The following is a 55,756-nucleotide window of genomic DNA, read 5'->3' on the forward strand; positions in this document are numbered from 1 at the left end:
CTTCTCGGCCATCGCAGCAACTCCCTGATCGCTGCAAAATTGAATCATGCCAAAGCAGACATGCCAACCAAAATGAAAGATTCACAGGCTCTGAGAGGCCCGTCGCAATCTTTTGCGCTGAGCCGCTGCCACGAAGCCGAGCCCTCTGCTCCCCTCCCCCTTGCGGGGAGGGGTCGGGGGTGGGGGTCAACGGGCATGACCTACCCGGCCAATTTGTCCCAGCTGAATGCGTGAAACGCGTGTCGACGTCATCTCGTCACGGCAACGAAGCGTCGTCGCGCGGCACCCCCACCCCCGCCCCCTCCCCGCAAGGGGGAGGGGAGCGCGCTGCCGTTGCGTCAGGCGATGTGCTTTGCGTGCAAAGCTTGGCCTTAACGCCTGACGAAAATCCCCAGCAAAGAAACTCCAATAAGATTCGTCTCGCGATTGCGCGGCCGTGATTGCCGATCACCCCGCCGGGCGGCGAATTACTTCGTCGGTGCCGCGCAGCCGGGCGACCATTGGGCGATCGGCTCTTCCAGCGGCTCGGTGCGATCCTCGAGCGGAAACTCGGCCTTGACCCGGTCGATCTCGCGCAGCGCGGCGGAGCCCGCCACCGCGGTCAGGCTGATCTCGTCGAACAGCAGCGCCATCTCGGCGAACACGCTGCGGTCGCTTTCGTTCTCGTTGACGTGGTCGAGCTCCGACAACATGGTGACAATCGCCGCGATCCGCTCGCGCTGACCACGTACCCGCTGCAGCAGCCGCTTCGACAGCCGCCGCGCTTCCATGCTGAGAAAGCGGTCGAACGCCGAGGACAACATTTCCCGGCAATGGCCGTCCATGTTGGTGCCCTGGATGACGATCCGCATCCGCTCGACCAGTTCGAGCGCGTCGCCGTCGGCGCTTGGGTCGGCCATCGCAAATCCCCCTCGAGGGTTCGACCCGACCGCGGCCGCCGCCTAAAACGCGGCGGCTGACGCGTCAGAGTGCCCTGGCGGTCCGTTGAGCCTCGGCGACGTTGTTGATGAACGTCGAGCCGGGCTTGGCGTAGAGAAAACCGTTGGCGACCGGGATCGGATAGATCGCAGTCAGCGCCGCGGCGCCCTCGGCGACGCTGCGCTTGCCGTCGATCACGTCGCGATACACCTTGGCGACTTCGACCATGTCGCATTGCTGCGGCGACAGCCGCAGCGAGCGCACCCCGGCTTCGGTCAGATCGTCGATCTCGCCGAGCACGCTGGTGCAGGCATAGGACAGCGTCTGCACGCCGTTCATCGCCAGGAACGGCTCGTTGTCGAGCGTGAACACCGCGAGCCCGTCGGGATCCTGCTCGCAGACGAACTTGCAGTTATCCTTCGACAGCTTGTTGAGCCGCGCATGATAGCAGCGCGCCGAGATCGCCAGCGGCGCGCGGCCGAAGCCGAACACCTCGAAGGTGACGTCGGGCAACGCCGCGGCGATGGTGCGGATCGCGGTCAGCGGCAATTCCGGCGGCAGACAAATACGCTTGGCGCCGTGCGAGGCGAAATATTTCGCGGTGGCCTCGTTGTAGATGTTGACGAACGGGCCGATGGCATGCGGCCGGTCGCCCAGCATCCCCAGGCAGGACAGGTCGTTGACCTCCATGGTCAATTCGGGTGCTGCGGCCAATTCAGCCATCGCGTTGCGCTCGCGGGTCAGCGACATCAGCGTCAGCGACCCCATCACCACGTCCTTGCCGCAGGACGACAGCCGCTCGACCACCGCCGGAATGTGCTCGGCGATGAACGGCGAGCGCTTCGAGCAGACGATCTCGCCGACCACCACGGTGTCGATCGGGGCTTCCTCGGCGATGCGGAAGTAGAAGTCGCGCCACGCCTCGGGCTTCCAGTTGTAAAGCACCGGTCCAAGTGTGAGCTTCATCTCCGGCCCCGCTTTGTGTTGGTTCGCTTCGCCCATCGCCGTGTCGCCAGTTCTATTGTCTCAAATCTTCGGTCGACGATCGCAGCGATCGCCGGCAGCTCATTGGCGCCAAGTTATCGCCAGGTCTTCTTGTAGGCGCCGACCGTGGTCGACTGGCCCTCGCTGAGCCCGCGCAACGCATCGCTCGGCACCGGCAGCCCCTGGTCGAGCGCGGACAGCGCCTGACGGAAGGTGCGCACCACCCGCTCGATATAGGCGCGGCCGCGCTGGCGTCCCTCGATCTTCAGCGCCGACACCCCGGCCTTCTTCAGCTCGGGAAGCATCGTGGTGGCGTCGAGGCTGGAAGGATCCTCGAACAGATAGCCGGCGCCCTCGGAGGTCTGGTAGCGGCCCTTGCACAGCGTCGGATAGGCCGCGGCCTCGCCATTGGCGAATTTGTTGATGGTGAACTCGCCGAGCCGCGACACCAGCATGCCGTTCTCTTCGCGATACTGGATGTGGCTGGCCGGCGAACACACGCCGTCCATGTTCGGCGACTTGCCGGTGGCATAGGACGACAGCGAGCAGCGGCCCTCTTCCATCACGCACAGCCCGCCGAAGATGAACACTTCGGTCTCGCACTTCACGGCTTTGGCGATCGCGGCGATCTCCGGCACGCTGAGCACCCGCGGCAGCACCACGCGCTTGGCGTTGAAGCGGTCGACATAAAACTGGATGGCGTCCGGATTGGCGGCGGCGGCCTGCACCGAGACGTGCAACCGCTGCTGCGGATGGGCGCGCGCCACATATTCCATCACGCCGACATCGGCGACGATCAGGGCGTCGGCCTTGGCGTCGACGGCGTCGTCGACCGCGCGCTGCCACAATTCGAAGCCGCCGGCGCGCGCGAAGGTGTTGATCGCGACCAGCACCAACGCGCCCTCGTCATGGGCATGCGCAATCGATTCGGCCATTTCGGCGCGGCTGAAATTCAGCCCCGGGAAATTTCGCGCATTGGTTTCGTCGCTGAAGCCGCAATAGATCGCGTCGGCGCCCGCCGCCACCGCATCACGCAAAGCCGACGGAGTGCCCGCCGGACAGATCAATTCCATGGATTATCCTCCGCCACCGGCGCCCATCTCGTGGCGGAGCGACGAAGAGCCGACGATGCTCCGCAAGAGCCGTTCGATCGGCGCTGCGAGCGGCCCGAGCCAGACCACCGATTCAGAGAGAAAATCGACGCGCGAATCGTCGATCGCATTACGCAGCGCGACCACCGCCTCCATGTCGCCGTCGACATGGATGTCACGCGAGAAAAACAAAGCGTCGCCGTCATAGGAGCCGTCGGTCATGCCGATCAGCGCCGACAGCGGCCCGGCGATCCGGGCATCGAGATTGGACGGCAGCGTCCGCACCGCGGTGATCCGCGGATTCATCCGCCGCGGCTCCAGCACGAAGGCAATCGGCAGGTCGGTGGGCTCGAGCCCATACCGCTTGCTGGTGTGCGAACCGAGACGATCGAAAATGCGGGGATGCCGTGAACGGATTTCGCCGAGGCAGATATTCAGCAACACCTGCAATGGCAGCAACGGCAGGACGCGCGCCGCCAGCGCAAGCGGCACTGGCATCCTAGTGACGGAGGAATTGGATACCGACATGGGCCACCTTTGAAAGACCTCGTTACCATCGCCGGGGAAGGAAGTTCTTTGCGCAGGATCAAAGACACCACTTGGTCTGCATGCTGACCAGAGCTGTCCCACGGAGACCACATGCTGAACCGCGTTAAACCGCCCTTCCCGGACTTGCGCGCGTTCATGGCGTATCTTGAGTCCCGCGGTCAATTGGTCAGAATCCGCAGACCAGTGTCTGTGGTGCACGACCTCACCGAAATCCACCGCCGCGTGCTGGCCGACAACGGCCCGGCGCTGTTGATCGAAAACCCCATCAAGGCCGACGGCACGCCGTCCGAAATGCCGATCCTGGTCAATCTGTTCGGCACCGTCGAGCGGGTCGCCTGCGGCTTCGGCATCACTCCCGATAAATTGGGCGATCTCGGCGAGACGCTGGCCGAAATGCGCGCCCCGGTGCCGCCGCAGAGCCTGTCCGACGCCTTGAGCAAATTGCCGATGGCCCGCGCCGCCTTGGCGATGCGGCCGAAGACCGCGAAATCCGCATCGGTGCAAAGCGTGGTCTGGAGCGGCGCCGATGTCGACCTCGGCCGCCTCCCGGTGCAGATCCCGTGGTCCGGCGAGCCGGCGCCCTTGATCACCTGGGGTCTGGTGTTCACCAAGCCGCCGGAGCACTCTGGCGGCGCCGACAATGTCGGAGTCTACCGGATGCAGGTGCTCGGCCGCGACCGCCTGATCATGCGCTGGCTGGCGCATCGCGGCGGCGCCAAGCATCACCACCAATGGCAGAAGCAGGGCCGCGACATGCCGGTGGCGATCGTGATCGGCGCCGATCCGGCGATGATTCTGTCAGCGGTGCTGCCGCTGCCGGAAGACCTGTCCGAAATCAAATTCTCCGGGCTGTTGCGCGGCGAGCGCCCGGTGCTGGCGCCGTGCGTCAGCGTCCCGCTGCAAGTGCCGGCGGATGCCGAGATCGTCATCGAGGGCTTCGTTTCGGCCACCGAGACCGCGCCCGAGGGGCCTTACGGCGACCACACCGGCTATTACAATTCGGTCGAGCAGTTTCCGGTGCTGACCGTCACGGCGATCACCACGCGCAAGGATCCGATTTATCTGTCGACCTACACCGGGCGGCCGCCGGACGAGCCGTCGCGGCTCGGCGAAGCGTTCAACGACATCTTCCTGCCGGTGGCGAAGCGGCAGTTTCCGGAAATCGTCGACCTCTGGCTGCCGCCGGAGGCCTGCTCGTACCGGATCGCGGTGGCGTCGATCAAGAAACGCTATCCCGGCCAGGCGCGGCGGCTGATGATGGGGCTGTGGTCGATGCTGCCGCAGTTCAGCTACACCAAGCTCCTGATCATCGTCGACGAGGACATCGACGTTCGCGACTGGGCCGACGTGATGTGGGCGGTGTCGACGCGCTGCGACACCTCGCGCGACATGGTGTCGATCACCGACACCCCGATCGATTATCTGGATTTCGCCTCGCCAAAGTCTGGCCTCGGCGGCAAGCTCGGCATCGACGCCACCAACAAGATCGGCGCCGAGACGCAGCGCGAATGGGGCGAGGTGCTGACGATGGATCCCGCGGTGGTGCAGCGGGTCGACGCGATGTGGTCGTCGCTCGGGCTCGGCCCGGCGCTGCCGCAGCGGAAGATGATACGATGAGCATCCCGCGCGTCATCGTCGGCATCAGCGGCGCCTCGGGCGCCGCGGTCGGCATCCGCATCGTCGAGCTGTTGGCTTCGACCGGCGCCTGCGAAATTCACCTCGTCGCCACCAGGGCGGCGGAGCGCACCATCGCCTATGAAGTCGGCGACCGCGCGCTGGCACGCGCCGCAGACCTGGTCGATCGCCACCACGACATCGACGACATCGGCGCCTCGATCGCCTCGGGCTCGTTCCGCACCAGTGGGATGATCGTGGCGCCGTGCTCGATCGGCTCGCTGTCGGCGATCGCCACCGGCAATCTCGACACGCTGCTGACGCGGGCCGCCGACGTGCAATTGAAAGAGCGCCGCAAGCTGATCCTGATGGTGCGCGAGAGCCCGCTGCATCTCGGGCATCTGCGTTCGATGGCGGCCGTCACCGAATATGGCGCGATCGTCGCCCCGTTGGCGCCGGCGTTCTACCAGCGGCCGCAATCCATCAGCGAGATGATCGACCACATGGCGCTGCGCGCCATCGGCCTCTTGGGCATCGACGACCTCAGCGCCGCGCCGCCGGAATGGAGCGACGACACCCCGCCGACCTGCCCTTAAAGGCCGTCATTCCGGGGCGCGAGGGCGAAGGCCCGAGCGAACCCGGAATCTTGCTCCGAATGTACAGCTGCGGGGTGTCAGCGCCGGCACGTGTTGCGAGATTCCGGGTTCGCTCGCAGCAAAGCTGCTCGCGCCCCGGAATGACGCGCCGTTGTATTGAGCGCATCAACGTCAGCTGAAAGGAGCTGGTCGGCCGCACGCGACGCGCGCCGTTTATCGCCGCCGCTGCTCAATGCACCCCGGTGAAAAACCGCGCGACGCGGAAGCCGGATAGCCAGGTGCTGACCGGCTGGCTGCGCACGCCGGGGTCCCAGGAGCCGACCACCGAATCGACGCGGCCGACCAGATTGTCGAGCGGCAACAGCCCGACGCCGCCTTGGCTGACCGGCACCCGGCTGTCGGCGGAATTGTCGCGGTTGTCGCCCATCACGAACAGCCGGTCCGCCGGCACGGTGATCTCCGCGGTGTTGTCGAGCCGGCCGTTGTCGAACAGCTTGAACACCGGATGCGACACGCCGCCCGGCAGCGTCTCGATATAGCGCCGCGCCGGCTCGCTGCCGCCATTGTCGTCTTCGGCCGCGCCGATGCCGTCCGGCTTGGTCTCGGCCGCGACGCCGTTGATCCAGACCTGACCCTGGCGCAACTGGATGCGGTCGCCGGGCAGCCCGATCACGCGCTTGACCCAGACCTGCGCGCGGTCGCCCGGCCAGCGGAACACCACGACGTCGCCGCGCGACGGCGTCGCGCCGAACACCCGGCCGGTCTGCGGCACCGCGATGTGGATCGGCAGCGAGGCCGAGGAATAGCCGTAGGGAAATTTCGACGCCAACAGCGCGTCGCCGATCAACAGCGTCGGCTCCATCGAGGCCGACGGCACGTAGAACGGCTCGGCGATCGCCCCCTTGGCGAGCAGCACTACTGCGACCACCGCGGCGAGCTGCACCAGTTGCGACGACCAGTGCCGCGCCGCCGCCATCATCGGGTGCGTCTGCAAGCTCATCTAGCCGGTGCCTCCGACGGTGATGCGGTCCATCCGCAGCGTCGGCTGGCCGACGCCGACCGGCACGCCCTGGCCGTTCTTGCCGCAGGTGCCGATGCCCGAATCGAGCTGCACGTCGTTGCCGATCATCGAGATGCGATGCAGGTCGGTCGGGCCGTTGCCGATCAACATCGCGCCTTTCAAGGGTGCGCCGAGCTTGCCGTTCTCGATTCGGTAGGCCTCGGTGCACTGGAAGACGTATTTGCCCGAGGTGATATCGACCTGGCCACCGCCGAAATTCGCAGCAAAGATGCCGTTCTTCACCGAGGCGAGAATTTCCGCCGGATCGCGCGCGCCTTCGGTCATGTAGGTGTTGGTCATCCGCGGCATCGGCAGATGCGCGTAGCTTTCGCGGCGGCCGTTGCCGGTGGGCGCCATGTTCATCAGCCGGGCGTTCTGGCGGTCCTGCATGTAGCCGACCAGGATGCCGTCCTCGATCAGCACGGTGCGACTCGTGGGAGTGCCTTCGTCGTCGATCGACAGCGAGCCGCGGCGTGAAGCGATGGTGCCGTCATCGACCACGGTGACGCCCTTGGCGGCGACCTGCTGGCCCATCAATCCTGCAAAGGCCGAGGTCTGCTTGCGGTTGAAGTCGCCCTCGAGGCCATGGCCGACCGCCTCGTGCAGCATCACGCCGGGCCAGCCGGGGCCGAGCACCACGTCCATCTCGCCAGCCGGCGCCGGCACCGAGTCCAGATTGACCAGAGCTTCGCGGATCGCGCCGTCGGCGGCCTCGCGCCAGGCCTTGGTGTCGATGAAGCGGGCGTAGCCTTCGCGGCCGCCATAGCCCTTGCTGCCGCTCTCCTGCCGATCGCCTTGGCCAGCGACGACCGAGATGTTGACCCGCACCAAGGGGCGGATGTCGCGATAGCTCTCGCCGTCCGGGCGCAAAATCTCCACCACCTGCCAGGTGGCGCCGAGCGACACCGAGACCTGCCGCACCCGCGGATCCTTTTCGCGGACGTAGGCGTCGATCTCGGCGAGCAGCTTGACCTTGGCTTCGAAGCCCGGGGCTTCCAGCGGATTGTCGTCGCCATAGAGCCGCACGTTGCTATGTGCCGGCGCCGCCGCCAGGTTGCCGCTATACCCGCCGCGCACCGCCGCCACCGCGTCGGCAGCGCGGATCAAGGCCTTCAGCGACATGTCGGAGGAATGCGCGTAGCCGACCGCGTCGTCCTTCACGGCGCGCAGGCCAAAGCCTTGCGCGGTGTCGTAGGTCGCCTGTTTGAGCCGGCCATTGTCGAACATCAGGGCTTCGGACTTTTTATATTCCAGGAACAGTTCGCCGTCGTCGGCGCCCTTCAGGCCGCGGGCGATTTCCCCGCGCACGGCGTCGCGGTCGAGCTTGGCGCGGTCGAGGAGCGAGGTGGTGGCGGATTGGGTCATGTTTGGTTCCCTGATGGCAGGCTTCCAAGATAGGTGCTTCGCCGGCGTTGTGCGAGGGGTTGCCAAGTGCGTGGGTCGCTCCGCCGAGACAGCGCACAGATCCCGCGCCATCTTCGAATCTGGCTGCACATGCAGCGACACCAATCACGCACTTCATCCAACACGTCATGGCCGGGCTTGTCCCGGCCATCCACGCCCACAAGCGACGCCTTGCGTGTTTCCGTGGATGGCCGGGACAGGCCCGGCCATGACGCTGAGAGGTCGGTGCGCTTTTCGAACGCCAACGGCGCGGGCGCCGTTGACGTCAGCGGAAATGCCCCGCCCTACGGCAGCTTGTCGTAACCCTCGCCGATCCCGTTCAGGCTGAGCGGGAAGCCGATGCCTTCTTCCGGGGTCTCGAAGATGATGAAGGTCGCGGTCTTGGCGGTGCGCAGCTGACCTAAGAGCTTGTCGTCCATCACCACCTCGGCGACGCAGCCGTTCGGCAGGCAGCGCACGAAGCCGGCGCGGCCGACATCGGCGTTGTCGAGCTTGAGGCCCAGCCCCGACGGCAGCAGCACGCCGAGCGGCGCCACCACCCGCATCAGCTTGCTCTTCTGATCGGCGGTCTTCAGGATGATCACGGTGAGGCCGGCGTTGGAGCGGTCTTCGGCTACCACGCTCTGGATCAGCGCGCATTGTTCGGACTGCGCGCCGGGCGGGGTGTCGCAGCGGATCTGCCAATCGCCATGCACCGAGCGCACCGCGCCTTGGGCCTGCGCCGCCGACCCTCCGGCGATACCGGCCGCGAGCGCAAGACCGAGCGCGGCCGCGATCGACCAGCGCGTCCACGGCGCGGTCCGCCGTCCAAGGTCTGTGCGTTCAATCTTCGAAAGGCCCATCAGGGTCGATCCCATGGCATGACGATCCGGTCAATGGACTGGTACGGTGGATACCGCAAACAGGGCGCCAGCAAGGCGCCTTTTGCACAGCCGCGCGCCCGCAGCGAATCAGGCTGCGCAGCGGAGCGCGTCCCGTGCCTACAACGGGCGGCGCGCCTGTCAAGCATGGTTCACACATCGGCGTACCGATCGCAGCGCCGGAGCAGGCGCGGCGCGCCTTGCCACAAACCTCCGCGATCCTACGCCTAAAGTCCAATCCTGCATTGCGAGGGGCCGTGAATTATGGTTTGAGAACAGGAATAAGAAGCGTTCGCATAAATCAAATTCGGCAGATTTGTGAGCGCACACGCAACTCTCGCGGCTCGGCGAGATTGAAGACGTGATTACAGGGAGTGCGCACGACATGAAGATGTCGAAGGGCCGGATCGGCCGCTTGTTGTTCAGTCTGGCGATCGTGGCGATCGCAATTTCAGCCGGCGGCGCGGCTTTCGCAGGGCTCGGCCAGCCGACCCCCTGGGAAATGAAGCTGCAGGAGTCGGCCAGCCCGGTGATGGACAACATCATCTGGTTCCACAATTTCCTGCTTTGGCTGATCACCGCCATCACGCTCTTGGTGCTGGCGCTGCTGGTGATCGTGGTGGTTCGGTTCAACGCCAAGGCCCACCCGGTGCCGTCGAAGACCACCCACAACACGATGATCGAAGTCGCCTGGACCATCATCCCGGTATTGATCCTGGTGGCGGTGGCGGTGCCGTCGTTCCGGCTGTTGTTTCAGCAGCTCGACATTCCGAAAGCCGACCTCACCATCAAGGCCACCGGCAATCAGTGGAACTGGAGCTTCTCCTATCCCGACGACAAGATCGATTTCACCTCGATCATGCTGACCGACGAGGAGCGCGCCAAAATCACGCCGACGCCGCCGCGGCTATTGGCGGTCGACAACGAGGTGGTGGTGCCGGTCGACAAGGTGGTGCGGGTGCAGACCACCGCCAACGACGTGATCCACTCTTTCGCGATCCCATCCTTCGGCGTCAAGATCGACGCCATCCCCGGCCGCCTCAACGAGGCGTGGTTCAAGGCGACCAAGCTCGGCAAGTACTACGGCCAGTGCTCGGAATTGTGCGGCAAGGACCACGCCTTCATGCCGATCGTGATCAGCGTCGTCAGCGACGAGGACTACGCGAGCTGGAAGAAGAAGCAGATCGCCGCCAACGCCGCCGACAAGCCTTCGCTCGCCTCGGCGGGCGCCGCGGCGCAATGAGCCGCGACCGCCTGACTCTACTGGGACCGACGGAACCGCAAGGTTCGAACGACCGCAAGGCAGGATAACAAAAATGGTAATGGAAGCTGCACGGGTTGCTCACTCCGACCACGCCGACGAACACGCCCACGCTCATCCGACCGGCTGGCGGCGATACGTCTACTCGACCAACCACAAAGACATCGGCACGATGTATCTGATCTTCGCGATCGTCGCGGGGCTGATCGGCGGCGCGATGTCGATCGCGATCCGCATCGAGCTGATGTATCCCGGCGTGCAGATCTTCCACGAAAGCCACACCTACAACGTGTTCGTCACCTCGCACGGCCTGATCATGATCTTCTTCATGGTGATGCCGGCGATGATCGGCGGCTTCGGCAATTGGTTCGTGCCGCTGATGATCGGCGCGCCCGACATGGCGTTTCCGCGGATGAACAACGTGTCGTTCTGGCTGCTGCCGGCGGCGTTCGCGCTGCTGTTGACCTCCACCTTCGTCGAAGGCGAGCCGTCGTCGAACGGCGTCGGCGCCGGATGGACGATGTACGCGCCGCTATCGACATCCGGGCATCCCGGGCCGGCGGTCGACTTCGCCATCCTGGCGCTGCATCTCGCCGGCGCCTCCTCGATCCTCGGCGCGATCAACTTCATCACCACGATCTTCAACATGCGCGCCCCCGGCATGACGCTGCACAAGATGCCGCTGTTCGTGTGGTCGATCCTGGTCACCGTGTTCCTGTTGTTGCTGGCGCTGCCGGTGCTGGCCGGCGCCATCACCATGCTGCTGACCGACCGCAATTTCGGCACCACGTTCTTCTCCGCGGAAGGCGGCGGCGATCCGGTGCTGTTCCAGCATCTGTTCTGGTTCTTCGGCCACCCCGAAGTCTACATCCTGATTTTGCCGGGCTTCGGCATGATCAGCCAGATCGTCTCGACCTTCTCCAAGAAGCCGGTGTTCGGCTATCTCGGCATGGCCTACGCCATGGTGGCGATCGGCGTGATCGGCTTCGTGGTCTGGGCGCACCACATGTACACGGTGGGCATGTCGAGCGCGACGCAGGCCTACTTCGTCGCCGCCACCATGGTGATCGCGGTGCCGACCGGGGTGAAGATCTTCTCCTGGATCGCCACGATGTGGGGCGGTTCGATCGAATTCCGCACGCCGATGCTGTGGGCGATCGGCTTCATCTTCCTGTTCACGGTCGGCGGCGTCACCGGCGTGGTGCTGGCCAATGCCGGCGTCGACCGCGTGTTGCAGGACACCTACTACGTGGTGGCGCATTTCCACTACGTGCTGTCGCTGGGCGCCGTGTTCGCGATCTTCGCCGGCTGGTACTACTGGTTCCCGAAGATGACCGGCTACATGTACAACGAAACCATCGGCAAGCTGCACTTCTGGGTCACCTTCATCGGCGTCAACCTGGTGTTCTTCCCGCAGCATTTCCTCGGCCTGTCCGGCATGCCGCGGCGTTATGTCGATTATCCCGACGCCTTCGCCGGCTGGAATCTGGTGTCCTCGATCGGCTCCTACATCTCCGGCTTCGCGGTGCTGATCTTCCTCTACGGCATGGTGCTGGCGTTCATCAAAAAGGAAAAGGCCGCGGACAATCCGTGGGGACCGGGAGCCACCACGCTGGAGTGGACCTTGTCGTCGCCGCCGCCGTTCCATCAGTTCGAAATTCTGCCGCGGGTTCGCTGAGCTGCAAAGACGACGCATCCGCCGCAGACGCGCGGCGGATGCGGATAACCTAAAGGGAGTTGCGCTTTGTCGGTTGTTGAAAGCCACGACATCGAGTTTGCCGCGCCGCGGATCTCGGAAGCCAGCGTCGCCGATTACATCGCGCTGTTGAAGCCGCGGGTGATGTCGCTGGTGATCTTCACCGCTCTGGTCGGGCTGTTGCTGGCGCCCGGGCATTTTCACCCGGTGCTGGCGTTCACCTCCATCCTGTGCATCGCGGTCGGCGCCGGCGCCTCCGGGGCGCTGAACATGTGGTACGAGGACGACATCGACGCCAAGATGACCCGCACCGCCAACCGGCCGATCCCGCGCGGCCGCGTCACCAAGCCCGAGGCGCTGACCTTCGGGCTGGTGCTTTCGTTCTTCTCGGTGGTGACGCTCGGCATTCTGGTGAACTGGTTCGCCGCAGGCCTGCTCGCCTTCACCATCTTCTTCTACGTCGTGATCTACACCATCTGGCTGAAGCGCTGGACCGCGCAGAACATCGTGATCGGCGGCGCCGCCGGCGCGCTGCCGCCGGTGGTGGCCTGGGCCGCCGCCGCGGGCTCGCTGTCGGTCGAGCCGATGCTGCTGTTCGCCATCATCTTCTTCTGGACCCCGCCGCATTTCTGGGCCTTGGCGCTATTCCGCGCCGGCGACTACGCCAATGCCGGCGTGCCGATGCTGCCGGTGACCGCCGGTCCCGACGCCACCCGGCTGCAGATCCTGCTCTACACCATCGTTCTGGTCGCGGTGGCGTTCGCGCCCTGGCCGCTCGGTTACTTCGACGCGATCTACGGCGTCACCTCGCTGGCGCTCGGCGGCTGGATGCTGCTCTTGGCGGTACGGGTATATCGGCAGCGCACCGGCAGCGCCGCGCTGCGCGCCAGCCGCAACCTGTTCAAGTTTTCGATCCTGTACCTGTTCGCGCTGTTCGCGGTGCTGCTGCTCGAAGTGATCGTCCGCGGCGTGATCGGGATGCCGGCGTGAAGGAGGCGACGATGATTGATCCGCAACGCGCGAACCCGCCCGTGATCGACGGCGTGGTGCTGACCCCGGCGCAGAAGAAATCGCAGCGCGAACGCTCGATCGCGATCGCTTTGGCGCTCGGCGTGCTGGTCATTCTGTTCTTCGCCGTCACCATGGTGAAGGGCGCCGGCGTGCTGGTCCGGCCGATGTGATGACGGAGCGCGCACAGCCATGACCCAGCCATCGACCAGCAACCGCAACGACACGCCGCGCCGCGGGCTTGGCCGCGACGCCACGGTGGCGTCGATCTGCGGGCTGGTGGTGGCGCTGATGGTCGGGGCGTCCTACGCCGCGGTGCCGTTCTACAACTGGTTCTGCCGTGCCACCGGCTTCAACGGCACCACGCAGGTGGCGACCGCGGCGCCGAGTGCCGCGCCGCTGACGCGCAGAATCGCGGTGCGGTTCGATTCCAACGTCAACGGCTTGCCGTGGAAGTTCGAGCCCGAGCAGAACGAGATCGAGGTCGCGATCGGCCAGGTGGTGACGGTGTTCTACACCGTGACCAACCTGTCGAAACACGACACCACCGGCCAGGCCGCCTACAACGTAGCACCCCTGACGGTCGGCGCCTATTTCCAGAAGATCAACTGCTTCTGCTTCACCGAACAGACCTTCGCGGCCGGCGAGACCCGCGAGATGCCGGTGGTGTTCTACGTCGATCCGGCGCTCGTCGCCGATCCGGAGAACGACGGCCTCAACACCATCACGCTGTCCTACACCTTCTATCCGGTCCTGAAGCCTACGCCGAAACCACTCGCGGCGAGCGAGCCGGACAAACGCAAGGGGGCGCTGTGAGGTCATGACCGATCACGAAACGCCCACGCCGTCCAATCTCAGCGCTACCGCCGCCGGCGCGTCGACTCACGCGAAGTCCGATCACCCTGCCCCGGTTCACACCACGCCCGCTTCCGATCATGTGCCGGCTCCGGCCGGCCCCGCCCACGGAGACACCGCAATGGCCACGGCGCACGCCAAGCACCACGACTATCATCTCGTCGATCCGAGCCCCTGGCCGGCGGTCGGCTCGCTGTCCGCCTTCGTGATGGCGCTCGGCGCGATCGCCTGGATGCACAACATGTTCACCGGCGCGCCGTTCCTGTTCGGCGCCGGCACCATCGGCGTGCTCTACACCATGGCGAGCTGGTGGGGCGACGTGATCCGCGAGGCGCAGTACAAGGGCGACCACACCCGCGTGGTGCAGATCAGCCACCGCTACGGCATGATCCTGTTCATCGCCTCCGAGGTGATGTTCTTCGTCGCCTGGTTCTGGGCGTTCTTCAATTCGGCGCTGTTTCCCGGCGATCCGGTGCACGCCACCCGCGAGGCGCTGTTCGGCGGGGTGTGGCCGCCGAAGGGCATCGAAACCTTCGATCCCTGGCACCTGCCGCTGCTCAACACGCTGATCCTGTTGACCTCCGGCACCACGGTGACCTGGGCGCATCACGCGCTGCTGCACAACGACCGCAAGGGGCTGAAATGGGGGCTGATCCTCAGCATCGTGCTCGGCGTCACCTTCAGCTGCGTGCAAGCCTATGAATACAGCCACGCCGCGTTCTCCTTCGCCGGCAACGTTTACGGCGCCACCTTCTTCATGGCGACCGGCTTCCACGGCTTCCACGTGCTGGTCGGCACCATCTTCCTCACGGTGTGCCTGTTCCGCGCCTATGCGGGGCATTTCACCCCGACCCAGCACCTCGGCTTCGAATTCGCCGCCTGGTACTGGCATTTCGTCGACGTGGTCTGGCTGTTCCTGTTCGTCTGCATCTATGTCTGGGGCCACGGCGCCTCGACCATGGCGCACGGCGCGCATTGAATTCTTGCTTGCGTGCCCCGGATTCCGTTTCGGCGCGTAGACGCGATCTGCTGCCCCGGACGCAATGCACTACGCCGCTCTTCGCGGCGTGGTGCATTGCAGAGCCGGGGCCGTAACGAAGGCAGTCTTCGTAACGGTCCCGGATCTGCGGCGCAGCACTTCGTGCTGCACCGCGTCCGGGACACGGGGTTGATAGTCTCCCCCAGGGAGAAGGACGCCCGCCATGATTGACCACCCATCCGATCTCCCCACCCCCACCGTCCTGCAGAGCGCGCTGCGTGGCCTCGCCTGCCGCTGCCCGCGCTGCGGCGAAGGCAAGCTCTACGCCGGCTTCCTGACGCTGGCGCCGTCCTGCACGGTATGCGGGCTCGACTACGCCTTCATCGATAGCGGCGACGGCCCGGCGATCTTCATCATCATGATTGCGGGCGCCATCGTGGTGTTCTGCGCGCTGATCGTCGAGGTGAAATACCAGCCGCCGTTCTGGCTGCACGCCGCACTCTGGCTGCCGCTGATCCTCGCCACCACGCTGCTGCCGCTGCGCTCGATGAAGGCGCTGCTGATCGCGCTGCAATTCTATCACAAGGCGCAAGAAGGCCAATTGGTGGATCGCGCACCGAAATGAGCAGCGTCATCCCGCGTCCCCGCGGCCGGCTTGGCCTGGGCTTGATCGCGCTGCTGATGGTGGCGGTGCTGGTCTCGCTCGGGGTCTGGCAGCTGCAGCGCCGGGTGCAGAAGCACGCGCTGATCGCGGCGCTGACCGAGCGGCTGGCGGCGCCGCCCGGCGCGCTGCCGGCGGTCGGCGAATGGCCGACGCTCAACCCGGCGCAGGATGAATTCCGCCGCGTTGCCTTCACCGCGACCTACCAGAACCAGCCGGACGCCATGGTGTATTCGTCCGGTTCGGCGATCCGCGACGACATCGCCGGCCCCGGCACCTGGGCCTTTCTGCCGGCGCGGCTGCCGAGCGGTCGGATCGTCGTGGTCAATGCCGGCTTCGTGCCCAACACCATGCAGCAACGCGCCCAGCAGGACCGCGCGGTGGCTCCGCTGCGCGGCGGCGAGGCGGTGACGCTGACCGGCTATCTGCGGTTTCCCGAGGCCGGCGGCGCGCTGACGCCCGCTCCAGATGCCGCCAAACGGCTGTGGTTTGCCCGCGACGTTGCTGCGATGGCGACGACGCTCGGCTGGGGTGAGGTGGCGCCGTTCTATATCGACCTGGAGGCGCCGGTCCCCGCGTCCGAGGTGCCGAAGCCCGGCCCGCTCGGCGTGCATCTGAAGGACGACCACCTGCAATACGCCATCACCTGGTTCGGCCTGGCCGCCGCGGTGGCGATCGCCTTCGCCGTCTGGCTCGCCGGGCAACGACGGCGGCGATGGGGCGGCGACGACATCGCCCGATGAGCCTCCCAGCCCGACCGAAAGGCAGAAGCGCGGCCCATACCCAGAGCCTGTTCACTATCTGAACCATTATTACCTGACCCCTTGACCACGGGTCAGAATAGGCCTAGATGGGATAAGAGTTGAAAGGGTTAACCATGGCCGATTCTGACATGCTCAAAGCGGCAAAGGCTGAGGTAGAGCGGCTTAAGGCCGAGCTATCCAAAACCCCTGCCTACCAGAAATTGATGCTGGCTGAGCAGGTTGTTGAACTTTACGAAAAGGCTGAACAAGTTGCGACCTACCGGGGCGAGCACGCCGCGATGTTCGGAAGGCCAGAATATGCCTCTGAGCCTTTAAAATTCAAGTTCTTGGAGTCAAAGACGAAGACGGCACAAATCGAACGTGCTGCCGTTTCATTTCTAACAAAGGTTCAGCGGCGGGCCACATCGGGCGAGCTCCTGACCGCTATAACTGAGGCCGGAATCGAGGTTGGAGGCAAAGAGCCGAACAAGGCTCTTTCAGCATACCTCTCAGGTTTTAAGTCCCTGAACAACTCTCGTGAACACGGTGGGTATGGTTTGGTCGAGTGGGGCGATAGCCCCGGTCCTGATCAAGCAGGAGTTTTTGGCTGACGAGGTCATAAACGAAACCCGGAGCCGCAAGGCTCCGGTGAATCTCTGCAAGGGGTGCCCGGCCTAGGAAACTGGCCCCCGAGCGGATCGTGCAACCCCGAATGAAACGGAGGTGCGTCGTGTGGCAAGCGACCCGTAGAAGATAGGTAGCCTCGCTTTGAGCGGTTGATCCAGTGGGAGACTGCTCTTAGCTCCGGGCCGGGGCTGGTGCCGCTAGCTGGATTCCCACCCCGCGACGCTTGGGTCCAATCCCCAACCGGTCCACCATTCTAGCGTAACAGAATCATCGATTCACGTCTAGCGCGAGATAGGGCAGTGGTTTTCAGCCCCCCCCCCCGGCGTGGAAGTCTTGGGCGAGAACCGCGGTGCCAGCGCTTCCTTGTGAAGCTCCGAGCGAGCTTGTAAGGTGGCCTTGAATCCCTTCGCGGATCGACGGAACATCTCACATTATCAAGGGCTTGGCGAAAACGCGCGCCTTTGGAGGACGTGTTGACGCAGTATATTTCGACGCGGGGCGAGGCCCCCAAGCTCGGCTTTTGCGATGTCATGCTGACCGGGCTGGCCCGCGACGGCGGGCTCTATGTGCCTGAGGTCTGGCCGCAGATTGCGCCCGACGCGATCGCGGGCTTTTTCGGCCGGCCGTATTGGGAGGTCGCCGTCGAGGTGATCCGGCCGTTCATCGGCGGCGAAATCTCCGACGCCGATCTCGGCCGCATGGCCAACGAGGCCTACGCCACCTTCCGGCATCCCGCTGTGGTGCCGCTCGACCAGGTCAGCCCCAGCCAGTTCACCCTGCAGCTGTTTCACGGCCCGACGCTGGCGTTCAAGGACGTCGCGATGCAGCTGTTGTCGCGGCTGATGGACCACGTGCTGGAAAAGCGCCAGCAGCGCATCACCATCGTGGTTGCGACCTCCGGCGACACCGGCGGCGCCGCGGTCGATGCGTTTGCGGGCCGCGACAATGTCGATTTGATCGTGCTGTTTCCGCACGGCCGGATCTCCGACGTGCAGCGCCGGATGATGACCACCTCGGCGGCCGCCAACGTCCATGCGCTGGCGCTGCAGGGCAATTTCGACGATTGCCAGGCGATCGTGAAGGGGCTGTTCAACCACCACAAATTCCGCGACCGCGTGGCGCTGTCCGGCGTCAACTCGATCAACTGGGCGCGGATCATCGCCCAGGTGGTGTACTACTTCACCAGCGCGGTGGCGCTCGGCGCGCCGGGGCGCAGCGTCGATTTCACCGTGCCGACCGGCAATTTCGGCGACATCTTCGCCGGCTATGTGGCGAAGCGGATGGGGCTGCCGATCCGCAAGCTGAAGATCGCCGCCAACGTCAACGACATCCTGGCGCGCACCCTGAAGACCGGGATCCACGAAGTCCGCGAAGTGCACGCCACCGCGTCGCCGTCGATGGACATCCAGGTGTCGTCGAATTTCGAGCGGCTGCTGTTCGAGGCGTCGGGCCGCGACGCCGCCTTGGTGCGCGGGCTGATGGCCTCGTTGCAGCAATCCGGCCGCTACGTGCTGCCGGATAAAGTGCTGGCGGCGATCCGCGAGCAGTTCGACGCCGGGCGCGCCGACGAGGAGGAAACCGCCGCCGCGATCCGTACCGCCTGGCGCGAGGCCGGCGATCTGGTCGACCCGCACACCGCGGTGGCGCTGGCGGTGGCCGATCGCGACCAGACCGACTCGCACGTTCCCAATATCGTGCTGTCCACCGCGCATGCGGCGAAATTCCCAGACGCGGTCGAGGCGGCCTGCGGCGTGCGGCCGGACCTGCCGCTGTGGCTGGAAGGGCTGATGACGAAGCCCGAACAGATCACCACCATGAAGCCCGATCAGGTGGCGGTGGAAAACTACGTGCTTGCGGTCAGCCGCGCCGCGAAACAAGGAGTTGCCGGATGAGCGTCGAGGTCACCAAGCTTCCCTCCGGATTGACGGTGGTCACCGACACCATGCCGCATCTGCAGACCGCGGCGCTCGGGGTGTGGACCGGGGTTGGTGGCCGCGATGAGAAGCCCGACGAGCACGGCATCTCGCATCTCCTCGAACACATGGCGTTCAAGGGCACCACCAAGCGCTCCTCGCGCGAAATCGTCGAGGAGATCGAGGCGGTCGGCGGCGATCTCAACGCCGGCACCTCGACCGAGACCACCGCCTATTACGCCCGGGTGATGAAGGACGACGTGCCGCTGGCGCTCGACGTGTTGAGCGACATCCTCGCCAATCCCTCTTTCGTGCCCGACGAGCTCGAACGCGAGAAGAGCGTGATCGTGCAGGAAATCGGTGCTGCGCAGGACACCCCCGACGACGTGGTGTTCGAGCATCTCAACGAGCTGTGTTATCCGGAGCAGCCGATGGGCCGCTCGCTGCTCGGCACGCCGCAGACTCTGAAAGGCTTCGATCGCGACACCTTGCAGGGCTATTTGTCGAAGCACTACCGCGGCCCCGACATGGTGGTGGCCGCCGCCGGCGCGGTCGATCATGCCCGCGTCGTCGAAGAGGTGCAGCATCGTTTTGCCAGCTTCAACGGCCAGCCGGCGCCGGCGCCGTTGCCGGCGCTGTTCGGCCCCGGCGGCTCCAAGGTGGTGCACCGCGACCTCGAACAGGCGCATCTGACGCTGGCGCTGGAAGGCCTGCCGCAGACCGACCTGTCGCTGTTCAGCCTGCAGGTGTTCACCAACGTGCTCGGCGGCGGGATGTCGTCGCGGCTGTTCCAGGAGGTCCGCGAGAAGCGCGGGCTGTGCTACTCGATCTACACCTTCCACGCGCCCTATACCGACACCGGCTTCTTCGGGCTCTACACCGGCACCGATCCCGCCGACGCGCCGGAAATGATGGAGGTGATCGTCGACGTCATCAACGACGCGGTCGACACCTTGACCGAAGCCGAGATTTCCCGCGCCAAGGCGCAGATGAAGGCCGGCCTGTTGATGGCGCTGGAGAGCTGCAGCTCACGCGCCGAGCAGCTGGCACGGCATATGCTGGCCTATGGCCGGCCGTTGCCGGTCGAGGAGCTGGTCGCCAAGATCGACGCCGTCAGCGTCGAGTCGACCGGCAAGGCGGCGCGCGCGCTGCTGTCGCGCAGCCGCCCGGCGGTGGTCGCGCTCGGCAGCGGCCGGGGGCTGGACACGGCGGTGAGTTTTGCCGAAGGTTTGACTCAAGGGAAGGCCAAGCCGAGCTATCACTGAACCGGGCCGCCGCTTTCGGCGACGGGTCGGTCACGGAATCGGGAGTTTCGGTCCATGGCACTGTTTCGCATGCCATCGAGCGGGCCGGCGGCATTGGCCCCGCGCGGCAACGGGCTGTTGCTGCGCGCACCGCAGATGGGCGACTTCCCGCAATGGGCGCAGCTGCGCGAGCAGAGCCGCGCCTTCCTGACGCCGTGGGAGCCGATCTGGCCGTCCGACGACCTCACCCGCTCCGGCTTCCGCCGCAGGCTGCGGCGCTACGCCGAGGACATCGCCGGCGACCGCGCCTATCCGTTCATCGTGTTCCGGGAAGCCGACGGCGAGATGATCGGCGGGGTGACGCTGGCCAATGTGCGCCGCGGCATCGTGCAGGCCGGCACCATCGGCTATTGGATCGGCCAGCCGCATGCCCGGCGCGGCTACATGACCGCGGCACTGCGGGTGCTGCTGCCGACGCTGTTCGGCGAACTCAACCTGCACCGCGTCGAGGCGGCCTGCATCCCGACCAACGCCGCCTCGATCCGGGTGCTGGAGAAATGCGGCTTCACCCGCGAGGGGATGGCGCGGCGCTATCTGTGCATCAACGGGGTCTGGCAGGACCATTTGCTGTTCGGCCTCTTGCACGAGGATTTTCGCGGCTGACCCCTGCTCTGCAATCCGGCGCATCGATGCCTTTGGTTCGCCGCCATTGCTTTGTTATAAGGCGGCGGCAACCTAGATTGAGCGTGATCTCTCCCGAAAACCGGGATCCACGGATCAGGCTCTGGACAGTGCGTAACGCCGGGGATTTTCGATGCGGGACCAAGCTCTGACGACAACCGCCGCGGCATCGCTGAGGCGGCGCGGCGCGATGCGGCGCGCTGCCGTTGCGATGACCATTTGTGGCAGCCTGCTGGCGGCGCCGGCCTCGGCGCAATCGATCACCGACCGTTTCAAGAGCCTGTTCGGCGGCTCCTCCGATACGGCGCCGAGCGGCAATGCGGTGACGACCGCGCCGGGTTCGGAAGCCGACGTCGAGCTGACCTGCCCGGAGGTCACCATCCGACCCGGCGCCTCGACCTACGCCGTCGGGCTGCCCGGCAAACCCGCGGCAGGCAACGACCTGAAGTTTCAGGCGACGATCGGGCGCACCGCCCGCGAGTGCAATCTCGGCGACGGCCTGATCAAGGCCAAGATCGGCATCCAGGGCCGGGTGATCGCGGGGCCCGCCGGCGCGCCGGGCAATGTCGACGTGCCGCTGCGCGTCGCCGTGGTGCAGGAAGGCGTGCAGCCGAAGACGATCTTCACCAAGCTCTATCAGACCAGGGTGGCGATGACCGCCGACGGCAACGAAGCGTTCAGCCTGGTCGCCGAGGATATTATCTATCCGGCGCCGCCGGCGGCGATCGGCGACTCTTACATATTCTACATCGGTTTCGACCCGCAGGGCCTGAAGCCTGAGCCGCCCGCAAGGAAGCGCAAGTAGCTCAGCCGAGATCCGCCGCCATCGCGATGCGCAGCGGCTTCGGGATCGGCCGCGCCCGGCCGCCGGCGACGAAGGCGACCTTGACCTTGGCCTCGATCAGCACGTCGTCGCCGCGCTTGACCTGCTGATGCATGGTGATCGAGGCGCCGCGCACTTCGAGCGGCCGCGTCACGATCTCCAGCACGTCGTCCATCTTGGCCGGCTTGAGAAAATCCAGTTGCATCGCCCGCACCACGAAGGCGAAGCCCGGGGCTTCGCTCTGCGCTTCGGCGAACAGCGCGCTCTGCTCGGCGCCGAGCAGCCGCAGATAGTTGGTCCGGCCGCGCTCCATGAAGCGCAGATAATTGGCGTGATAGACGATGCCGGAGAAGTCGGTGTCTTCGTAGTAGACGCGGACCTGCATGCGATGCAGGCCGTCGCCGATCGCGCCGTCGAGAGAATTCATAATGGATCAATCCTGAAAGTTACCGCGCGATCTATCACCAGATCGGCGCCAGACCAAGGCGCTGCAACGAGACAGCAACCTCTTAACCGGCACGCGCCAAGGGCGGCGCAGGCGCGGGGACCGGTTGCTTCCACTCTTGTGCGGCTTCGATCCAGGACACGATCGCCTCCTGAATATTCCGCAACGCCTCTTCCGGCGTCGCGCCGTCGGACATGCAGCCGGGCAGCTCGGGCGCGGTAGCGAGATAGCCGCCGCCGTCGCTCTCCGCGAGCCGTTCAATCCGAATGGCATATTCGAGCGTCATGGTTGGCCTCCGTGAACATCAATATAGTGCACGAGCTTGCGGATGTAGACCGGCTTGATCGGTCGTCGCGCCGGAATGGTCAAGATTTCGACCGCGGCGGGGTGCTTGGCGTGGCAATGCGAGGTTCCCTTGCCTGCCCGAACAGCAGGCCATGTGCACGGCAAAGTCTTTCCACATCTGCGATGGTCCAGTCTGCAGCCGGATTGCGCCTCATCCGCTCCAGCAAGTCGGCGGCCATCTACCCCTCCTCGCCGCCCTGCCCGAACAGCCCAAACTGCGCCGGGTCGCGCGTGGGCTCGGCGAGACCGAGATGCTTGAAGGCGTGGCTGGTCAGCAGCCGGCCGCGCGGGGTGCGCTGCAGGTAGCCGCATTGGATCAGGAACGGCTCGATGATGTCCTCGATGGCGTCGCGCGGCTCCGACAGCGCCGCCGCCATGGTTTCGACGCCGACCGGGCCGCCGCCGTAGTTCATCGCGATCGTTGTCAGGTAGCGGCGGTCCATCGCGTCGAGCCCGGCGGCGTCGACCTCGAGCGCGGAGAGCGCGTGATCGGCGATGCCGCGATCGATCGCCGACTTGTCAGCAGCGGAGGCGAAGTCGCGTACCCTTCGCAGCAGGCGGCCGGCAATCCGCGGCGTGCCGCGGGCGCGGCGCGCGATCTCGTTGGCGCCGTCCGGCGTAATGCCGATCGACAGCACTCTCGCGCCGCGGGTGACGATGCTTTCGAGTTCTCCGATGGTGTAGAAGTTCAACCGCACCGGAATGCCGAAGCGGTCGCGCAACGGATTGGTCAGCAGACCCGCGCGGGTGGTGGCGCCGACCAGCGTGAACTTCGACAGTTCGATCTTCACCGAGCGCGCCGCCGGCCCCTCGCCGATGATCAGATCGAGCTGGAAATCCTCCATCGCCGGATACAGCACTTCTTCGACCGCCGGGCTCAGCCGGTGGATCTCGTCGATGAACAGCACGTCGCGCTCTTCGAGATTGGTCAAGAGTGCCGCGAGATCGCCGGCCTTGGCGATCACCGGGCCGGACGTGGCGCGAAACCCGACGCCGAGCTCGCGCGCCACGATCTGCGCCAGCGTGGTCTTGCCGAGCCCCGGAGGACCGACGAACAACACGTGATCCAGCGCCTCGCCGCGTTTTCGCGCGGCGTCGATGAAGATCTGCAGATTGGCGCGGGCCTGCTGCTGGCCGACGAATTCGGCAAGCAGCTGCGGGCGCAGCGCGGTGTCGCCGACATCGTCGCTGCGGCGCTCCGGGGTGACGATGCGGGAGGGCGTGGTCATCTCACAAATTCCGCTCCCGGCTGTATTTGTTCGGCAGCAGCTCGGCGATGCCGACCGCCACCACGCCGTCGGGGCTCGGCACCAGAACGCGGGCGCCGGGGTCGTAGTCGTAGATCAATTCGCGGCAGGCGCCGCAGGGCGACACCACGTGGACATCGCGGTCGGTCTCGTGCGGCTTCGGATGCCGCACCGCGACGATGCTCTCGATGCCGGCTTCGCCGAGTTCGGTGATCATCTGGCCGAGCGCCACGCCCTCGGCGCACACCGCCATGCGGCCGAGATAGGCGTCGAGATTGACGCCGGCGAAGATCTTGCCGGTGCGGGTCACGAGCGCGGCGCCGACTTCCTGCCAGTCGTTGCGATAGCGCTGCCGGATCGCAGCGGCCGCCACCTCGATCAGCGCGCGGTCGGCTTCGGTCAAACTCACTTCGACAACTCCTTCAGCCCGAGCTTGATCAGCTGCGCGGTTTCGGCGCCTTCGCCGGCGCTGCGCGAAGCCGCGGCGATGGCGGCGGCGGCCTGCGGCTGACCATAGCCGAGATTGACCAGCGCGGAGATCGCGTCGGTCACCGGGCGCGGCGCGTTGCGATCGTCGAGCGCGCCGGACAGCGCCACCACGGCTGGATCGACGCTGGCGAAGGCCGGCGCCTTGTCTTTGAGTTCCGTGACGATGCGTTCGGCGACCTTGGGGCCGACGCCCGAGGTGCGCGCCACCGCGGCCTTGTCGCGCAGCGCGATGGCGTTGGCGAGATCGGCCGGCGGCAATGTGCTCAGCACCGCCAGCGCCACCTTGGCGCCGACGCCCTGTACGGTCTGCAAGAGCCGGAACCATTCGCGCTCCAGATCGCTACGAAAGCCGAACAGCTTGATCTGGTCCTCGCGCACGTAAGTCTCGATCGACAGCACCGCGGCCTCGCCGGCCGCCGGCAGCGCCTGCAGGGTGCGCGACGAGCAATGCACCTGATAGCCGACGCCCTGCACGTCGAGGATCACATAGTCCTCGCCGTAGCTGTCGATCAGGCCTTTCAGTTTACCGATCATCGGGCCTCCAATGCGGGGACTCTCTCCTCCACCTTGCGGGGGCAGAGCGCTTCGGGTGTGGAGTGAGCGCGAGCACAGGCGGCAACAGAACTCCCCTCCCCCTTGCCGGGCGGGGTCGGGGGTGGGGGGCCCCAAGCAAAGCTTCGCCTCGGATTACCCCCCTCCCCAACCCTCCCCCGCAAGGGGGGAGGGAGCACGCCGTGTTCGCCGCGCGGGCGCGTAGCATGCCTTGGGCGCGAGAGCATGCCGGCTTGCCTGATGCCAGCATCACTCCGCCGCTCATGCCTGCACCGCCTTCAGCCGCAGCAATGCGCCGCCGCGATGATGGGCGTGGGTGATGGCGATCGCCAGCGCGTCGGCGGCGTCGGCGGTTTTCGGCTCGGCCTTCGGCAGAAGGATCTTCAGCATCATCTGGATCTGCGCCTTGTCGGCGTGGCCGGCGCCGACCACGGTCTTCTTGATCAGGTTCGGCGCGTATTCCGAAACCGCGATGCCGACCAGCGCCGGGGCCAGCATGGCGATGCCGCGGGCCTGGCCGAGCTTCAGCGTGGCGCCGGCGTCCTTGTTGACGAAGGTCTGCTCCACCGCGGCCTCGGCCGGCGCAAACTCCGCCAGCACTTTGGCGAGCCCGTGGTGAATCTCCAACAGCCGGCTCGCCAGCGGCAGGTCGTCGTCAGGCTCGACCGAGCCGCAGCCGATGAACACCAGCCGATTGCCACAGCTCTCGATCACGCCCCAGCCGGTGCGGCGCAGCCCGGGGTCGATGCCGAGAATACGGATCGGTTGGCGAATCGGCGGAGCACTCATGATGGAGTGATAACGCCACAGCAAAGTGAACGAAACAGAAACAAAGGTGCATCCCCGGCAAAGCGGTTGAGGACTGCCCCCGATGGCGCGGCGCCTCAAACAACACCAGCCGTCGTCCCCCGCGAAAGCGGGGGATCCAGTACGCCGCGGCGTTGCGGCGTACCACGGACGCTCTGGAATACTGGGTCGCCCGCTTTCGCGGGCGATGACGGTTCGGGATGCCGCCGTGCGTCGGACCCGACGCAGCGTCGCGTCAGCCGCCCATCTTCGCCATCAAGGCGTCGGACACCTCGAAGTTGGCGTAGACGTTCTGCACGTCGTCGTGCTCGTTCAACAGGTCGATCAGCTTCAACAGCTTTTCGCCGGTCTCGTCGTCCACCGCCAAGGTGTTCTGCGGCTTCCAGGTCAGCGCCGCCTTGCGGGCCTCGCCGAACTTCGCCTCCAGCGCCTTCGCCACCTCGCGGAAGCTCTCCTGCGAGGCATAGACCTCGTGGCCGGCGTCGGACGACAGCACGTCGTCGGCGCCGGCTTCGATCGCGGCATCCAGCATATCGTCGGCCGAGGCCGCTTTGGCGTCGAATTCGATGATGCCGGTGCGGTCGAACATGAAGGCGACCGAGCCGGTTTCGCCGAGATTGCCGCCGGATTTGGTGAAGTAGGAGCGGATGTCGGACGCCGCGCGGTTGCGGTTGTCGGTCAAGGCCTCGACGATCACCGCGACGCCGCCGGGGCCGTAGCCCTCGTAGCGGATCTCGTCGTAGTTCTCGCCTTCGCTGCCGATCGCCTTCTTGATCGCGCGCTCGATATTGTCCTTCGGCATGTTTTCCTGCCGCGCCGCGATGATCGCGGAGCGCAGCCGGGCGTTCATCGCCGGATCCGGCGTGCCGAGCTTGGCCGCGACGGTGATTTCCCGCGCCAGCTTGGAGAACAGCTTGGACTTCTGGGCATCCTGCCGGCCCTTGCGGTGCATGATGTTCTTGAACTGGGAATGTCCGGCCATGCGGTCTCTCTACAGGTTTCGTCGGAATGTCATTATCGGCGCGCGGCCTTATAGGCTGCGATCAGGCCAAAATCAAAATCGCTGTCCGCCGGAACGGGGTGGTATTTAGGCTGATATTCACCTCAGGCGGGAAAAATTAACCGTCATTTCACGGAGCGATGCCAGAGTAGCCCAGACGCGCCCCCATCAAGAGAGTGCCATGGTGTTTGCTGTGTTTCGTCGGCCGCGACAACTCCCGCCCGTGCCGCAGGTCCAGCAGGCACCGTCGATCGTTGCGCCGCCCGCGCCCGTGCCGGAAACCGCGGCCGCCGATTCGGCAAGCGATATCCTCGGCCTTCTGGAGCTCGAGCTCGGCGGGTTGATCCGGCAGCTGGAGCGCGCCGCCAATTCGGTGGCCGGCGGAGCGCAGTCGACCGCCGCCACGCTGCACACCATCCGGGAGCGAAGCGACGCGCTGACCGGGCGCACCAGCGCCGCGCAATCCACCGCCACAACGTTCTCGCAGGCCGCCGACAAATTCACCCATTCGGCCGAGGGCATCGGCGCCCAGGTGCGGCAGGCCTCGACACTGGCCGATCAGGCCAGCGCCGCCGCCGCCGAGGCCAGCGCCAATGTCGACCGGCTGCGCGACTCCTCGGCGGCGATCGGCAACGTGGTCGACCTGATCGCCAAGATCGCCAAGCAGACCACGCTGCTGGCGCTGAATTCCACCATCGAGGCGGCGCGCGCCGGCGCCGCCGGCCGCGGCTTCGCGGTGGTGGCGACGGAGGTCAAGGCGCTGGCGGTGCAGACCCAGGCCGCCACCGAGGAAATCAAGCAGAAGATCGACGCGCTGCAGAAGGACGCGGCGAGTTCGGTCGCCGCGGTGCATCGGATATCGCAGGCGATCGAGGCGATCCGCCCGGTGTTCGAAAACGTCAACGGCGCCGTCGCCGAACAGAACCGCACCACCAGCGACATGTCGAACAACGCCGCGCAGGCTTCCAACTTCATCGAATCGGTCGGCGACAGCGCCGCCGAGATCGTCAGCGCGACCCGCGAGGCTGAGAGCCACGGCGAGGAGGTGGCGCGCGCCGGCGCCAGCGTCACGCTGTTCGCGGAGAAACTGAAAACCCGCACCGCCGTGCTGCTCGGCCGCAGCGGCAGCGATCACGGCCGCAAGCCGTTGCCGTGCCATCTCGGCATCGAAATCGACAAAAAGGGCCTGCCGATCAAGGCGCCGGTCTACGAAATCTCGATGGAGGACATCCTGATTTCCGGGCCCGCCGCAGCAGGGCTGCCGGCCGCCGAAATCCTGGCCGCGACGCTCGACGGCGTCGGGCCGTGCAAGATCCGGATCGGCGAGCATAGCTCGGCCGGGGTGCGGGCGCGCTTCCACGCCCCCGACGCCGCGCTGCGCGACCGCATCGAGGACAAGCTCTGGGAGCTGCACGACGAGAACACCGAATTCGTCACCCGGGCGATGGAAGCCGGCGTTGCGCTGACCAAGATCTTCGAAGACGGCGTGACCAGCGGCGCGATTTCGCTGGAGGACATGTTCGACGAGACCTACGTCGAGATCGCAGGCTCCAACCCGCTGCAGCATCGCACCAAGATTCTCACCTGGGCGGATCGCGCGCTGCCGCCGTTCCAGGAAGCTTTTCTGGCCAAGGATTCCCGGATGGCGTTTTGCGCGATGATCGACCGCAACGGCTATCTGCCGGTGCACAACACGATCTACTCGCAGCCGCAGCGCCCCGGCGACGTCGCCTTCAACACCGCGAACTGCCGCAACCGGCGGATCTTCAACGACCCGGCCGGGCTGGCGGCTGGGCGCAACACCCGCAGCTACCTGATCCAGAGCTACGCCCGCGACATGGGCAACGGCAACACCATCATGATGCGCGAGATCGACGTGCCGATCCGGGTGCGCGGCCGGCACTGGGGCGGCTTCCGCACGGCGTACAGGCTGTAAGCCTGCGAACGGCTTTTCGTCATTGCACAGCGGCTCGGGCGCGACGGCCGGCGACGGAACCGGCATCGTCAGGCTCGCCTGCAACCGCGTATCAGGTCCATCCGCAGCGAATGTGCGGCTGCCCCGCCATGCCGGGGGCTTGCAAATCGTCCCGGCTTTGCGCCACATTGCAGAAAGCCTGCTGGTCCTACGTGGAACCAGCTTGAATTGTGATTTGATTTCCGACTGCTGATTGCTTCGGTCATTTTCTGACCGCCACGACTTGATAGCATCGCACCAGACTGAGCGTGACTTCGCCGGCGATCGGCCGGCGCACCAGACGACGACCCAACGAGGCCATCGCACCTAGCGCCGCCAAATATCTGCAGCCCTATCGACGGATTGGAGATTGGTTTGACCGCATCGCAGATTTCATCGCCGCAGTTCGCAGCAACCGCCAACGCTCCGCCCAAGCGTTTCCAGGTGGCGCTGATCAAGCCGTCGCATTACGACGACGACGGCTACGTGATCCAGTGGTTCCGCTCGTTCGTTCCATCGAACTCGCTGGCGGTGGTGTACAGCCTGGTCGAGGATTCCAGGCAGCGCGGCGCGATCGGCGACGACGTCGCCATCGACATCACCGCCGCCGACGAGATCAACACCCGGATCAAGCCGGCCGCGATCATCGAGCGGTTTCGTACGCACGACAATTTCGGCCTGGTATTCCTGGTCGGCGTGCAATCCAATCAGTTCCCGCGCGCGCTCGATATCGCGCGGCCGCTCCGCGCGGCTGGCGTGCCGGTCGCGATCGGCGGCTTTCATGTCTCGGGGTGTCTGGCGATGCTGCCGGGAATTCAGCCGGATCTGCAGGAAGCGCTCGATCTCGGCATCACGCTGTATGCCGGCGAGCTTGAAGGCCGCTGCGACGCGCTCTTGCAGGACGCCACGCGCGGCGAACTGAAGCCGATGTACAATTATCTCAACGAGCTGCCGTCGCTGGAGGGCGCGCCGTCGCCGATCCTGCCCAAGCAGTTCCTGCAGCGCACCTACAACTATCAAACCAGCTTCGACGCCGGCCGCGGCTGCCCCTACCAGTGCTCGTTCTGCACCATCATCAACGTGCAGGGCCGCAAGTCGCGCGGCCGCAGCGCCGACGACATCGCGCGGCTGGTGCGGGAGAACCTGGCGCAGGGCGTCAACTGGTTCTTCATGACCGACGACAATTTCGCCCGCAACAAGGATTGGGAATCCATCCTCGATCGGCTGATCGAACTGCGCGCCGAGTTCGCCGCGCAAGGCGGCAAGGACATCAAGCTGGTGATCCAGGTCGATACGCTGTGCCACAAGATCCCGGGCTTCATCGACAAGGCCAAGGCCGCCGGCGTGGTCCGGGTGTTTCTCGGGCTGGAAAGCATCAACCCGCAGAATCTCGCCTCGGCCAACAAGCGGCAGAACAAGATCACCGAATATCGAGGGATGCTGCTGGCCTGGAAGAGCGCCGGCGTGTTGACCTATGCGGGCTACATCCTCGGCTTCCCGCACGACACCCCGGCCTCGATCGCCGAGGACATCGCCATCATCCAGAACGAACTGCCGCTGGACATCCTGGAGTTCTTTTGTCTCACGCCGCTGCCGGGCTCGGAGGATCACCAGACTCTGTTCAAACAGGGCGTGGCGATGGATGCCGACCTCAACCGCTACGACATCGAACACGTCGTCACCGCGCATTCGAAGATGAGCCGCGCCGAGTGGGAAGGCGCTTATCTGGCGGCGTGGGGCGCGTACTACACGCCCGAGCATGTCGAGCGGATGCTGCGCCGCGCCGCGGCCACCGGCGGCGGCATCTCGCGGCTGGCCTCGATGATCTATCTGTTCTCGTCGATGGTGGTGATCGAGAAGGTGCATCCGCTGCAGGGCGGCATCCTGCGGCTGAAGCGACGCACCGACCGCCGCTCGTCGCTGCCGCTTGAGCCGGTCTGGCGGTTCTATCCGAAGCTTTTGCTCGAGGGCGCGAGCAAGCTGTACCGCAGCGCCGCACATTGGCTGTGGATCGACGCGCTGCGCCGCAAGGTACGCAATGACCCCGACCGGATGAGCTACACCGACACCGCGCTGACTCCGGTCGGCGACGGCGACACCGAGGAACTGGAGCTGTTTACCCACAGCGCCGCGGCGCAACAGGCGGTGCAGCACGCCCGCAAGATTAAGGAGCTGACAACGGTGAAGTCGGTGGCGTGAGGGATGTCGTGGCGCGCGGCAGAGGTGCTTTCTGTCGACCGGGAGCCAACGAAAGCGAAACCGTCATTCCGGGGCGCGAGGGCGAAAGCCCGAGCGAACCCGGAATCTCGCAACTGGCGTGGGGCCGGTACTTGCGGCGCGATTCCGGGTTCGCTCGCCCAAGGGCTCGCGCCCCGGAATGACCGCCTGTATCAATCATCTGAACCAGCCAATCCGACGCCGAGCTACTCCGCCGCGGCCCAGAACCCCGGCACCGCCGGCTCCAGCCGGCCGCCGAGCCGCACAGGCGCAATGCGCAGCGCGAGGCCCGTGGCGTCGTCGGTCTCGACGCCGACGCCGCTCAGCGTCGCAGCCCCGTTCGCCGGCTCGAACCGGCCGGACGGAATCCCGGTGACGAAGCGGCGCAGCGGTTCGTCCTTGTGCATGCCGATCACCGAATCATAGTCGCCGGTCATGCCGGCGTCGGTCATATAGCCGGTGCCGCCGGGAAGAATCTGATGGTCGGCGGTCGGCACATGGGTGTGGGTGCCGACCACGAGGCTGGCGCGGCCGTCGCAGAAGAATCCCATGCCCTGCTTTTCGCTCGAGGCTTCGCCGTGGAAATCCAGCACGATGGCGTCGGCCGCCTCGACCAGCGGGCAGGCTTCGAGTTCGCGGCCGACCGCGGCGAACGGATCGTTCAAGGGCTCCATGAACACCCGGCCCATCGCGTTGATCACCAGCGCGCGGGCGCCGTTCTTGGCGTCGATCAGCGCCGAGCCGCGGCCCGGCGTGTAGCGCGGAAAATTCGCCGGACGAATCAGCCGCGGCGCGCGCTCGATGAACACCAGCGCCTCTTTCTGATTCCAGGCGTGGTTGCCGAGCGTCACCGCGTCGACGCCGACATCGATGAAATCGTTGTAGATCGCCTCGGTGATGCCGAAGCCGCCGGCGGCGTTCTCGCCGTTGACGACGACGAGATCGAGCTTCCAGTCGCGGATCGCGCCGGGCAGATAGTCGGCGATCGCGGTGCGGCCGGTCTTGCCGACCACGTCGCCGATGAACAGGATGCGCAAAATCTCAACTCCGGAAATCGATCGTCTCGGCTTCCGTTAGCACAAGATCGAGCCGGGCGTCGTGCGCCAGCGCCGGAACCAGCGGGATTTCCTGCACCGCGAAGCCGAGCCCGATCGCGGTCACGACGCCGTCGCGGCGCAGCGCTTCGAGGCTGCGGTCGTAATAGCCGCCGCCATAGCCGATGCGGTGGCCGGCGCGGTCGAATGCCGCCAGCGGCACCAGCAGGGTGCGCGGGGTCAGGGCCGGCGCGGCGGCGGCGGGCTCGGGAATGCCGAGCTGGCCCTTCACCAACGGCTCGCCCGGGTGCCAGGCGCGGAACGCCAGCGGCCGGTCGGGGCCGACGATCGCCGGCAGCGCCAGCCGCGCGCCCTGCTCTGCCAAGGCTTGCAGCAACGGCCGCGGATCGAATTCGCCGCGCAGCGGGAAATAGCCGGCGACCACGTCGCCCGCAGTGATGGCCAGCGGAAACGGCCGGCCGAGCAGCGCCTGCGCCGCCGCCGCGCGCGCGGTCTCGCTCAGGGCCGCCCGCCGCGCCAAAGCTGCGGCGCGGAGTGATGTCTTGGATCGGTCGAGAGAGATCAGAGGCATCCGTCGTTATAGAATGCGGTCATCGGCCACGAAAGCGGGCCGCTCCGAACTTGCAGCGCCTGCCGCTTGCGCCGCGTGGCGGGACGCGGCGGCGCCCCAAGAAAAGCGCGAAGCCACAGATGCCGTTGAAGCGCTCGATCCCGGAGTTCCCTACGAAAGTAGGTGGGCACCATATGACCGGGTCCACGGACCCGGCCAGGGACAGTTCCCGTGAGGATCGATAAGGCCCCGGGGATATTGGCTCCTGACGCGCAACGCAGCCTCGCCGGATCAATCTAACCACGATGGGCGGTCACCGCCAGCCTCGCGGGTACGATCATCCCGGGACAATGTGTGGCGGCTAGCAAACGCCCAAACGACAACAGCCGGCGCGAGGCGCGCCGGCTGTTGTTCAAAGAGATAGAAGCTTGGCTCAGTTCAGCTTGGAGCGAACTTCCTCGATGCCGCGTTGCACCAGGCCTTCGGCGACCTGGCCCTGCACCGACTGCGACAGGATGGTCGAGGCGGCGGCGACCGCGGCGTTGGCTGCGGCGGCGCGGACATCCGCCACCGCCTGAGCCTCGGCGAGCGCGATCTTGCTCTCGGCGGTCTTGGTACGGCGCGCGACGAAATCTTCCAGCTTGGCCCGGGCTTCCGCCGCGATCCGTTCGGCGTCGTCCTTGGCGCTGGCGATGATGTCCTGCGCTTCGCGCTCGGCGCTGGCGCGGCGAGCCTTGTATTCCGCGAGCAGCTTCGCGGCTTCGTCTTTGAGCCGGCTGGCCTCGTCGAGTTCGGCCTTGATGCGATCGCGGCGCTTGTCGAGCGAGTTCAGCACCGTGCGGTGCACCCCGACATAGGCGAACACGCCCATCAGGATCACGAAGGCGACGGCGACCCAGGTTTCCGGTTCGGCGAGAAACTCGGTCATGCCTGCGATCCCTTCAAGCTGGAGTCGACGGCGGTCTCGAGCGCCTTGCCGTCGGGCACGATGCCGGACAGCCGCTGCACGATCGCCGCGGCCGCGTCGGCGGCGATGCCGCGGACGTTGCTCATCGCGGTTTCACGCGTCGCGGCGATGGTCTTCTCGGCATCGGCGAGCTTGACCGCAAGCTTCTCTTCGAGAGTCTTGCGCTCGGCTTCGGAGGCCGCGTTGAGGCGCTCGCGCGTCTCCGCGCCGATCGCCTGCGCCCGGGCGCGGGCCTGCGCCAGCTCGGTCTCGTAGGCCTTCAGCGCGTCGTCGGATTCGCCCTTCAGCCGTTGCGCCGCGGCGAAATCGTCTTCGATCCGCTTGGCACGCTCGTCGAGCACGCTGCCGACCCGCGGCAACGCGATCTTGGAGACGATCAGATAGAGCGCCACGAACGCGATCAGCAGCGACACCAGCTGCGAAGCGAAGGTGTCCTTCTGGAACGGCGGAAACGCGCGTCCATGGGCCGCAGCATCCGCTTCGGTGTGGGCGGTGGTGCCCGGTGCGTTGCCATGACCTTCAGCCACGGGATACTCCTGTTCGGACGATCCGGGCCCCTGCGGGCCCAAACGCTAGCGTCTCGAGACTCGACGTCTCTTAGACTTGGCTCAGAGGGCGAACAGCAGCAACAGCGCGATCAGCAGCGAGAAGATGCCGAGCGCTTCGGTCACGGCGAAGCCGAAGATCAGGTTGCCGAACTGGCCCTGAGCGGCCGAGGGATTGCGCACCGCAGCGGCGAGGTAGTTGCCGAAGATGATGCCCACGCCGGCGCCGGCGCCACCCATGCCAATGCAGGCAATACCAGCACCAATGTACTTCGCGGCAATCGGATCCATGAAACGCTCCTGTTGGGGTTTGGCTTGAGAGATCGGGCTTAGTGGCCCGCGTGCAACGCATCGTTGAGATAGATGCAGGTGAGGATGGCGAAGACGTAGGCCTGGAGAAACGCGACCAGCAGCTCGAGCGCGGTCAGCGCGATCACCATGCCGAGCGGCAGCACGGCGCCGAAATAGCCGGCGATGCCGAGGCCCGCCAACAGCGGAATGAAGCTCGCGAACACCTTCAGCGCGATATGGCCGGCCAGCATGTTGGCGAACAGACGCACCGAATGCGAGATCGGCCGCAGGAAGAAGGAGAACACCTCGATGAACACCACCAGCGGCAGGATGAACACCGGCACGCCGGAGGGCACGAAGATTTTGAAGAAACCCAGGCCGTTCTTGTAGAAGCCGTAGATCACCACCGTGAAGAACACCAGGAACGCCAGGGCGGCGGTGACGATGATGTGGCTGGAAATGGTGAAGGTGTAGGGGATGATCCCGACCATGTTCGAGACCATGATGAACATGAACAGCGAGAACACCAGGGGGAAGAACTTGAGGCCCTCGACGCCGGCGGTCGACCGGATCGTGTTGGCGACGAATTCGTAAGACAACTCCGCCAGCGACTGGATCCTGCCCGGCACCATCTGCCGGCCCGCCGAGCCGCCGATCATCAGCAGCGAAATCAGCGCCACCGCGACCAGCATGTAGGCGGATGAATTGGTAAAGGCGATCTCCTGATTGCCGATATGGCCGATCGTGAAGATCTTCTCGACGTTGAACTGGTGAATCGGATCAATCATCCGCGCGGCATCTCTCGGTCCACCGGCAAGGCCGGCACAGTGACATCAATCGTCAAGCAAAATCGTCAAGCAGCGCGTCCGTCGGCGCGTGGCCTGGTCAGGAGCCGCGCCTCGCGGACCGTATCAGGTTGATCATGCCGGCCAGGAAGCCGAGCAGGAAGAACACGATCAGTCCGAAGGGCGAAGTCGACAGCAAACGGTCGAAACCCCAACCAATTCCAGCCCCAGCAACAACACCCACGACCAGTTCGGAGGAAAGCTGAAAGCCGCGCGCCAAGGCCGAGGCCCGGGCTTGTGCGTTCTCACTTCCTGTTCCGGATTGGTCCGCCTGGATTTTTCGGCTGTCCCGGGATTGGGCCAACCGTTGCTCCAGGCTTCCGAGCCTTGCGGAAAGCGCAGCTTCCTCGGGGGACGGAGTGTCGTGGCTTCCATCGCGTCGTCCGCCGTGACCCGTGTCGTCCGTCATGATGTGGAGACCCGAACCAAGCCGCGGTTGATGGAAATAACGCCCCGTTCACCCTCAAAAGCCGCGCGGACCATACTGACCGCATAAAGCCAAGTCAAGATTGCCGGACAACCGTGTAGTTCGTTGATTTGCTTGATTTTATTGCGGAAAATCGAAAACGCCCGGCGCCAAACGTCGCACTGCAGCAGTTGCACCGCGACGGCATCCGCCTTGCACGTTGCGATCGGCTCTGCTCGGATGAAGCCGGACTTTTACTTCCATCGCTCCGGACCCCCGCATGTCTCAAGCCATCGACTATTATTTCTCGCTGCCGTCGCCGTGGGCCTATCTCGGCCATGGGCCGTTTGCCGAGCTCGTAAGTGCCTACGATCTCAAGGTGAATTACAAGCCGGTGGTGCTGGTCGAATTGTTCGCGGAAACCGGCGGGATGCCGTTGGGGAAGCGCCATCCGGCGCGGCAGCGCTACCGGATGCTCGAGCTGCAACGTTGGCGCGCCAAGCGCGGGCTGGATTTTCACCTCCACCCCAAGCACTGGCCGTTCGATTCGCGGCTCGCCGATGGCGTGGTGATCGCGGCGTGCGAAGACGGCCGCGATCCCGATGGATTTCTGCGGAGGGCCTACGCCGCAGTGTGGGAAGCCGAGCTTGATCTGGCCGATCCGGCGACGCTGATCGAGCTTGCCGATCAGGCCCGCCTGCCCGGCGCGGCCCTGGTCGAGCGCGCCGCCAGCGCGGCGATCGGCGGGATCTATGACCAGAACCGGCAGGATGCGATCGCCGCCGATGTGTTCGGCTCGCCCGCCTATGTGCTGAACGGCGAGGTGTTCTGGGGCCAGGACCGCATCGCGCTGTTGGCCGACGCGTTGAAATCCGGCCGCGCCCCCTTCCACTGGCAGGCTGTCTGACCCAGATTGAAGCCAGGGGCGAGCGGAGGTGTGACGATGACGGCAAAGCCAACGCTGGTACAGTTGCCCACAGCTAGATTTCGCGGCGGCGTGCTGGCCGGCGCGCTGCTGGTGCTGCCGGCCGCAGCGGCGGCGCAGTCGGCGCCCGACACCGAGAACGGCCGCTACACGCTGTCGCCCGCCCGCGATGGGGTGATTCGGCTCGACACCCGGACCGGAACGGCGTCGATCTGCGCGGACAAGGGCAATGGCTGGGCCTGCCAGGTGATGCCGGACGAGCGCGCCGCGTTCGATACCGAGATCGGCCGGCTGCAGCGCGATGCCGATCGGCTCAAGGCCGAGCTCGACACCGCCAAGAGCGACAATCAGCAGCTGCGGCAGGACAACGAGGCACTCAAGGCCCAGCTCGCGCAGCGCGAGCCGCCCGGCAAGATCGACGAGTCGTTGCCGAAGGGCGATTCCCTGAAGACACCGGGGATCACCTGCAAGGACGGCGAACGCAAGCTGGAAATCCCGCTGCCGAGCGACCGCGACCTCGACCGCCTCACCGCGTTCATCGAGCACGCCTGGCGGAAGCTGATCGACCTCGCCAACCGGATGCAAAAAGACACCGGCGACGGCAAGATTTGAGCGGCGATCGCGCCGATTTTCCCAGCGGAGCCGCGAGGACATCATGACATCTCCGAAAGCCCTGTCGCGCGCGGTGCTGTCGCGCGTCGTCGCCAATGTGGTCGCCTCGACCGTGCTGACGGTGCGAACGCAGGGCTCGGGCTTCGTCGATATCACCAGCGAGGTCGGCAAATTCATCGCCGAGGCGGAGGCGCGCGAAGGCACCGCCTCGCTGTTCATCCGCCACACCTCGGCGTCGCTGACGGTGCAGGAAAACGCCGATCCCTCCGTGCTCACCGACCTGATGACGGTGTTGCAGACATTGGCGCCGGAAGCCGCGAACTGGACCCATGACAGCGAGGGTCCCGACGACATGCCGGCGCATGTCAAAACCATGCTGACCGCGACCTCGCTGCAGATCCCGGTGCTCGCAGGAAAGCTCGCGCTCGGCACCTGGCAGGCGATCTACCTGATCGAGCATCGCCGCCGGCCGCACGCCCGCGAGGTGGTGCTGCAGTTCGTCGGCGCGGGGCGCTGAGCTGCTCATGGGTTACGCGGCGCGATAAGCGGCTCATGGGTTAGCTGGCAACCAACTTTCTCCACGCGGTCATTCCGGGGCGCGAGCCCTTGGGCGAGCGAACCCGGAATCTTGCCGCGGGATCGGTGTCAGCACCTGCCGCGAGATTCCGGTTTCGCTCGCGCTGACGCTCTCGCGCCCCGGAATGACGGCTGATGATCGTGAACCGCTCGAATGCTCGTTCGTTGCCCGTCATCATTTCTGATCGCGCGACCATTTCGCCACGATGCGCAAACGCAAAACGGCCGCGGATTGCGCCGCGGCCGTTGCAAATCTTGCAGTGATCCGGCGGCACGCCGCCGGATCGTTGCGCTCAGCGGTGGCTGATATCGACGTTCTTGGTCTCCGGCATGAAGATCAGGCCGACGACGAAGGTGATCGACGCGAAGATGATCGGGTACCACAGGCCGGCGTAGATATCGCCGGTCGAGGCCACGATCGCGAACGCGGTCGCCGGCAGCAAGCCGCCGAACCAGCCGTTGCCGATATGGTAGGGCAGCGACATCGAGGTATAGCGGATCCGGGCCGGGAACAGTTCGACCAGCATCGCCGCGATCGGCCCGTAGACCATGGTGACGAACAGCACCAGGATGAACAGCAGCCCGATCACCGCAGCCGCCTGCGGCTTGAAGATGTCGAACGGGTTCGACATCTTCACGATCTCGGCGTTGCCCGCCTTCGGATAGCCGGCGCCCTGAACCGCCGCCAGCACCGCCGGGTTGGAGGTCTTGGCGTCGACATAGGGAACCTCGGTGCCGTTGACCATCACCTTGACGCCCGAACCGGCCGGACCATACGAGGTCGAGTACTTCACCGAGGACTGCGCGAGGTAGGCGCGGGCGGTGTCGCAAGGCGCGGTGAACACCCGGGTACCGACCGGGTTGAACAGATCGCCGCACAGCGCGGGATCGGACACAACCTCGACCTTCACCGACTCGATGGCCTTTTCCAGCGCCGGGTTGGCGTTGGACGTGATCATCCGGAAAACCGGGAAGAAGCTCAACGCTGCAATCAGGCAGCCCGTCAGGATGATCGGCTTGCGACCGATCTTGTCCGACAGCCAGCCGAAGAAGATGAAGAAGCCGGTCCCGAACAGCAGCGACCAGGCAATCAACAGGTTGGAAGTGTAGCCGTCGACCTTGAGGATCGATTGCAGGAAGAACAGCGCGTAGAACTGACCGGTGTACCACACCACGCCCTGGCCCATGGTGCCGCCGATCAACGCGATCAGCACGATCTTGGCGTTGCCCCAGTTCGCGAAGGCTTCGGTCAAGGGCGCTTTCGAGCTCTTGCCTTCGTCCTTCATCTTCTGGAAGATCGGCGATTCATTCAGCTTCAGCCGGATCCAGACCGAGACGCCGAGCAACAGCACCGAGACCAGGAACGGAATTCGCCAGCCCCAGGCGGCAAATTCAGGCTCGCCGAGAATCGTGCGGGTGAACAGGATCACGATCAGCGAAAGAAACAGTCCGAGCGTGGCCGTGGTCTGGATGAACGAGGTGTAGTAGCCGCGCTTGCCGGGTGGCGAATGCTCGGCGACATAGGTTGCCGCACCGCCATACTCGCCGCCGAGGGCGAGACCCTGCAGCAGCCGCAGGCCGATCAGGATGATCGGCGCCGCGATGCCAATGGTCGCCGCATTGGGCAGCAGGCCGACGATGAAGGTCGAAATGCCCATGATCAGGATGGTGATCAGGAAGGTGTATTTGCGGCCGACGATGTCGCCGATCCGACCGAACACGATCGCCCCGAACGGGCGGACCAGGAAGCCCGCGGCAAAGGCGAGCAAGGCGAAGATGTCGCGGGTGGCGGGCGGATAGGCGCTGAAGAATTGCGCGCCGATGATGCTGGCCAGCGAACCGTAAAGGTAAAAATCATACCACTCGAACACCGTGCCGAGTGATGACGCGAGAATGACGAAACGTTCGTCCTTCGTCATTCCTCCCGTACGGGCTGGTGCAACCGCAATCGTCGACATGTCTGAACGTCCTCCCCATGGTGTTTCGAGTCAAAGCTCTTATCTGCGCGCCCGATCTCAGCCGGAGTGATGCGCAGAATTGCGAGCACGGTATCATCGGGTCTAAATTTCGCCCAATACGACTTTCGGCCCGGTAGCCCGCCCCTGAAAGTTGTGATGCAGTGCAGCAGATTCCGCGCTGCAGCGCGAAGATCAACATACCACGTTAAGTGTAGAAAATTGTTTGCTTGCCAGACGTGTGCGGTCGGGCGAGTATTGCACACATGTGATTTTCCCCGCGTCTTGCGTGCGGGACGCGCGCAGTTCTAACCGCCGTCAGAGTAAATGACCCCCACAGCCAGCACGCACCTCATCATCGCCGATGATCATCCGCTATTTCGTGACGCCCTGCGTCTCGCCGTCGCAAGCGTCGTTCCGACCGCCAAGATCGGCGAGGCCGGCACTTTCGAGGAGCTGACCGCGATCCTGGAGCAGGATGCCGACGTCGACCTGGTGCTGCTCGACTTGTCGATGCCGGGGATCAGCGGGTTCTCCGGACTAATTTACCTGCGGGCGCAATATCCGGCGATCCCGGTGGTGGTGGTGTCGGCCAGCGACGACGTCGGCACGATCCGCCGCTCGCTGGATTTCGGCGCCTCCGGCTTCGTGCCGAAGCGGTTCGGGGTCGAAAAGCTCAAGGACGCGATTCAGAAGGTGCTGGACGGCGACGTCTGGGTGCCGCCGGATATCGACCTCAACGCCGCCGCCGACCCGGAAATGACCAAGCTGCGCGACCGGCTGATCACGCTGACCCCGCAGCAGGTGCGGGTGCTGATGATGTTGTCGGAAGGGCTGCTCAACAAACAGATCGCCTACGAACTCGGCGTCTCGGAAGCCACCATCAAGGCCCACGTCTCGGCGATCCTGCAGAAGCTCGGGGTCGAAAGCCGGACCCAGGCGGTGATCGCCGCCGCGAAAATCTCCGGCAGCCAATGGCGCCAGGATACCCCGCAGTAAGCTGCCCCGCCGCAGTTTGCGCGCAGGCTTTCAACTTCATTCGACGGCAAACCACCGTTTCCGCGGTCATTCCGGGGCGCGGGCCGCCTTGGCGGCGAGCGAACCCGGAATCTTGCGGCAGGCAAGAGGTCGCCGGCGCGGCGAGATTCCGGGTTCGCTCGCAGCTTCGCTGCTCTCGCCCCGGAATGACCGGGTGATTATTCCGCCGCCGCCACGTTCTGCTGCGCCCGCCATTGCCCGAGCAGCGCGCGCAATGACGCCGCCTTCACCGGCTTGTTCAACACCGAGATATTGTCGTCGCGCGCCGCAGCCCGCACCCGCGGACTGCGATCGGCGGTGATCAGGATCGCCGGGATCTCCTCGCCGAATCGGTGGCGGATGTCGCGGATGCCGGCGATGCCGTTGCCGCGATCGAGGTGATAATCGACCAACAGGCCGGTGACCGGCCGGCCAGCGGCCTCGATCGCCTTGATGGCGGCTTCCGGGTCAGCCACCGCGATCACCTCGGCGCCCCAGGTGGTCAGCAGCGTCTTCATGCCGTCGAGGATCGCCGGATCGTTCTCGATACAGGCCACCAGGATGCCGGCCATCGAGGCCCGCGACAGCGGGGTGGCGCTGGTCACCGCGGCGGTGTGGTTGACCATGTCGGCGATCTGCACCGTCACCGAGAAGAACGAGCCGCCGCTCTTGTTGGAATCGATCGCGATGCCGTGGTTCAGCACCCGCGCCAGCCGCTCGACGATCGATAGCCCCAACCCGAGCCCGCGGGCGATCCGCGCGCCCTGCTCCAGCCGGTGAAACTCCTTGAAGATCTCGCCGCGTTTCAGGATCGGGATGCCGACGCCGGTGTCGTAGATGCCGATCTGCAGCGACTGGCCGCGGCGCCGGCAGCCGACCAGCACCTTGCCCTGCGGGGTGTATTTGATGGCGTTGGAAATCAGGTTCTGCATCAGCCGGCGCAGCAGCAGCCGGTCGGATTCCACCGGCAGCAGGCACGGCACGAAGGTCAGCTTCAAGCCCTTGGCGCGGGCGATCGGGGCGAATTCGATTTCCAGCGAGCGCATCAGATCGCCGATCACGAAGCTCGACAGCGACGGCGTCATCGCCCCGGCATCGAGCCGCGAGATGTCCAAGAGCGCGCCGATGATCTCCTCGATCGCCTCCAGCGATTCGTCGATGTTCTCCACCAGTTTGGCGTCGTCGCCGCCGCTCTGGCGTTCGACCAGGCTGGTGACGTAGAGCCGCGCGGCGTTGAGCGGCTGCAGGATGTCGTGGCTGGCGGCGGCGAGAAACCGGGTCTTGGAGATGTTGGCCTCTTCGGCCGTGCTCTTGGCGAGAGCCAGCGCCGAATTCAGCCGCGTCAGTTCCTCGGTGCGGTCGCGCACCCGCTTTTCAAGCGTGGCGTTGGCGCGCTCCAGCGCCTCGGCGGCCTCGAAGCTCGGGGTGACGTCGGAGAAGGTGATCACGAGGCCGCCGTCGGGCATCCGGTTGGCGCGCACCTCGATCACCAAATGGCGATCCTGCATCCGCTCGATATAGGGCGCGCCTTCGGTGGTGTAGGCGGCGAGCCGGATCTGCGTCTGCAGTTCGCTGTCGCTGAAGCCGGGCGCGCTGAGCGAGAGGAATTCCAGAATCTCGGTGAGCGGAATGCCGATCTGCACGATATGCGGCGGCAGCCCGAGGATCTCGCCGAACTGCCGGTTGGAGCAGATCAGCTGCAGATCCGGGTTGAACACCGCGATGCCCTGCCGCACGTGGTTCAGCGCGGTCTGCAGGATCTCGCGGTTGAAATGCAGCGCGGCGTGGGAATCGTCGAGCAGTTTCAGCGCCGCTTCCGCCGACACCGTGCGCTTGCGCAGCAGCAGCGACAGCACCAGCCGCGACGACGCCGCGCCGATCGACGAGGCGATTAGATGCTCGGCGTGCTGCAGCAGCTCGAAATCGGCCGGCGCCGTCGGCTCGATATTGACCCGCCGGCTCGCCGCGAACGCGCGGAACGCCTCGCCCGCCCGCTCCGGCCCGAGATATTGCGCGACCGCGCCCAGGATATCCGCCACCGTCACCGTCGAGCGCCAGCGCCGGAATGCCGGCGCCATCGGCTTCAGCGCCGCCGGCACGAACACCGCGGCCTGCAGCCGTTCGATCGAGGACGGCTGCTTCCACAGCGACAGCGCCACATAAGCCAGGATGTTCAGCGACAGGCTCCACAGCACGCCGTGCAGCAAGGGCGGCAGATCGGCGCCGAACAGCGCCCGCGGTCGCAGCGCTTCGATGCCGAACGGGCCATGCTGCAGCAGCAGCACGCCTGCGGTGTTGCCGTCGAGGAAGCTCGGCATGAACAGCGTATAGGCCCAGACCGCAAAGCCGATCAGCATGCCGCCGATGGCGCCGCGCGCGGTTGCCCGGCGCCAGATCAGCCCGCCGAAAAACGCCGGCGCGAACTGCGCGATGGCGGCGAACGACAACAGCCCGATTGCCGCCAGTTGGGTGTTGCCGAGCGCGCGGAAGTACAAATACGCCATGATCAGGATGGCGAAGATCGCCACCCGCCGCACCGTGAGCAGGAACGAGCCGTAGTTGCGCTCGTCGTCGCGCGGGGTGGCGCCGCGCTTCAGCACCAGCGGCATCACCAGGTCGTTCGACACCATCACCGCCAGCGCCACGCATTCGACGATCACCATCGCGGTCGCCGCCGACAGCCCGCCGATGAACACCGCGATGCTGAGATACGGCGCGTTGGCCTCAAGCGGCAGCGCCAGCACGTACATGTCGCTGTCCACCGCGCCGAACGGGAAGGTGATCAATCCGGCCAGCGCGATCGGGATCACGAACAGGTTGATGGCGATCAGATACAGCGGGAACAGCCAGCGGGCGCGGCTGACCTCGGCGCTGCTCGAATTCTCCACCACGCTGACGTGGAACTGGCGCGGCAGCAGCAGGATGGCGAAGGACGACAGCAGCACCATGGTGAGGAAATTGCCGCTGGACGGCACGTAGTCGATGGCGCGGACCGCCTCCGGGGTCTTCATCGCCCGTTCGATCAATTCGTGCGGGCTGAACATCCAGAAGGTGACGAAGGCGCCCGCGGCGATGAAGGCGACCAGCTTGACGATCGATTCGGTGGCGACCGCGAGCATCAGGCCGTGCTGGTGTTCGGTGGCGTTGGTCTGCCGCGTGCCGAACAGCACCGCGAACAGCGCCATGGTCAGCGCCACGATCAGCGCGATGTCGCCGACGATCGGCATGCTCGACATCACCTGATCGTCGCCGAGGATGGTCTGCAGCGAGGACGCCACCGCCTTGAGCTGCAGCGCGATGTAGGGCACCGAGCCGACGATGGCGATGATCGCCACGGTCGCCGCCACCGCCTGGCTCTTGCCGTAGCGCGCGGCGATGAAGTCGGCGATCGAGGTGATGTTCTGCGACTTGGCGAGATCGATCACCCGGCGCAGCAGCGGCGCGCCGAACGCGACCATCAGAATCGGGCCGATATAGATCGCCAGGAAATCGACGCTGCTGCGGCTGGCCACGCCGACCGATCCGAAGAACGTCCACGACGTGCAGTAGATTGCCAGCGAGAGCGGATAGATCAGGGTGCCGAAGCGCTGGCGCTGCGCCTGCGACAGCCGGTCGCCGTAGCTCGCAACCAGAAACAGGAAGCCGATATAGCCGAACGCGGCCGCGATCACGCCCCAATCGTGCAGCATCGCGTTTGCTCCCTCCAGAGAACGTCGGCGGACATGGCCACCGCCCGGCCCGCGCCAGGACTCTCTAGCGCGTCGGACCAGCGCAGGCGACAGGCATTTTGCCTATCGCGGCTGCGGACGTCAGGAAGGCTGCGATCGCTGCGAGGCGGCCTATTCGGCCGCCATCAAGCCGCGCGGCGGCCTATTCGGCCGCCATCAAGCCGGAGGCGGCCTATTCGGCCGCCATGGACTTGGCGCCGAGCGGCAGATCGAGCTGCTCCCACACCATCACCAGCGCTTCGGCCAAGCGATCGATCAGGCCGTCGTCGTGATACGGCGACGGCGTGATGCGCAGCCGTTCCTTGCCCTTGGCGACGGTCGGATAGTTGATCGGCTGCAGATAGATGCCGTGCTCCTCGATCAGGATATCGCAGGCCTTCTTGCAGCGCTCGGCGTCGCCGACGAACACCGGCACGATGTGGGTGTCGGTCGGCATCACCGGCAGGCCGGCGGCGCTGAGGATCGCCTTGACGCGCGCGGCGCGGTCCTGGTGACGCTCGCGCTCCCAGCTCGAGGTCTTCAGGTGCTTGATCGCGGCGGTCGCGGCGGCGCAGATCGCCGGCGGCAGCGCGGTGGTGAAGATGAAGCCCGGCGCGTAGGAGCGCACCGCGTCGACCACCTTCGACTTGCCGGCGATGTAGCCGCCGAGGCAGCCATAGGCCTTGGCCAGCGTGCCTTCCAGGATGTCGATGCGGTGCATCACGCCGTCGCGCTCCGCGATGCCGGCGCCGCGCGGGCCGTACATGCCGACCGCGTGGACTTCGTCGCAATAGGTCATCGCGCCGTATTTCTCGGCGAGATCGCAGATCTTGGCCATCGGCGCGACGTCGCCGTCCATCGAATACAGGCTCTCGAACGCGATCAGCTTCGGCCGGTCCGGACCGGCGGTCTTCAAGAGCTCTTCGAGATGCGCGACGTCGTTATGGCGCCACACCACGCGCTCGCAGCCGGACTGCCGGATGCCTTCGATCATCGAATTGTGGTTGAGGGCGTCGGACAGGATCAGGCAGTTCGGGATCAGCTTGGTCAGCGTCGAAATGCCGGTCTGGTTCGAGACGTAGCCCGAGGTGAACAGCAGCGCGGCTTCCTTGCCGTGCAGGTCGGCCAGTTCGGCCTCCAGCTGCACCAGCGGGTGATGGGTGCCGGCGATGTTGCGGGTGCCACCGGCGCCGGTTCCGAGCCGCGTCGCGGTCTCGACCATCGCGCCGACCACCTTCGGGTGTTGTCCCATCCCGAGATAATCGTTGGAGCACCAGATCACGACGTCGCGGGGCCCCGCCGGGGAATGCCACACCGCGTGCGGGAAACGGCCTGCCACGCGCTCGAGATCGGCGAACACGCGATAGCGGCGTTCATCATGCAGGCGGTCAAGCGCGTCACCGAAGAACTTTTCATAATTCATCACAATGAGACCTGATGCGGACATTCGCGACCTAGCGTCGCAACCCTATTAGAGCCCTTCCAGCTTTGATGTCGAGCCGAATCAGCCCGTTGAGAATGCACACTTCGACCAAGTGGTTTGCCCAGGTCGCAGGACAAAACTTGACCCATATCAATGCGGTAGCTGGTATTATTTGCCTTGCCTATCGGCCGATCAGATGCTTTTGAAGCGCAGCAGACCGTCGCGGCGCTCGACCACCTTCAGCCGGTTTTCCGCCAGCATATAGTTGACATGGGCGATCAATTCGCCGGCCGCAAAGCCGGTCTGATGCGCGTCCAGCACATGCTTGTTGAACACCACCGGCACCAGATCGGCCGAGGTCATCGCGGTTTTGCGGCAGGCCTGCGCGATCAGATCGCAGCGCTCCTGATGATGCTCCGACAATTGCGCGATCCGCGCCTTGACGCCGTAGAACGGCACGCCATGGCCCGGCAGCACCAACACGTCGTCCGGCAGCGTGTCGGCGAGGTGCTTCAGGGAACGCAAATAGGCCCCCAGCGCATTTTCGTCCGGCTCATGCGCCCAGACGCTGACATTGGGCGAAATCTTGCTCAGCACCTGGTCGGCCGACAGGAACAGCTTGTCGGCGGCGCAATACAGCATCACCTGATCCGGTGAATGGCCAGCGCCGGTGATGATCCGGAAACTGCGCGCGCCGATCGCGATCTCGTCGCCATGCGACAGCCGACGATACGCCGCCGGCATCGCAGCGGTCTTCTTCAAATAATCCTGGCCGCGACCGACCAGCTGCATGGCGATCGAATCGTCCATGCCGTGGCGGCGGAAAAACCGCAGCGAGTTCTGCACCCGCTCTTCGGTCCGACGGTTCTGATGATAGACGCCCTGCAGATATTCGATCTGCGACATGTAGAACGGACATTGGAACCGCTCGACGATCCAGCCGGCCAGACCGAGATGATCGGGATGCGCGTGGGTGACGATCAGGCGGCTGATCCTGACCTTGGCCAACGCCCCCTCGAACAGCGCGGTCCACGCCGCGATGGTCGCCTCATTGCCGAAACCGCTGTCGATCATCGCCCAGCCGTCGCCGTCGGCGACAAGGTAGATGTTCACATGGTTGAGGCGAAACGGCAGCTTGAGCCGCAGCCACAACACGCCGGGCGCGACTTCGACCACCTGCTCCGCACCGGGATGGCTGTCCCAGGGGTAGCGCAGGGCTTCGACCGACTCTGGGATGGTCTCAGTTTTTGAATGCATTCGATAGGCGCGCTCTTGGATCGCGGTTTCTCCCAATTACCGGCTTAGCGGTGCAAAGCCGGCCGCGCCAGCCGAAACTCGCCGCCATCGCGGCGCCACGCGCCGTGGGTCAGCATAGGAGCCATGCGTTAAACAAGAAGCCAGCTGGCCTTCCGCGACGCGGAATGCCGACAACAAAAAGGGCCGGCGCGAGGCCGACCCTTTCCGTCTGTTCGATCCGGTGAAGGACCGATTAGTTCAGATCAATACTTGGCGACGACCGGGCCACCCCAGTTGAAGCGGTAGTTCAGGCCGGCCTTGACCACGTGCTCGTCGTTCTTGAACGAGAAGCCGCCGAAATCGACGTTGCCGAAGTCATAGTACTGATATTCGATCTTGCCCGACCAGTTCTGGGCGAACAGGTATTCCAAGCCGGCACCGACGGTGTAGCCGTCGCTCTTGCTGGAGACAGCGGCGCCAATACCACCCAGGGTGACAGTGGTGTCGTAGTCGGCGAAGGCATAACCGCCCTTGGCGTACAGCAGCGCCGGACCCCAGGTGTAGCCGATGCGGCCGGTGACCGAGCCGAGGCCCTTCTGCTTGTCGCTGAACGAGTAGGGGCCGACGAGAACCGGATCGGTGCCCTGATCGAGCCAGCTGTACTGGGCTTCAACACCGAGCACCCAGTTCGGGGCGAACTGATAGTCGTAGCCGCCCTGCACACCGCCGAGGAACGTGCCGTCGGAACCGCGGGTTGCGCCGGTGCCGATGCTGTCGTCGCCGACGAAGGCGCCGCCGACGTGACCACCGATGTAGAAGCCGGTCCAGTTGTAGATCGGGGCGGCGACGTAAGCCGGGGCCTTGGTGTAGGTGCGGGCGCCGAGGTCGGCGGCGAAGGCCGGGACCGTCGCGGCCATGGCGACGAGGGCCACGGTACCAAGCAGGAACTTCTTCATTATCTTTCTCCAGATCACTTGCAGAGGAGCCGTCGGTGGCTCCGTCTCACAAATGCATAAACGCCTTTGTCTAAAAATGCTGTCACCCATCCGCCACAGTGGATTTCGAAGTAACCTCATGAGGGACCTGAAAAATTTGTGCTTAATGGAGCCCTAAACAAACCTTAATGACGCCTTAATTTGCGGCCCTCCGGCCGCCTTGGAACTGGGCATTAACTCATTTTGCCTGCCGCGACGGCAACTTCGCGCGACGTCTTCTGCATTCTCCGCGGCGTCGGGGCGATTTTGCCTTGTAATGTTATATTATAACATCTAGCTTCGCCGCCGTCAGAGGATTTACGATGTCGCCGCCCCATTCGCACAGCCATTCGGAGGCCGGATCTGCCGGCCATCACCACGCAGCGGCCGCGCCGCACCCCTCGCAATCCCCGCCGTGGTCGATTCTCCGCATGACGGTGGCGGCGAGGCTCGGCGTCGCACTCGTTATGAGTGCGATGCTGTGGGCTTTCGTTTTGACGGCGATGCGCTGATGCCGGCCCAGCTCTCCTTTCATAATGTCACGCTGGGTTACGACCGCCATCCGGCGGTGCACCATCTCGACGGCGAGGTGGCGCCCGGCGCCTTGCTGGCGGTGGTCGGCCCCAACGGCGCCGGCAAGTCGACGCTGTTTCGCGGCATCGTCGGCATCGTCAAGCCGCTGACCGGCGCCATCAGCCTCGGCGGGCTCGACGTGCGCGACATCGCCTATCTGCCGCAGATCGCCGATATCGACCGCAGCTTTCCGATCTCGGTGTTCGATTTCGTCGGCACCGGACTGTGGCGCCACACCGGCATGTTCGGCGGACTCGGCCGGCGCGAACGCGACGCCATTCTTCAGGCGCTGGCGGCGGTCGGCCTCACCGGCTTCGAGAAACGCACCATCGGCACGCTGTCCGGCGGCCAGATGCAGCGCATCCTGTTCGCCCGCGTGCTGCTGCAGGACGCCAGCGTCATCGTGCTGGACGAGCCGTTCAACGCCATCGACGCCAAGACCTCAGCCGATCTGGTCGGTCTGGTGCAGCGCTGGCACACCGAGCAGCGCACCGTGCTGGCGGCGCTGCACGACATGGATCTGGTGCAGGCGCATTTTCCTGAGACCTTGCTGCTGGCACGCAGCGTGGTGGCCTGGGGCGAGACCGCGCAGGTGCTGACGCCCGACAATCTCGGCCGCGCGCGACGGATGTGCGAGGCGTTCGACGACACCGCCGAAGCCTGCGCCGGCGACGCGCCGCGTCCACAGGCGGCCTGACCATGGATACGCTTTATCAAGCGCTGATCGCGCCGTTTACCGAATTCGAATTCATGCGCCGCGCGCTGGCGGGCGTGCTGGCGCTGGCGCTTGGCGGCGCGCCGATCGGCGTGTTTCTGATGTTGCGGCGGATGTCGCTGGCGGGCGACGCCATGGCGCACGCCATCCTGCCCGGCGCCGCGGTCGGCTTCCTGCTGTCAGGCCTCAATTTGTTCGCGATGACGTTCGGCGGCTTGATCGCCGGCTTCGCGGTGGCGATCCTGTCCGGCGTGGTGTCGCGCGCCACCGAACTCAAGGAAGACGCCTCGCTGGCGGCGTTCTATCTGGTGTCGCTGGCGCTCGGCGTCACCATCGTCTCGATGAAGGGCAGCAACATCGATCTGTTGCACGTGCTGTTCGGCAACATCCTGGCGATGGACGATCAGACCCTGTTGGTGATCGCCTTCAACGCCACGTTGACGCTGTTGGTGTTGGCGGTGATCTTCCGGCCGCTGGTGATCGAATGCGTCGATCCGGTGTTTTTGCGCAGCGTCAGCCGCTCAGGTGGCCCGGCGCATCTGATCTTTCTGGCGCTGGTGGTGATCAATCTGGTCAACGGCTTCCACGCGCTCGGCACGCTGCTCGCGGTCGGCTTGATGATTCTGCCGGCGGGAATCGCGCGGTTCTGGTCGCGCGACATCACCGGCATGATCCTGATCGCGGTCGCGAGCGCCATGGTCTCCGGCTACGCCGGGCTGGTGCTGTCGTTCCAGAGCAAAGTGCCGTCGGGGCCCGCGATCATCCTGATGGCGGCGCTCATCTATCTCTTCTCGGTGCTGTTCGGCTCGGCCGGCGGCATCCTCCGGCGGCTGTTTCCCGGCCGTCATCTCGAAGCCTGAACGGAGACACCATGCGACGCTTTTGGCAGACCGCAACGCTCGTCCTGACCGCGCTGACCGCGGCAATTCCCGCTCATGCGCAGGACCGCATCAATGTGGTGGCGAGCTTCTCGATCCTCGAGGATTTCGTCCGCAACGTCGGTGGCGATCGCATCCAGCTCGCCACGCTGGTCGGCCCGGGCGGCGACGCGCATGTCTATACGCCGACGCCGGCGGACGCCAAGAAGATCACCGATGCCAAGCTGGTGATTATCAACGGCCTCGGCTTCGAAGGCTGGTTGCCGCGGCTGGTCAAATCCTCCGGCGGCAAGGCCGAGGTCGCCACCGCCAGCAAAGGCATCACACCGCGCAAGCTCGAAGGCCACGCCGATCCGCACGCCTGGCAGGCGGTGGGCAACGCCAAGATCTACGTCGCCAACATCCGTGACGCGCTCGCCGCCGCCGATCCCGCCGGCGCCGACGCCTACCGCACCAACGCCGACGGCTACCTCGCCAAGCTCGACGCGCTGGACGGCGAGGTCCGTGCCGCCATCGCCCAAATCCCGCCCGCGCGTCGCAAGGTGATCTCCACCCACGACGCCTTTGGCTACTTCGCCGAGGCCTACGGCATCGCCTTTATCGCACCGCAGGGCGTTTCCACCGAATCCGAGATCAGCGCCAAGGACATCGCCCGCATCATCAAACAGGTGAAGGCGGAGAAACTGCCGGCGGTGTTCCTGGAGAGCATCAGCGACCCGCGGCTGATGCGCCGGATCGCCGCGGAGACCGGCGCCAAGGTCGGCGGTTCGCTGTATTCCGACAGCCTGACCGATGAAAAGGGCGAAGCCCCCACTTACATTGATATGGTCAGGTACAATATAAAGACGCTGACGAGCGCGCTGACCACCGAGTAAGGGACTGCCCTGGCTCCGGCGCGACTCAACCAGAATCCCGCCGGAGTCATGATGTCTGAACTCACTACTGCAAAAATTCCCGTGACCGTGCTGACCGGCTATCTCGGCGCCGGCAAGACCACCCTCCTCAACCGCATCCTGTCGGAAAACCACGGCAAGAAATACGCGGTGATCGTCAACGAATTCGGCGAAATCGGCATCGACAACGATCTCATCATCGGCGCCGATGAAGAAGTGTTCGAGATGAACAACGGCTGCATCTGCTGCACCGTGCGCGGCGATCTGGTGCGCATCCTCGGCGGCCTGATGAAGCGCAAAGGCAAGTTCGACGCCATCATCGTCGAGACGACTGGCTTGGCCGATCCCGCTCCGGTGGCGCAGACCTTCTTCGTCGACGAGGACGTGCAGAACGCAGCGCGGCTCGACGCCGTGGTGACGGTGGCGGACGCCAAATGGCTCAGCGAACGGCTGAAGGACGCGCCGGAAGCCAAGAACCAGATCGCCTTCGCCGACGTCATCGTGCTGAACAAGACCGATCTCGTCAGCAAGGCCGAGCTCGCCGAAGTCGAAGCGCGGATCCGCGCCATCAACCCCTACGCCAAGCTGCATCGCACCGAGCGCTGCCAGGTCGCGCTCGCCGACGTGCTGGAGCGCGGCGCCTTCGATCTCGACCGCATCCTGGAGCTTGAGCCGCAATTCCTCGAAGCCGGCGACGATCATGACCATGATCATCACGATCACGATCATCACCACCATGATCACGGCCACGACCACAACCATGGCGGCCTGAAGCACTATCACGACGAGGACATGCAATCGCTGGCGCTGAAGAGCGACAAGCCGGTCGATCCCAAGAAATTCATGCCCTGGCTGCAGCAGCTGATCGCCGCCGAAGGCGGCAAAATCCTGCGCTCCAAGGGCATTCTGTCGTTCAGCGGCGACGACGACCGTTACGTGTTTCAGGGCGTGCACATGATGCTGGAAGGCGATCACCAGCGCGCCTGGAAGGACGGCGAAGCGCGGCAGAGCCGGCTCGTCTTCATCGGCCGCGACCTGCCCGAGCAGGTGATCCGCGACGGCTTCGAACAATGCATCGCCGCGTGATGGACGAGTTCGACCCCGCCGGACCGGCAGACTCCATCGCCTCGGTCACCGACCGGGTGCGCAGTTTCGATATTGGCGCGCCTGCAGGCGCCGTGTATTTTCTTGGGACCACGCTGGCCGTGGTCGGCGCCGAGGAAACCGTCACGCTGATCGACCGCGCCGGCGAGACTTCGCGCGTCGACGTCGGTAGCGGCGCGCTGTTGTGCGCGGCGTCCGACGGCAAGCGCCTGGTGATCGGCGGCGACGACGGCAAACTGAGCGCGCTGGATTCTTGTGGCAAACTTCAGGCACTCGCCACCGACCCGAAACGGCGCTGGATCGACAACGTCGCGCTGCATCCCGACGGCGCGATCGCCTGGTCGGTCGGTAAGGTCGCGTTCGTCCGCGGCACCAAGGGCGACGACAAATCCTTCGAGGTGCCGTCAACCGTCGGCGGTCTGGCGTTTGCGCCGAAGGGCATGCGGCTTGCGATTGCGCACTACAACGGCGTGACGCTGTGGTTTCCCAACATGGCGGCGAATGCCGAAATGCTGGAATGGGCCGGCTCGCATCTCGGCGTGGTGTTCAGCCCGGACAACAAGTTTCTGGTCACCACCATGCACGAGCCGGCAATGCACGGCTGGCGGCTCGCCGATCAGCAACACATGCGGATGAGCGGCTATCCCGGACGGGTGCGCTCGATCTCCTGGACCGCCGGCGGCAAGGGTCTCGCCACTTCGGGGGCCGACAGCGTGATCGTCTGGCCGTTCGGCTCCAAGGACGGACCGATGGGCAAGCAGCCCTCGATGCTGGCGCCGTTGCAGGCGCGGGTCTCGGCGGTGGCCTGTCATCCCAAGCAGGACCTGCTGGCCGCGGGTTACAGCGACGGCACCGTGCTGATGGCGCGGATCACCGACGGCGCGGAAATTCTGGTGCGCCGCAACGGCAAGGGCGCGGTGTCGGCTCTGGCCTGGAGCGGCGACGGCGAAACGCTGGCGTTCGCGGCGGAAGACGGCGAGGCCGGCGTGCTGACTCTGTAGGGCGGCGCTTAACCGATTGTTAACGCCTGCTGGCCAGGGGAACTTTGCGGTTCGGCGCTCGTTGAATCCCGCACATCCGAGTGCAGGATATGACGAACCTCGAAAGGACACGCGCCTTGAAACGGGATTTGGTGCTCGCCGGACTGATGGTTGCGGCGGGACTGTCGATCTCTGCCGTGTCGTTTGCGCAATTGGCGGCGCAGTCTCCGAAGCTGGCGCAAGCGACCCAGCCGCTGCAATCGACGCCGGGCGCGGAAACCAAGCCGTCGGCGCCGAGCCAGCCGACCACCACCGGCGCCCGGCCGCACGAGACCGCGCCGCAGCCGGCAAGGCCCGATGCCGAGGCAATTGACTCCGGCGCCAAGCCGGCGCTGCCGCCGGCGCCCGCCGAAAAGGTCGGCGAACCGATTCCGGCGAAGTAGTAGAGCTACTCTACGCAGCGGGCGCGTCGACAGCTGCCAGCCATCGCCACGTCATGGCCGGGCTCGTCCCGGCCATCCACGTCAACATTGATGGCGTCACTTGTCGGCGTGGATGCCCGGGACAAGCCCGGGCATGACGAGGTGAATTCACTGCCCCATCATCCACGCTGACTTCGCAGCGCCGCCTCACCGCACCAGCACGTTGCGGAACTGCCAGGGATCGGACGTGTCGATGTCTTCCGGGAACAGGCCGGGGCGATCGGTGAGCGGGGTCCAGTCGGTGTAAAACCCTTTCACCGGGCCGAGATACGGCGTCTGCACTTCGAGGCAGCGGCGGAAGTCCAATTCGTCGGCTTCGACGATGCCGGCATGCGGATTTTCCAGCGCCCAGACCATGCCGGCCAGCACCGCGGAGGACACCTGCATGCCGGTGGCGTTCTGATACGGACAGACCTCGCGGGTTTCCTCGATCGACAGCTGCGAGCCGTACCAATAAGCGTTCTTGGCATGGCCGTAGACCAGCACGCCCAATTCGTCGATGCCGTCCTCGATCTCGTTTTCATCCAGGATGTGCCACTTCGGCTGCATCTTGCCGGTGGCGCCGAACATTTCGTGCAATGACAACACTGCATCGTTGGCCGGGTGATAGGCGTAGTGGCAGGTCGGGCGATACACCACGCTCTGGCCGTCGCGCACCGTGAAGTAATCGGCGATCGAAATCGATTCGTTGTGGGTGACCAGGAAGCCGTATTGCGCGCCGGGGGTCGGGCACCAGGAGCGCACGCGGGTGTTGGCGCCGGGCTGCAGCAGATAGATCGCGGCGCCGCAGCCTTCGGTATGGGTGCGGCCGTTGTCCGGCATCCAGGTCTCGTGCGTGCCCCAGCCGAGTTCGGCCGGCTGCATGCCCTCGGAGACGAAGCCTTCCACCGACCAGGTGTTGACGAACACGTTGATCGGCTTCGGCTTCTTGGAACGCTGGGTGTCGCGCTCGGCGATGTGGATGCCCTTGACGCCGAGCTTCTGCGCCAATTGGCCCCAGCCTTCGCGGCTCTTCGGCTCGTTGATCTCGGTGCCGGTGTCCTTGGCGATGTCCAAGAGCGCCTGCTTGACGAACCACGACACCATGCCGGGATTGGCGCCGCAGGTGGAGACCGCGGTGGTGGCGCCCTCGCCGGCCTTGGCCTTGGCGGCGAGCAGGGTCTCGCGCAGCGCGTAGTTGGAGCGCTTCTCGGGGCCGGCGCTCTTGTCGAAATAGAAGCCCAGCCACGGCTCGACCACGGTGTCGATATAGAGCGCGCCGATTTCCTGGCACATCGTCATGATGTCGACCGAGCCGGTGTCGACCGACAGGTTGACGCAGAAGCCCTGGCCGCCGCCTTCGGTCAACAGCGGGATCAGCAGTTCGCGGTAATTGTCCTTGGTCACCGCCGAGCTGATGAAGCGCACATCGTGCTTCTTGGCGAGTTCGCCGTCCTCGTGCGGATCGATGATGACGAAGCGCTGCTTGTCATAGTCGAAGTGCCGCTCGATCAAAGGCAGCGTGCCTTTGCCGATCGAGCCGAAGCCGATCATCACGATGGGGCCGGAAATCTTGGCGTGGATCTTGGCGGCGGGAGCGGGCATCGGCGAAATCTCCAGGAACAGCTATGGCGGCGACGCGATCGTCACCGCGCGGGATTGGGATAGGTGGGTTGAGGCTCAGGCCGCGCGGCGCTTGGCGGTGACTTCGATCTCGATCTTCATCTCCGGCTTGAACAGCGCCGCCACCGTGACGATGGTGCAGGCGGGACGGATCTCGCTGAGATGCTCGCCGCACACCGCGAACACCGCGTCGGCATCCTTGGGGTCGGTGATGTAGTAGGTCGCCCGCACTAGGTCGGCCAGCGCGAAGCCGGCTTCGACCAGCACGCCTTCGATGGTCTTGAACGCATTCTGTGTCTGCGCGGTGACGCCCTCCGGCAGCGTCATGGTGGCGTAGTCGAAGCCGGTGGTGCCGGAGAGGAAGACGAAATCGCCGTCGACCACGGCGCGGCTGTAGCCGGCGGTCTTCTCGAACGGCGATCCGGTGGAAATCAGGCGGCGGGACATGTCAGGAACCTTGCAACAGGGCGGGATGGGTTGGCGCAGGCAATGCCGCGTCTGCGCCGCCAAATCAAGCCGGAGATCGGGCTATTCGGCGGTTTCCGGCGGCAACGGCGGGTCGGACGACCTCAATGCCGTCATCGCGAGGAGCTCTTGCGACGAAGCAATCCAGGGCTCCACGCGAGGCCCCTGGATTGCTTCGCTGTCGGCCGGCGCTGTGCGCCGACCTCGGCTCGCAATGACGAAAGCCACGGATTTTGTCGGTCAGGAGGGGTCCGAAACCGCCGCCGATCGCCGCCGCGCCAGCACGTCGATGACGATCTTGATGGCGATCATGATCAGGATGATGGTCGTGATCGCCGGGCGGGTTTCACGGCGGCT

The 55,756-nt window shown here is 65.4% G+C and carries 56 protein-coding genes and 1 other RNA gene (1 of these 57 cut by a window edge); 27 read left to right on the plus strand and 30 right to left on the minus strand.

What is annotated here, in order from left to right; genetic code table 11:
• Positions 1 to 467: 467 nt before the first annotated feature.
• The 4 genes from HNR60_RS19580 to ubiT form a co-directional block, all read right to left on the minus strand.
• The gene (locus tag HNR60_RS19580) at positions 468 to 899 is read right to left on the minus strand and encodes a hypothetical protein (RefSeq protein ID WP_184261110.1); all 432 of its coding nucleotides are present in this window, start codon (positions 897 to 899) and stop codon (positions 468 to 470) included.
• Between the two features lie 64 nt (positions 900 to 963).
• Positions 964 to 1,884 carry a U32 family peptidase gene (locus HNR60_RS19585; RefSeq protein ID WP_184261113.1) on the minus strand — a complete coding sequence of 307 codons (921 nt, stop codon included), beginning with the start codon at positions 1,882 to 1,884 and terminating at the stop codon, positions 964 to 966.
• Between the two features lie 113 nt (positions 1,885 to 1,997).
• Positions 1,998 to 2,975 carry a ubiquinone anaerobic biosynthesis protein UbiU gene (ubiU, locus tag HNR60_RS19590; RefSeq protein WP_184261117.1) on the minus strand — a complete coding sequence of 326 codons (978 nt, stop codon included), beginning with the start codon at positions 2,973 to 2,975 and terminating at the stop codon, positions 1,998 to 2,000.
• Positions 2,976 to 2,978: 3 nt separating this feature from the next.
• Positions 2,979 to 3,521, minus strand: coding sequence for a ubiquinone anaerobic biosynthesis accessory factor UbiT (gene ubiT, locus HNR60_RS19595; RefSeq protein ID WP_011475179.1), 543 nt, complete (start codon positions 3,519 to 3,521; stop codon positions 2,979 to 2,981).
• Between the two features lie 111 nt (positions 3,522 to 3,632).
• On the opposite strand from ubiT, the gene HNR60_RS19600 reads away from it, so the two are divergent.
• Positions 3,633 to 5,159, plus strand: a complete 1,527-nt coding sequence (locus tag HNR60_RS19600; RefSeq protein ID WP_184261120.1) for a UbiD family decarboxylase — start codon at positions 3,633 to 3,635, stop codon at positions 5,157 to 5,159.
• A complete protein-coding gene (locus tag HNR60_RS19605; RefSeq protein ID WP_184261123.1) occupies positions 5,156 to 5,752 on the plus strand; it encodes a UbiX family flavin prenyltransferase in 597 nt (198 codons plus the stop codon). Before HNR60_RS19600 ends, HNR60_RS19605 begins: the two co-directional genes overlap by 4 nt.
• 229 nt (positions 5,753 to 5,981) lie before the next feature.
• On the opposite strand, the gene lepB is transcribed toward HNR60_RS19605, so the two are convergent.
• The 3 genes from lepB to HNR60_RS19620 all read right to left on the minus strand — a co-directional run bounded on the left by lepB (position 5,982) and on the right by HNR60_RS19620 (position 9,073).
• Positions 5,982 to 6,752, minus strand: coding sequence for a signal peptidase I (gene lepB / locus HNR60_RS19610; protein WP_184261126.1), 771 nt, complete (start codon positions 6,750 to 6,752; stop codon positions 5,982 to 5,984).
• Positions 6,753 to 8,177 carry a metalloprotease TldD gene (tldD, locus tag HNR60_RS19615; protein ID WP_184261130.1) on the minus strand — a complete coding sequence of 475 codons (1,425 nt, stop codon included), beginning with the start codon at positions 8,175 to 8,177 and terminating at the stop codon, positions 6,753 to 6,755.
• Between the two features lie 323 nt (positions 8,178 to 8,500).
• Positions 8,501 to 9,073, minus strand: a complete 573-nt coding sequence (locus HNR60_RS19620; protein WP_246433026.1) for an invasion associated locus B family protein — start codon at positions 9,071 to 9,073, stop codon at positions 8,501 to 8,503.
• A gap of 388 nt (positions 9,074 to 9,461) precedes the next feature.
• On the opposite strand from HNR60_RS19620, the gene coxB reads away from it, so the two are divergent.
• The 13 genes from coxB (at position 9,462) to HNR60_RS19685 (ending at position 21,549) form a co-directional block, all read left to right on the plus strand.
• Positions 9,462 to 10,319: a cytochrome c oxidase subunit II gene (gene coxB / locus HNR60_RS19625; RefSeq protein WP_184261133.1), complete on the plus strand. Its 858-nt coding sequence runs from the start codon at positions 9,462 to 9,464 to the stop codon at positions 10,317 to 10,319.
• Between the two features lie 73 nt (positions 10,320 to 10,392).
• A complete protein-coding gene (gene ctaD / locus HNR60_RS19630; protein WP_184261136.1) occupies positions 10,393 to 12,015 on the plus strand; it encodes a cytochrome c oxidase subunit I in 1,623 nt (540 codons plus the stop codon).
• Between the two features lie 66 nt (positions 12,016 to 12,081).
• Positions 12,082 to 13,023 (plus strand): heme o synthase, encoded by a 942-nt coding sequence (locus tag HNR60_RS19635; RefSeq protein WP_184261139.1) that lies wholly within the window; start codon positions 12,082 to 12,084, stop codon positions 13,021 to 13,023.
• 11 nt (positions 13,024 to 13,034) lie between these two features.
• Positions 13,035 to 13,214 carry a CoxF protein gene (locus HNR60_RS19640; RefSeq protein ID WP_184261142.1) on the plus strand — a complete coding sequence of 60 codons (180 nt, stop codon included), beginning with the start codon at positions 13,035 to 13,037 and terminating at the stop codon, positions 13,212 to 13,214.
• Between the two features lie 19 nt (positions 13,215 to 13,233).
• Positions 13,234 to 13,857 (plus strand): cytochrome c oxidase assembly protein, encoded by a 624-nt coding sequence (locus HNR60_RS19645; RefSeq protein WP_184261145.1) that lies wholly within the window; start codon positions 13,234 to 13,236, stop codon positions 13,855 to 13,857.
• A 160-nt stretch (positions 13,858 to 14,017) separates the two neighbouring features.
• Complete coding sequence (locus HNR60_RS19650; protein ID WP_184261149.1) at positions 14,018 to 14,875, plus strand: cytochrome c oxidase subunit 3; 858 nt, start codon at positions 14,018 to 14,020, stop codon at positions 14,873 to 14,875.
• 223 nt (positions 14,876 to 15,098) lie between these two features.
• Positions 15,099 to 15,500: a DUF983 domain-containing protein gene (locus HNR60_RS19655; protein ID WP_184261152.1), complete on the plus strand. Its 402-nt coding sequence runs from the start codon at positions 15,099 to 15,101 to the stop codon at positions 15,498 to 15,500.
• Entirely contained in the window at positions 15,497 to 16,279 is a 783-nt protein-coding gene (locus HNR60_RS19660) for an SURF1 family protein (RefSeq protein WP_184261155.1), read from the plus strand. Before HNR60_RS19655 ends, HNR60_RS19660 begins: the two co-directional genes overlap by 4 nt.
• Positions 16,280 to 16,413: 134 nt before the next feature.
• Complete coding sequence (locus HNR60_RS19665; RefSeq protein WP_184261158.1) at positions 16,414 to 16,890, plus strand: hypothetical protein; 477 nt, start codon at positions 16,414 to 16,416, stop codon at positions 16,888 to 16,890.
• A 489-nt stretch (positions 16,891 to 17,379) separates the two neighbouring features.
• Positions 17,380 to 18,798: a threonine synthase gene (gene thrC / locus HNR60_RS19670; protein ID WP_184261160.1), complete on the plus strand. Its 1,419-nt coding sequence runs from the start codon at positions 17,380 to 17,382 to the stop codon at positions 18,796 to 18,798.
• Entirely contained in the window at positions 18,795 to 20,084 is a 1,290-nt protein-coding gene (locus HNR60_RS19675) for a M16 family metallopeptidase (protein WP_184261163.1), read from the plus strand. The genes thrC and HNR60_RS19675 overlap by 4 nt, the downstream gene beginning before the upstream one ends.
• A 54-nt stretch (positions 20,085 to 20,138) precedes the next feature.
• Positions 20,139 to 20,726, plus strand: a complete 588-nt coding sequence (locus tag HNR60_RS19680; RefSeq protein ID WP_184261166.1) for a GNAT family N-acetyltransferase — start codon at positions 20,139 to 20,141, stop codon at positions 20,724 to 20,726.
• Positions 20,727 to 20,877: 151 nt separating this feature from the next.
• Entirely contained in the window at positions 20,878 to 21,549 is a 672-nt protein-coding gene (locus HNR60_RS19685; RefSeq protein ID WP_184261169.1) for a hypothetical protein, read from the plus strand.
• A gap of 1 nt (position 21,550) precedes the next feature.
• Here HNR60_RS19685 and ybgC read toward each other — a convergent pair whose 3' ends face one another.
• The 7 genes from ybgC to HNR60_RS19720 all read right to left on the minus strand — a co-directional run bounded on the left by ybgC (position 21,551) and on the right by HNR60_RS19720 (position 26,434).
• The gene (ybgC, locus tag HNR60_RS19690) at positions 21,551 to 21,994 is read right to left on the minus strand and encodes a tol-pal system-associated acyl-CoA thioesterase (protein ID WP_184261172.1); all 444 of its coding nucleotides are present in this window, start codon (positions 21,992 to 21,994) and stop codon (positions 21,551 to 21,553) included.
• Positions 21,995 to 22,076: 82 nt separating this feature from the next.
• The gene (locus HNR60_RS19695; protein ID WP_184261175.1) at positions 22,077 to 22,298 is read right to left on the minus strand and encodes a type II toxin-antitoxin system HicB family antitoxin; all 222 of its coding nucleotides are present in this window, start codon (positions 22,296 to 22,298) and stop codon (positions 22,077 to 22,079) included.
• A 238-nt stretch (positions 22,299 to 22,536) separates the two neighbouring features.
• Complete coding sequence (gene ruvB / locus HNR60_RS19700) at positions 22,537 to 23,586, minus strand: Holliday junction branch migration DNA helicase RuvB (RefSeq protein WP_184261178.1); 1,050 nt, start codon at positions 23,584 to 23,586, stop codon at positions 22,537 to 22,539.
• A gap of 1 nt (position 23,587) precedes the next feature.
• The gene (locus HNR60_RS19705; protein ID WP_184261181.1) at positions 23,588 to 24,013 is read right to left on the minus strand and encodes a cytidine deaminase; all 426 of its coding nucleotides are present in this window, start codon (positions 24,011 to 24,013) and stop codon (positions 23,588 to 23,590) included.
• A complete protein-coding gene (gene ruvA, locus HNR60_RS19710) occupies positions 24,010 to 24,627 on the minus strand; it encodes a Holliday junction branch migration protein RuvA (RefSeq protein WP_184261184.1) in 618 nt (205 codons plus the stop codon). The genes HNR60_RS19705 and ruvA overlap by 4 nt, the downstream gene beginning before the upstream one ends.
• Before the next feature lie 279 nt (positions 24,628 to 24,906).
• On the minus strand, positions 24,907 to 25,434 hold the full coding sequence (ruvC, locus tag HNR60_RS19715; protein ID WP_184261186.1) for a crossover junction endodeoxyribonuclease RuvC: 528 nt from the start codon (positions 25,432 to 25,434) through the stop codon (positions 24,907 to 24,909).
• 253 nt (positions 25,435 to 25,687) lie between these two features.
• On the minus strand, positions 25,688 to 26,434 hold the full coding sequence (locus HNR60_RS19720; protein WP_184261189.1) for a YebC/PmpR family DNA-binding transcriptional regulator: 747 nt from the start codon (positions 26,432 to 26,434) through the stop codon (positions 25,688 to 25,690).
• Between the two features lie 199 nt (positions 26,435 to 26,633).
• Between HNR60_RS19720 and HNR60_RS19725 the strand changes: the two genes are divergently transcribed.
• Positions 26,634 to 28,388 carry a methyl-accepting chemotaxis protein gene (locus HNR60_RS19725; protein WP_184261192.1) on the plus strand — a complete coding sequence of 585 codons (1,755 nt, stop codon included), beginning with the start codon at positions 26,634 to 26,636 and terminating at the stop codon, positions 28,386 to 28,388.
• 393 nt (positions 28,389 to 28,781) lie between these two features.
• On the plus strand, positions 28,782 to 30,605 hold the full coding sequence (locus HNR60_RS19730) for a B12-binding domain-containing radical SAM protein (RefSeq protein WP_210313691.1): 1,824 nt from the start codon (positions 28,782 to 28,784) through the stop codon (positions 30,603 to 30,605).
• 224 nt (positions 30,606 to 30,829) lie between these two features.
• On the opposite strand, the gene HNR60_RS19735 is transcribed toward HNR60_RS19730, so the two are convergent.
• From HNR60_RS19735 to HNR60_RS19770, 8 genes are all read right to left on the minus strand, one after another.
• Entirely contained in the window at positions 30,830 to 31,660 is an 831-nt protein-coding gene (locus HNR60_RS19735; RefSeq protein WP_184261195.1) for a TIGR00282 family metallophosphoesterase, read from the minus strand.
• 4 nt (positions 31,661 to 31,664) lie between these two features.
• Positions 31,665 to 32,249, minus strand: coding sequence for a 5-formyltetrahydrofolate cyclo-ligase (locus HNR60_RS19740; protein WP_184261198.1), 585 nt, complete (start codon positions 32,247 to 32,249; stop codon positions 31,665 to 31,667).
• A gap of 106 nt (positions 32,250 to 32,355) precedes the next feature.
• Positions 32,356 to 32,515: non-coding RNA, 6S RNA (gene ssrS / locus HNR60_RS19745), on the minus strand.
• A 146-nt stretch (positions 32,516 to 32,661) separates the two neighbouring features.
• Entirely contained in the window at positions 32,662 to 33,156 is a 495-nt protein-coding gene (locus HNR60_RS19750) for a F0F1 ATP synthase subunit B family protein (RefSeq protein ID WP_184261201.1), read from the minus strand.
• The gene (locus HNR60_RS19755) at positions 33,153 to 33,722 is read right to left on the minus strand and encodes a F0F1 ATP synthase subunit B family protein (protein WP_184261204.1); all 570 of its coding nucleotides are present in this window, start codon (positions 33,720 to 33,722) and stop codon (positions 33,153 to 33,155) included. The genes HNR60_RS19750 and HNR60_RS19755 overlap by 4 nt, the downstream gene beginning before the upstream one ends.
• Positions 33,723 to 33,803: 81 nt before the next feature.
• A complete protein-coding gene (locus tag HNR60_RS19760) occupies positions 33,804 to 34,031 on the minus strand; it encodes a F0F1 ATP synthase subunit C (RefSeq protein ID WP_009796340.1) in 228 nt (75 codons plus the stop codon).
• A gap of 38 nt (positions 34,032 to 34,069) precedes the next feature.
• Positions 34,070 to 34,819, minus strand: coding sequence for a F0F1 ATP synthase subunit A (locus tag HNR60_RS19765; protein WP_184261207.1), 750 nt, complete (start codon positions 34,817 to 34,819; stop codon positions 34,070 to 34,072).
• Between the two features lie 97 nt (positions 34,820 to 34,916).
• Positions 34,917 to 35,285, minus strand: coding sequence for an AtpZ/AtpI family protein (locus HNR60_RS19770; RefSeq protein WP_184261210.1), 369 nt, complete (start codon positions 35,283 to 35,285; stop codon positions 34,917 to 34,919).
• 277 nt (positions 35,286 to 35,562) lie between these two features.
• Here HNR60_RS19770 and HNR60_RS19775 point away from each other — a divergent pair, with 277 nt between their 5' ends.
• Genes HNR60_RS19775 through HNR60_RS19785 form a run of 3 tightly spaced genes read left to right on the plus strand, consistent with a single transcriptional unit; the run spans position 35,563 to position 37,336 of the window.
• Positions 35,563 to 36,189: a 2-hydroxychromene-2-carboxylate isomerase gene (locus HNR60_RS19775; protein ID WP_184261214.1), complete on the plus strand. Its 627-nt coding sequence runs from the start codon at positions 35,563 to 35,565 to the stop codon at positions 36,187 to 36,189.
• Positions 36,190 to 36,225: 36 nt separating this feature from the next.
• Positions 36,226 to 36,819, plus strand: coding sequence for a hypothetical protein (locus HNR60_RS19780; protein ID WP_184261217.1), 594 nt, complete (start codon positions 36,226 to 36,228; stop codon positions 36,817 to 36,819).
• Between the two features lie 43 nt (positions 36,820 to 36,862).
• Positions 36,863 to 37,336 (plus strand): secondary thiamine-phosphate synthase enzyme YjbQ, encoded by a 474-nt coding sequence (locus HNR60_RS19785; protein WP_184261220.1) that lies wholly within the window; start codon positions 36,863 to 36,865, stop codon positions 37,334 to 37,336.
• Positions 37,337 to 37,688: 352 nt separating this feature from the next.
• Here the strand turns inward: HNR60_RS19785 and HNR60_RS19790 are convergent, their stop codons facing one another.
• Positions 37,689 to 39,353, minus strand: coding sequence for an MFS transporter (locus tag HNR60_RS19790; protein WP_184261223.1), 1,665 nt, complete (start codon positions 39,351 to 39,353; stop codon positions 37,689 to 37,691).
• Between the two features lie 324 nt (positions 39,354 to 39,677).
• On the opposite strand from HNR60_RS19790, the gene HNR60_RS19795 reads away from it, so the two are divergent.
• Positions 39,678 to 40,349, plus strand: a complete 672-nt coding sequence (locus HNR60_RS19795; protein ID WP_184261226.1) for a response regulator transcription factor — start codon at positions 39,678 to 39,680, stop codon at positions 40,347 to 40,349.
• Between the two features lie 197 nt (positions 40,350 to 40,546).
• Here the strand turns inward: HNR60_RS19795 and HNR60_RS19800 are convergent, their stop codons facing one another.
• The 4 genes from HNR60_RS19800 to HNR60_RS19815 form a co-directional block, all read right to left on the minus strand.
• On the minus strand, positions 40,547 to 44,056 hold the full coding sequence (locus HNR60_RS19800; RefSeq protein ID WP_184261229.1) for a hybrid sensor histidine kinase/response regulator: 3,510 nt from the start codon (positions 44,054 to 44,056) through the stop codon (positions 40,547 to 40,549).
• 211 nt (positions 44,057 to 44,267) lie between these two features.
• Positions 44,268 to 45,497: a 5-aminolevulinate synthase gene (gene hemA / locus HNR60_RS19805; RefSeq protein WP_184261232.1), complete on the minus strand. Its 1,230-nt coding sequence runs from the start codon at positions 45,495 to 45,497 to the stop codon at positions 44,268 to 44,270.
• A 192-nt stretch (positions 45,498 to 45,689) separates the two neighbouring features.
• Entirely contained in the window at positions 45,690 to 46,754 is a 1,065-nt protein-coding gene (locus HNR60_RS19810) for an MBL fold metallo-hydrolase (protein WP_184261235.1), read from the minus strand.
• 242 nt (positions 46,755 to 46,996) lie between these two features.
• A complete protein-coding gene (locus tag HNR60_RS19815; RefSeq protein WP_184261238.1) occupies positions 46,997 to 47,689 on the minus strand; it encodes an outer membrane protein in 693 nt (230 codons plus the stop codon).
• 529 nt (positions 47,690 to 48,218) lie between these two features.
• Between HNR60_RS19815 and HNR60_RS19820 the strand changes: the two genes are divergently transcribed.
• The 6 genes from HNR60_RS19820 (at position 48,219) to HNR60_RS19845 (ending at position 53,293) form a co-directional block, all read left to right on the plus strand.
• Positions 48,219 to 48,977: a metal ABC transporter ATP-binding protein gene (locus HNR60_RS19820; RefSeq protein ID WP_184261282.1), complete on the plus strand. Its 759-nt coding sequence runs from the start codon at positions 48,219 to 48,221 to the stop codon at positions 48,975 to 48,977.
• Positions 48,978 to 48,979: 2 nt separating this feature from the next.
• Entirely contained in the window at positions 48,980 to 49,855 is an 876-nt protein-coding gene (locus HNR60_RS19825) for a metal ABC transporter permease (protein ID WP_184261241.1), read from the plus strand.
• Between the two features lie 11 nt (positions 49,856 to 49,866).
• Positions 49,867 to 50,748: a metal ABC transporter substrate-binding protein gene (locus tag HNR60_RS19830; protein ID WP_184261244.1), complete on the plus strand. Its 882-nt coding sequence runs from the start codon at positions 49,867 to 49,869 to the stop codon at positions 50,746 to 50,748.
• Between the two features lie 51 nt (positions 50,749 to 50,799).
• Positions 50,800 to 51,852: a CobW family GTP-binding protein gene (locus HNR60_RS19835; RefSeq protein WP_184261247.1), complete on the plus strand. Its 1,053-nt coding sequence runs from the start codon at positions 50,800 to 50,802 to the stop codon at positions 51,850 to 51,852.
• Positions 51,852 to 52,871 carry a WD40 repeat domain-containing protein gene (locus tag HNR60_RS19840; protein ID WP_184261250.1) on the plus strand — a complete coding sequence of 340 codons (1,020 nt, stop codon included), beginning with the start codon at positions 51,852 to 51,854 and terminating at the stop codon, positions 52,869 to 52,871. Before HNR60_RS19835 ends, HNR60_RS19840 begins: the two co-directional genes overlap by 1 nt.
• Before the next feature lie 89 nt (positions 52,872 to 52,960).
• Positions 52,961 to 53,293 (plus strand): hypothetical protein, encoded by a 333-nt coding sequence (locus tag HNR60_RS19845; protein WP_184261253.1) that lies wholly within the window; start codon positions 52,961 to 52,963, stop codon positions 53,291 to 53,293.
• Between the two features lie 186 nt (positions 53,294 to 53,479).
• Here HNR60_RS19845 and HNR60_RS19850 read toward each other — a convergent pair whose 3' ends face one another.
• The 3 genes from HNR60_RS19850 to HNR60_RS19860 form a co-directional block, all read right to left on the minus strand.
• Entirely contained in the window at positions 53,480 to 54,916 is a 1,437-nt protein-coding gene (locus HNR60_RS19850; RefSeq protein WP_184261256.1) for a homospermidine synthase, read from the minus strand.
• Positions 54,917 to 54,991: 75 nt separating this feature from the next.
• Entirely contained in the window at positions 54,992 to 55,381 is a 390-nt protein-coding gene (locus HNR60_RS19855) for a RidA family protein (protein ID WP_184261259.1), read from the minus strand.
• Between the two features lie 258 nt (positions 55,382 to 55,639).
• Positions 55,640 to 55,756, minus strand: partial view of a hypothetical protein gene (locus HNR60_RS19860; protein ID WP_184261262.1) — the 3' portion only. The gene runs 69 nt beyond the window's last position; only the last 117 of its 186 coding nucleotides appear in the window; its start codon lies beyond the right edge, outside the window — the gene reads right to left on this strand; the stop codon is at positions 55,640 to 55,642.

Source organism: Rhodopseudomonas rhenobacensis (assembly GCF_014203125.1).
In the GTDB taxonomy this organism is placed as follows: Bacteria; Pseudomonadota; Alphaproteobacteria; order Rhizobiales; family Xanthobacteraceae; genus Rhodopseudomonas_A; species Rhodopseudomonas_A rhenobacensis.

Excerpts from the sequence above, each read along its gene's own strand:
- HNR60_RS19840 (WP_184261250.1), top strand. The coding sequence starts at position 51,852 with ATGGACGAGTTCGACCCCGCCGGACCGGCAGACTCCATCGCCTCGGTC.
- HNR60_RS19770 (WP_184261210.1), bottom strand. The coding sequence starts at position 35,285 with ATGACGGACGACACGGGTCACGGCGGACGACGCGATGGAAGCCACGAC.
- HNR60_RS19665 (WP_184261158.1), top strand. The coding sequence starts at position 16,414 with ATGGCCGATTCTGACATGCTCAAAGCGGCAAAGGCTGAGGTAGAGCGG.
- ubiT (WP_011475179.1), bottom strand. The coding sequence starts at position 3,521 with ATGTCGGTATCCAATTCCTCCGTCACTAGGATGCCAGTGCCGCTTGCG.
- HNR60_RS19580 (WP_184261110.1), bottom strand. The coding sequence starts at position 899 with ATGGCCGACCCAAGCGCCGACGGCGACGCGCTCGAACTGGTCGAGCGG.
- ybgC (WP_184261172.1), bottom strand. The coding sequence starts at position 21,994 with ATGAATTCTCTCGACGGCGCGATCGGCGACGGCCTGCATCGCATGCAG.
- HNR60_RS19640 (WP_184261142.1), top strand. The coding sequence starts at position 13,035 with ATGATTGATCCGCAACGCGCGAACCCGCCCGTGATCGACGGCGTGGTG.
- HNR60_RS19810 (WP_184261235.1), bottom strand. The coding sequence starts at position 46,754 with ATGCATTCAAAAACTGAGACCATCCCAGAGTCGGTCGAAGCCCTGCGC.
- HNR60_RS19835 (WP_184261247.1), top strand. The coding sequence starts at position 50,800 with ATGTCTGAACTCACTACTGCAAAAATTCCCGTGACCGTGCTGACCGGC.
- HNR60_RS19850 (WP_184261256.1), bottom strand. The coding sequence starts at position 54,916 with ATGCCCGCTCCCGCCGCCAAGATCCACGCCAAGATTTCCGGCCCCATC.
- hemA (WP_184261232.1), bottom strand. The coding sequence starts at position 45,497 with ATGAATTATGAAAAGTTCTTCGGTGACGCGCTTGACCGCCTGCATGAT.
- ruvB (WP_184261178.1), bottom strand. The coding sequence starts at position 23,586 with ATGACCACGCCCTCCCGCATCGTCACCCCGGAGCGCCGCAGCGACGAT.
- HNR60_RS19815 (WP_184261238.1), bottom strand. The coding sequence starts at position 47,689 with ATGAAGAAGTTCCTGCTTGGTACCGTGGCCCTCGTCGCCATGGCCGCG.
- HNR60_RS19685 (WP_184261169.1), top strand. The coding sequence starts at position 20,878 with ATGCGGGACCAAGCTCTGACGACAACCGCCGCGGCATCGCTGAGGCGG.
- HNR60_RS19825 (WP_184261241.1), top strand. The coding sequence starts at position 48,980 with ATGGATACGCTTTATCAAGCGCTGATCGCGCCGTTTACCGAATTCGAA.
- tldD (WP_184261130.1), bottom strand. The coding sequence starts at position 8,177 with ATGACCCAATCCGCCACCACCTCGCTCCTCGACCGCGCCAAGCTCGAC.
- HNR60_RS19855 (WP_184261259.1), bottom strand. The coding sequence starts at position 55,381 with ATGTCCCGCCGCCTGATTTCCACCGGATCGCCGTTCGAGAAGACCGCC.
- HNR60_RS19600 (WP_184261120.1), top strand. The coding sequence starts at position 3,633 with ATGCTGAACCGCGTTAAACCGCCCTTCCCGGACTTGCGCGCGTTCATG.
- HNR60_RS19800 (WP_184261229.1), bottom strand. The coding sequence starts at position 44,056 with ATGCTGCACGATTGGGGCGTGATCGCGGCCGCGTTCGGCTATATCGGC.
- ctaD (WP_184261136.1), top strand. The coding sequence starts at position 10,393 with ATGGTAATGGAAGCTGCACGGGTTGCTCACTCCGACCACGCCGACGAA.
- HNR60_RS19650 (WP_184261149.1), top strand. The coding sequence starts at position 14,018 with ATGGCCACGGCGCACGCCAAGCACCACGACTATCATCTCGTCGATCCG.
- HNR60_RS19680 (WP_184261166.1), top strand. The coding sequence starts at position 20,139 with ATGGCACTGTTTCGCATGCCATCGAGCGGGCCGGCGGCATTGGCCCCG.
- HNR60_RS19760 (WP_009796340.1), bottom strand. The coding sequence starts at position 34,031 with ATGGATCCGATTGCCGCGAAGTACATTGGTGCTGGTATTGCCTGCATT.
- HNR60_RS19785 (WP_184261220.1), top strand. The coding sequence starts at position 36,863 with ATGACATCTCCGAAAGCCCTGTCGCGCGCGGTGCTGTCGCGCGTCGTC.
- HNR60_RS19845 (WP_184261253.1), top strand. The coding sequence starts at position 52,961 with ATGACGAACCTCGAAAGGACACGCGCCTTGAAACGGGATTTGGTGCTC.
- ruvC (WP_184261186.1), bottom strand. The coding sequence starts at position 25,434 with ATGAGTGCTCCGCCGATTCGCCAACCGATCCGTATTCTCGGCATCGAC.
- HNR60_RS19655 (WP_184261152.1), top strand. The coding sequence starts at position 15,099 with ATGATTGACCACCCATCCGATCTCCCCACCCCCACCGTCCTGCAGAGC.
- HNR60_RS19605 (WP_184261123.1), top strand. The coding sequence starts at position 5,156 with ATGAGCATCCCGCGCGTCATCGTCGGCATCAGCGGCGCCTCGGGCGCC.
- HNR60_RS19620 (WP_246433026.1), bottom strand. The coding sequence starts at position 9,073 with ATGGGATCGACCCTGATGGGCCTTTCGAAGATTGAACGCACAGACCTT.
- HNR60_RS19725 (WP_184261192.1), top strand. The coding sequence starts at position 26,634 with ATGGTGTTTGCTGTGTTTCGTCGGCCGCGACAACTCCCGCCCGTGCCG.
- HNR60_RS19780 (WP_184261217.1), top strand. The coding sequence starts at position 36,226 with ATGACGGCAAAGCCAACGCTGGTACAGTTGCCCACAGCTAGATTTCGC.
- HNR60_RS19775 (WP_184261214.1), top strand. The coding sequence starts at position 35,563 with ATGTCTCAAGCCATCGACTATTATTTCTCGCTGCCGTCGCCGTGGGCC.
- coxB (WP_184261133.1), top strand. The coding sequence starts at position 9,462 with ATGAAGATGTCGAAGGGCCGGATCGGCCGCTTGTTGTTCAGTCTGGCG.
- ruvA (WP_184261184.1), bottom strand. The coding sequence starts at position 24,627 with ATGATCGGTAAACTGAAAGGCCTGATCGACAGCTACGGCGAGGACTAT.
- HNR60_RS19830 (WP_184261244.1), top strand. The coding sequence starts at position 49,867 with ATGCGACGCTTTTGGCAGACCGCAACGCTCGTCCTGACCGCGCTGACC.
- HNR60_RS19790 (WP_184261223.1), bottom strand. The coding sequence starts at position 39,353 with ATGTCGACGATTGCGGTTGCACCAGCCCGTACGGGAGGAATGACGAAG.
- lepB (WP_184261126.1), bottom strand. The coding sequence starts at position 6,752 with ATGAGCTTGCAGACGCACCCGATGATGGCGGCGGCGCGGCACTGGTCG.
- HNR60_RS19740 (WP_184261198.1), bottom strand. The coding sequence starts at position 32,249 with ATGCCTCTGATCTCTCTCGACCGATCCAAGACATCACTCCGCGCCGCA.
- HNR60_RS19695 (WP_184261175.1), bottom strand. The coding sequence starts at position 22,298 with ATGACGCTCGAATATGCCATTCGGATTGAACGGCTCGCGGAGAGCGAC.
- HNR60_RS19645 (WP_184261145.1), top strand. The coding sequence starts at position 13,234 with ATGACCCAGCCATCGACCAGCAACCGCAACGACACGCCGCGCCGCGGG.
- HNR60_RS19820 (WP_184261282.1), top strand. The coding sequence starts at position 48,219 with ATGCCGGCCCAGCTCTCCTTTCATAATGTCACGCTGGGTTACGACCGC.
- HNR60_RS19660 (WP_184261155.1), top strand. The coding sequence starts at position 15,497 with ATGAGCAGCGTCATCCCGCGTCCCCGCGGCCGGCTTGGCCTGGGCTTG.
- HNR60_RS19675 (WP_184261163.1), top strand. The coding sequence starts at position 18,795 with ATGAGCGTCGAGGTCACCAAGCTTCCCTCCGGATTGACGGTGGTCACC.
- HNR60_RS19795 (WP_184261226.1), top strand. The coding sequence starts at position 39,678 with ATGACCCCCACAGCCAGCACGCACCTCATCATCGCCGATGATCATCCG.
- HNR60_RS19750 (WP_184261201.1), bottom strand. The coding sequence starts at position 33,156 with ATGACCGAGTTTCTCGCCGAACCGGAAACCTGGGTCGCCGTCGCCTTC.
- HNR60_RS19765 (WP_184261207.1), bottom strand. The coding sequence starts at position 34,819 with ATGATTGATCCGATTCACCAGTTCAACGTCGAGAAGATCTTCACGATC.
- HNR60_RS19720 (WP_184261189.1), bottom strand. The coding sequence starts at position 26,434 with ATGGCCGGACATTCCCAGTTCAAGAACATCATGCACCGCAAGGGCCGG.
- HNR60_RS19585 (WP_184261113.1), bottom strand. The coding sequence starts at position 1,884 with ATGAAGCTCACACTTGGACCGGTGCTTTACAACTGGAAGCCCGAGGCG.
- ubiU (WP_184261117.1), bottom strand. The coding sequence starts at position 2,975 with ATGGAATTGATCTGTCCGGCGGGCACTCCGTCGGCTTTGCGTGATGCG.